We start from the raw sequence: 57,671 nt of genomic DNA on the forward strand, positions 1-57,671 counted from the left end.
TTTTAGGAATAATGTCTTCCTCTAAGAGTTATCTGCACAAAAATAACATAACCAATATTTTTGAGCCAGCTTGAAATTAGTTTCCGAGCTTACTCCTATTAAATATTTTCTCAAGAGGTACTATGTTTATAAAAGGAACATTCATATCTACTTTTTTATTTAAAAGTTGTGATAATGCTGTTGCAGCATTTCCTGTACCTATATTGGCAACTTCTTTCAGTGCATCGATTTGTATTGAAGTAAGACTGTTATAATCCATTTTCTATCCTCCTTAAACAAGAGATGCAACATCTAATATCAATGTTACAAACCCGTCTCCAAGTATTGTAGCACCTATATATTCCTTCATTCCATTAAGAGTTTTTCCAAGAGGCTTTATAACAATTTCCTTTTGTCCAAGTAATGAATCTACCATAAGCCCTACAGTTTTTTCTCCTACTTTAACTATAACTATATAATTTTTAGCTTCATCTGATTTTTCAAGTCCTAATTTATCATACAGCCTTATAAATGGTATTACATTGCCATTATAGATTATAATTTCTTTGTTGTTTGACATCTTTATCAAGTCATCACTATAATCTATAACTCTGTCTATGTAGCCAAGAGATATTGCCATTGTTTCATTTCCTACTTTTACCAGAAGGGCCTGAATTATTTGAAGGGTAAGTGGAAGCCTTATTATAAATGATGATCCTTTCCCTTCTTCACTTATAAGATCTACTGTACCATTCAAGGAAGATATTTTGTTTTTTACAACATCCATACCAACTCCTCTTCCTGATATATCAGTTACCTTTTTATTAGTGCTGAATCCTTCTAGGAATATTAAATTTTTAATATCACTTTCAGACATATTTTCAGTATTTATTCCAATACTCTCAGCTTTTTCTCTAACTTTTTCTACATTTATTCCTGCTCCATCGTCTTCTACTTTTATTACTGCCTTAGTTCCTTCCTGATATGCAATGAGCTTTACTTTTCCTACAGGGTCCTTGCCTGCTTTAATTCTCTCTTCTTTCGACTCAATACCATGATCTGCTGCATTTCTTATAAGATGGAGTAGTGGATCTCCAATTTCATCTATTACCGTCCTGTCGAGCTCTGTATCTGCTCCTTGAATAATAAGTTCCATATCTTTGTTAAGTTCTACAGACAAGTCTCGTATAAGCCTTGGAAATCTATTGAATACTGTGTCAAGAGGAAGCATCCTTATTTTCATAACCAGATCCTGAAGATCCGATGTAGTTCTTGCTACCTGTTCCAGTGTTTCATTTAATTCTGGAGATTTATAATTACTGCTTATCTGTTCCAATCTTGTCCTGTGTATTACAAGTTCAGAAACCATGTTCATAAACTTGTCCAGTCTTTCAAGATCAACCCTTACAGACTGATGTATCTTTTTGTGTGGCTTTGGTTTTTTGCCTTTAGTGTCTGCAGGCTTTGGTTTTATATTCTGGGATTTATTATCTGATTTATCAGCAACCTTATCATTGACTTTAGCTTTTATTTCATCAGCCTTTTTGCTTTGTTCTTCTATTTTGTTTTTCTTTTCTGTTTCAATATCTACATTTTCCACAATAACATTTGCCACTTCAGATATACCTAATATTATATCCTTTATTTCATCCAGCTGCTTTTCAGTTAAAATTACAAGATTTATTTCAAATTCAAAATTTTCATTTTCCAGATCTTCTGCACTTGGAACTGACTTAATTATTTCTCCTACTTCTTCAAGACTTTTGAATATTAAAAATGCTCTTGCAGATTTTAAAAGTGTTGTTTCGCTTAAAGTTATTTTTATCTGATAAGCATTATAATCCTTATCCTTTGCCTGTTTAATTACATTTATGTCATATTCATTCAATTCAACTACATAATCTGATGCTTTTTCATCATCACTGGCTTCGGAACTTTTCTTATCACCAGTTTTTTCTTTAGTTTCTTCTTTTTTTCCTAAATCCTCTTCTGCTCCCTTTTCTCCCTTGTTTGCTATATTTTCAAGCTCGTCCATAATTTCTTGAATTGGAACTTGATCGTCTACCTCATCCTCTATATTCTTTAACATCTTCTCCAGTGTGTCAAGACATTTAAACAAAACTGTAACTACATTTTGAGTTACTTTAAGATCTCCATTTCTAAATTCTGTCAATACATCTTCCATTTTGTGAGTAAGTTCTGCCATATCATTAAATCCCATAGTAGCAGACATTCCCTTTATAGTATGTGCAACTCTAAAAATTTCATTTACTTTATCTATGTTATCAGGTTCCTGTTCAAGTTGAAGTAAAGAATCATTTAAAGTTTGTAAATTATCCATTCCTTCTTCTAAAAACATAGACATATACTGAGATGTATCCATTTTACTCCCTCCTTATAACTTTCTATATATAAATGTAGAGGCTTTTTCAAAACCATACTCTCTATAATTATATATGCTTTCAGTAGCTCCAACAAATAATAATCCTCCAGTTTTTAAAGACTCACTAAATTTTTTATAGATTTTATCTTTTATATCCTGGTTAAAATATATCACTACATTTCTACATATTATAAGATCAAAGTTACTTTCATAATTATCTAATATGAGATCATGTTTTTTAAAAGTAACCCATCTTTTTATTTTACTACTTATGATATATTTATCGTCTTTTTTAGTAAAATATTTATCTAAATATTCATTTTTAACATTTTTTACTTCTGAATCTACATATTCGCCATTCTTTGCTCTCTCAATTATAGTATTATCTATATCTGTAGCAATTATTTTATGATTCCCAGATGGAGACAACTCATTTAAATAAATTGCAACTGAATAAGGTTCTGCCCCAATTGAACAAGCCGCACTCCATATCTTAAGCGAATTGCCACTTTTCAAGAGGTCACTGCTTAATTTCACCTTAATTTCTTCAAATATTTCGGGATTTCTAAAAAATTCAGATACATTTATAGTTATAAAGTCCAAAAACTTCTGCCTTTGCGAAGCATCTTTTTTTAAAAGATCTATATACTCATCTATGCTGCCTACTCCAACTCTCGACATCAAACTGTTTATCCTTCTGTGCAGTTGGTTTGGCTTATATGCTGATAAATTTATATTAAATTCTTTTAGTACCCATTTTTCAAAATACTCCATATCCATAAGTCTACCCCCTGTTAAGTGATACTAATTTTATTAATTCATCTGCTATGTTATCTAATTTCAATACCATATCCACTTTTCCAGTAGCGTATGCTGCCTTTGGCATACCATAAATGGTACATGTTGATTCATCTTCAGATATAGTAATTCCTCCATTGTCCTTTATTTTTGCAGTACCTTCTGCCCCATCCTTTCCCATACCGGTTAGAATTACACTTACAATATTTTTTCCGTAAACTTTAGAAGCCGATAAAAAAAGTTTGTCAACAGCAGGTCTTACACCCCAAATTGGTGGTTCTTTATTCAAATGTATCTTTTTATCATTTCCTAACTCCATATGAAGTCCACCCGGTGCAATATATATCGTATTTGGATATATAAGCATATTATCCTCAGCTTCTACCACTTTCTGATATGAATTATTATTCAGCCTCTCTGCAAAAGCTTTTGTAAAACCTTCTGGCATATGCTGCACTACAAAAGTAGGTATATTAAAATTATCAGGCAGTTTGGTTAAAACAGAATAAAGTGCTTTTGGACCGCCTGTAGAAGCTCCAATTACTATAGCTCCTATATTTCGTCTTTTTTCTCTATTATGCATATGTAAATTTTCAGAAACAAAAGTTGTACTATTTACACAAGTTTTTTTTATATTAGATGTTTTATATGCCATTTTTATTCTTTCAATCAACTTTTCTTTTATTTTATTTATGTCAATAGAAATACTTCCAGATGGTTTTGATACAAAGTCAAAAGCACCTGAGTGAAGGCATTCCATAGTAAGCTCTGTTCCCTGTTTTGAAATACTGCTTAAAACTATAGTAGGTATATTTATATTTTTTTCCTTCATTTGTTTTAAAGCTTTTAATCCATCTATTTTAGGCATTTCTATATCCAAGGTTATTACATCTGGAGTATTATGACCTGATTGGAAAGCCTGCAGTTTTTCAAGTAAATCTTCACCATTTCTGGCTGTTCCAATAACTTCCATGTCTTTTTCTTCATTTATCATATCAGAAATAAATTTTCTCATAAGTGCTGAATCATCTACTACTAAAATTTTTATTTTTTTCAACTCACTCACTCCAATAATTTTAATGCCATTTACAATTCTTTAATGCCCATTCCAACTGTCTTTATTTTTACCGATCCATCATAAGTATCGAATATCATTGTTCTGCCTTTATTTCCACCTAAATCTTCTGCCAATATTGGAATGGAATATTTATTTAAAATTTCCTTTACCGATTTTCCATTTCTGTTTCCCACATCCATTATCATGCTCTTATCTGAAAAATTAAACATTGAGGCTCCACCAGCTATTTTAGATTTCAAGTTTCTCTTGTTTACACCTAATTTTTCTAATTTTTCTATAAGCATAGGTATTGCTAAGTCTGCAAACTTCATAGGATTCTTGACATTTTTAAATTGTGTGCTGTCAGGAAGCATTATATGTGCAAGCCCTCCTATACATTTGATTCTGTCATACATAACTATACCAATACATGATCCAAGTCCAATCGTCATAATTACATCAGGAGAAGCGGCAGTATTCATATCTGCAATTCCAACCTTTATATCCTTTTTATCCATAATATTGCACCTTTCAATTAAATTATATAAGCTGCTTTTCTTCCTCAGTTAATATTTTAGAAAGATTTAAAAGTATTATAATTTTATCCTCTATTTTTATTAAACCTTTTATATATCTCTTAGATATTCCAGATACAATGTCCGGTGGTGCTTCAATTTTGGATTCATCCACAGCTCTTACTTCTGATACCACATCAACTATAATTCCTATTTTATTTTCATCCTGTTTTGTTACAATAATCTTAGAATCCTCTTTGTTTGCACTATCCTCTATTTTAAATTTTTTTGTTAAGGATATAACTGGAAGTATATTTCCTGCATAATTAATGACACCTTCTACAAAATCCGGTGAATCTGGAATTTTTGTAGTTTCTTCATAACCTAATATTCTTTCTATTTCCATAATATCTGTAGCATAATATTCTTCATTTATACTAAATACCAATACTTTTAATTCTTTTTCGCTCATTTTCATCCTCCTAACCTAGTCTATAAATATACATTATTCTATTTATTATAACATTAACTTATCTACTACTATATTACCATCTTTTATATATGCATGCACATTTTTACATGGTAAATCAAGTACTATTTGTTTTGGTCCTATTTTAAATATAGTATTGTGATAAGCTATATCTGCCCATATATCTCCACTGCCTGCCAATTCAAGTTTTGTTGTAACTCCTGCTACACTTCCTACAGTTTTGCATTTTATTTCATTTAAAGCCTTGAGACATCCTCCTCTGGCTACAGATCTGTCTTGAATAAATTGAATAGATTTATTTGCAGTAATGTTTGAAATATATTCTCCCTTGCTTGTCACTATTACATCGCCTGAACTTTCTATAGTTGAATCCTGACAATATGAAATGACAACTTTTACAGGTAATTTCAAAGCATTCTTCAATATGCCTATCTTTAAATCGGCACATTTTACTATCTCACCCAGTTCAGAATAATCTTTAATGCTTATAGGTGCCATCCCCATGAGTTTTGACCTTATAAGTTTAACCAGAGTATCCTGTTTTTTATAATCACTATACTGAACACTTAAATCTGAAATTATATCTATACATAATTTAATTATATTCTTGAATTTATTTTCTAAAAGTACTTTTATTATTTCTCCATCTCTTTTATTCTGTCCAAGTAAATTATATGTTTTTATTTCATTAACTGCACTCATCAAATTATTAATATTCTCATTGAATTTTTCTAGATGCTCTAATGATTTTATTTTTTTTACATCTTCACCGCCGCCGCATATTTTTGAACCTACTATGCTTCCCTTTACAAGTATGTCTCCTCTTGCAATCAAAATTGATCTCTCAACGTCCTTGTCTACTATAAGGTTGTTTCCACATTCTATTTTCATATTTTCTTTTACACTGCCATGTATTGCTACATTTCCCATAAAGCATACATTTCCTGTACTCAAATCCACATCATTGTTCAATTCATGAACTTGCTGTACATAAAATGTATTTCCTTTATATGAAGGCTTTCCAGCAATTAAAGCTATAATGCTTTCATCCTTAAGTACGCATCCTGTCCCAGATTTCATATTGATTTCTTTTCCCTTCTTGCAATTCAATACTTTACCTGTAACATCACAGCCGTTTTCTCCATCTTTCCCTTTATGGCGTACAGCCAACACATCATTTTTCTTTACAGAATTTACAAAGCCAATACTTTTGAAATCTATGTTGCCAACCTTATCTTCTTTTAAGTTGGAGGATGTTTTAAATTTAATTTCTATAACATCATCTTTTCCATCTATTACATTCTTGCCTTTTGCTATTAATACTTTTTGGTCAGTATGACCTTCTATAACTTTTTCTAAATTTTCCTGTATTAGTCCATAAACTATCTTGTTCTTCGAAAGTTCCTGCTTTAATTCACTTTCTGTATATTTTGGCGGATCAATTTTTTCTTTTTCACAGGTTTCCAGCATTACCTTATTGCTCTCTTCTGTATCTTTAAGTTCATATATAATCTTAGGAATGTAAACTACCCCGGCATAGACCTCCATCCTGTCATCAGACATATATATGTTTAACTCTCTTCTAGCTTCATTTTCAGGAAGATGCACTTCTATTTTGCTATCTTTAAATACTTTTACATCGTTCTGCACATCATTTCCATCTACTACAACTGTCATATCCCTAGGTTTTACTATAGTTGCCGGATTTCCACCTTCTTCAGGATCTTTTACAATTATTTTGCCATCAATTATTTTTAAAGTACCATTTTTCTCACATATATTTTTTTCTTCAGTTTTAGTTTCTCTAACGTCATCTTTATCTTCTACTTCGACTTCTATAACTACCCTTTTTCTAATAATATAATTTTTACGTTCCACTACTCTGTACTTTAATTTATCTTTTTCTATATTTAACTCTTTAAATGCACTTTCAAGACAATCTTCTAATGAATTCCCCCTGAATAATTTTTTCATAATTTATCCTCCACTTAAAATATTTTAATTGCAGAATACAACTATACTAAAGGATAAGATTCTTTATATTATTTTCTACCTTTATGTCATAATTTTTCATTATTTCATTCACAATTTTATTTTGTGAAGATCTAAACTGAAAATTGTCCACAAGTTTTACGGGTAATACTTTAGGGGACGTTCCACATATAAAAAGTGCATCAAATTCATCTATATCATTATGATTAATTTTCTTTTCTATTACATTAATGTTCATTTCCCCACATATTTCAAGTATAACCTGCCTTGTAGTCCCTGGCAAGACTTGCTCCAATGGTGCAGTAATCAATCTGTCACCTTTTACAAAGAAAACGTTTGATCTGCTTCCTTCAGTTATATAACCTTTTTTATCCACTAATATAGCTTCATATACATTCTTCTTTTTTATTCGAATATCTACGAGTTTTCTAAAGTCCACATTTATAATTTTTGCATTTGGATTTTCTCTTTCTGCAGAATATAAAATAGTGTCAACTCCATTTTTATAATCTTCTGTATCTGGATAATGATGTTCAATAAAATATGCGAAAAAATTATTTTCATCGTTGAAATTAAATACAATTTTTATATTTCCTATATTGATGTTATTTACTTCTATGAGTTTTAATATGTTCTTTTTTACTTTTTCAATGCTAAGCCAAAGTTTTAAATTAGCAACCTTAGCAGAATTTTTCATTCTAGCCATATGCTTTTCCAAAAACAGCGGTTTAGCATCTATTATACGTATTACTTCATACAGTGATCTTCCTGTTTTTATTTCTTTATCATTAAATTCGTGTGAATGTTTTATATCATCATTTAACATAAAAAACTCATTAGTGCATTTATCCAATTCAAGTCACCTCAATATTATTTTATCATTAGATTACTATATATGTTAAATTTAATGTTATACTATATTTATATTTTATCATTATCGCATATGTAATTTCTACATTATTCATATTTAATTACATATTATATTAAAATATTTATTTTTTTAGTTATTCAGTAAAATAATACATGTAGACTAAATTAGGAGTGATTTACTTGGAAAAACTTGCAATATTTGATGTGGATTTTACTTTGACAAAAAGAGAAACTTTGCTGGAATTTTATATATTCATGATTGGAAAACACCCAAAATTGATATTACACGCACCAAAAGCGCTATTTGCTTCAATTTTATTTTTAAGTGGAATTTTTAATGCAAAAAAAACAAAGGAAATATTTATTTCTTTCATAAATGGAATAAGTCAGTCTGAAATGGATTCTCTGGCAAAAGAATTTTACGATACAAGATTGAGTAAAATATTTTATAGAGATGCTGTAAATGAAATTAAAAAATTAAAAAATAATGGCTTTAAAATATATCTAATATCAGCTTCAGCAGAATTTTATTTGAAAGAACTATACAATATAAATGAAGTTGACAAAATCATAGGTACTATTTTTTCAGTGGAAAAAGGAAAATATTCAAGTAAAATTGTAGGTGAAAATTGTAAAGGACATGAAAAAGTCATCAGGCTAAAAAATTATTTGAAAAGCAAAAATATAGATGTTGATTTTGATAATTCATATATGTTTTCCGATTCTCTTTCGGATCTTCCATTATTTAATCTTGTAGGAAATCCATATCTTATAAATTTCAGAAAAAAAGACAGTATGGGAATTAAAGTTTTGAACTGGAAATAAGGGGCTGCTGCACTATGCAGCAGTCACTAATTAATCTTCCTGAAGGCTGTCATAATAGGCAGAAACTCTTTCAAATTCATCATCATCAGGAATTACAAGTTCACCTACATCTCCCTCTCCAACTACTTTAAATAAATATACACTTTCATTTTCAGGATTTTCAACCACAGCATATTCATTTTCTTCAAATTTAAATCCATCTACAACTTCACAAGAAACTGTTTTCCCTTCTTCATCTTCTATATCAACCATTAGTGGTTCATGATCACCACATCCACATCCGCATCCACAGTCATCTCCGTGCTCGTCATGGCCGCACCCGCATTCTTCTACCGGTTTATCTAAATTATAATCCTTGTACTGTTCTTTATCCATAATTAACTATATCCTCCAAATTCAATTTTATAAATAGAATTTGTTAGATATTTACACCTCCTTTTTTGTGTTATGTTATAATTTTACCCTCAATCACAAAATAATAAAAGTGTTTTTTTGTATTTAATTAATTTTTATAAAAAAAGAGGAGTCACAATTGACTCCTCTTTCTTATTATTTATAAAGTTCTACTAATCTTAATAAATGTTCATAACGGTCTTTTGCAGACTTTTCGGATTCATCGAATAATTTCTCTGCACGATCAGGGAATGCACGTTTCAAACGAGTATAACGTGTTTCATTATTCAAGAAGTCCTGATAAGTTCCATCACCTGGTTTAGATGTAAGAGTGAATGGATTCTTTCCTTCAGCTTTAAGAGCAGGATTAAAGGAGAATAGATTCCAGTATCCAGCTTTTACAGCTTTCTTCATCTCATCCTGGCAGTGGTTCATGCCGCCTTTAACTCCGTGAAGTTCACAAGGTGCATATCCAATGATAAGTGATGGTCCGTTGTAAGCTTCTGCTTCAGCAATAACCTTAACAGCCTGAGCTGGGTTAGCACCAAGAGCAATTTGTCCTACATATACGTATCCATAGCTCATAGCTATTTCAGCAAGACTCTTCTTACCAACTTCTTTACCAGCAGCAGCGAACTGACAAACTTCACCGATGTTAGAAGCCTTTGAAGCCTGTCCACCTGTATTTGAGTACATTTCTGTATCGAATACCATAACATTTACGTTTTCTCCAGAAGCTAGTACATGGTCAAGTCCACCGAATCCGATATCGTATGCCCATCCGTCTCCACCAAGAATCCATACTGACTTCTTAGCAAGGTACTGTTTCTTATCAAGTACATCTTTAGAAAGATCGCAGCCTGCAGCAGCAGATTTTTCAAGCTGAGCTATTAATGCATCAGCAGCAGCTGTATTTTCTGTTGTACTATCTTTTGTTTCTATAAACTTCTTAGCAGCAGCTTTTACTTCAGCAGATGCTTTATCAGAAGCAGCAATCTTCTCAACCTTAGCTATAGCTTGGTCACGAAGTGTCTTCTGTCCAAGATACATACCAAATCCATGTTCTGCATTATCTTCAAATAATGAGTTAGACCATGCTGGACCCATCTTTGAATCTTTATTAACTGTAAATGGACTTGTTGCAGCAGGACCACCCCAGATAGAAGAACATCCTGTAGCATTTGAAATGTACATATGTTCACCAAATAATTGTGTAATCAAACGAGCATAAGATGTTTCAGCACATCCTGCGCAGCTTCCTGAGAACTCAAGAAGTGGTTGATTAAACTGTGAACCCTTAACTGTAGTATCAGCTGGCATTCCAGGTTTTTTACCTACATTAGCAACTAAGTAATCGAATACTGGCTGCTGGTCTGCCTGTGATTCCTGAGGTACCATCTTGATAGCCTTTGTAGGACAAACAGTAATACATTCTCCGCATCCCATACAATCAAGAGGAGATACACTCATTGTATATTTGTATTCACTAGCCTTTGGCTTAGTATCAGCAACCTTTGTATTTGAAGGAGCTGCTTTTACTTCATCTGCACTCAGCATGAATGGACGAATTGTTGCATGAGAACATACAAATGCACAGTTATTACATTGAATACATTTATCTGCATCCCATTCTGGAACAGTTACAGCAGTACCACGTTTTTCATATGCAGCAGCACCAATTTCGAACTGTCCATCTGGATTTTCTTCAAATGCAGATACAGGAAGACTGTCTCCATCCATAAGTCCAATAGGATTCATAAGATTTTTAACCATCTTAACTGTTTCTGGACGTCCTGTAAGTTCTGGAGCTTTAGCATCTGGTGCTGGATTCTTCCAGGAAGCTGGAACATCTATTTTATGAACAGCATCTACACCGGCATCAATTGCTTTGTAGTTCATTTCTACAACCGCATCGCCCTTTTTGCTATATGATTTCTTAGCAGCAGCTTTCATAAATTTAATAGCATCATCAATTGGCATAACATTTGCTAATTTGAAGAATGCAGATTGAAGAATTGTATTAGTACGTTTACCCATACCAATTTCAATTGCTTTATCAATAGCATTGATTGTATATAACTGGATGTTGTTATCTGCTATGTATTTCTTAGCATCAGCAGTTAACTTAGAATCAAGTTCTTCATCTGACCACTGGCAGTTGATCATGAATGTTCCGCCTGGTTTAACATCCTGAACCATCTTATATCCTTTAACAACATATGATGGGTTATGACATGCAACAAAGTCAGCCTGGTTTATGTAATATGGGCTTCTGATTGGCTTGTCACCAAATCTAAGATGCGATATTGTTACACCACCAGTTTTCTTAGAATCATACTGGAAATATGCTTGTATATATTTATCTGTATGATCACCTAATATCTTTGTTGAGTTCTTGTTAGCACCTACTGTACCATCACCGCCAAGACCCCAGAATTTACATTCTACAGTTCCAGGTGCAGATGTAATAGGAGCTGGTTTAACTTCTGGTAAGCTTAAGTTTGTAACATCATCAACTATACCGATTGTGAAACGAGCTTTTGGAGCATCTTTCTTCAATTCAGTATATACAGCAAATACGCATGAAGGTGGAGTATCCTTAGAACCAAGTCCATAACGTCCGCCTGTTAATACTACGTCATTAAGTCCTGCTTCACGAAGAGTTGTAGCTACATCAAGATATAATGGATCTCCTAATGCTCCTGGCTCTTTTGTACGGTCAAGAACTGCAACTTTCTTAGCTGTCTTAGGTAAAACTTTAAGAAGTCCGTTAGATACCCATGGACGATATAGACGAACTTTAATGATTCCAACTTTTTCTCCCTTAGCTGTCAAGTAATCGATAACTTCTTCAGCTACATCACATATAGATCCCATAGCGATGATGACACGGTCAGCATCAGGAGCTCCATAGTAGTTGAATAAATCATAGTCTGTACCAAGTTTTTCATTTACTTTAGCCATGTATTTTTCAACAACAGCTGGTAAATTATTATAAGTTGTGTTGCTTGCTTCACGGTGTTGGAAGAATACATCTCCATTTTCGTGAGAACCACGCATAGCTGGGTGTTCTGGGTTTAATGCATGTTCACGGAAAGCTTTAACAGCATCCATGTTGCACATTTCTTTAAGATCTTCATAATCCCATTTTTCTATTTTTTGAATTTCATGAGATGTACGGAATCCATCAAAGAAGTTGATGAATGGAACTTTACCTTCGATTGCAGCAAGATGTGCAACTGGGCTTAAATCCATTACTTCCTGTGGGTTTGTTTCAGCGAGCATTGCGAAACCTGTCTGACGACAAGCATATACATCACTATGGTCACCAAATATATTAAGTGACTGAGTAGCAACAGTACGTGCTGATACATCAAATACGCAAGGAAGCTGTTCAGCAGCAATTTTATACATATTAGGAATCATCAAAAGAAGACCCTGTGATGCTGTAAATGTTGTTGTAATAGCTCCAGCAGCAAGAGAACCATGAACAGTTCCTGCAGCACCTGCTTCAGACTCCATTTCTACAACTTTAACCTGATTACCAAAAATATTTTCACGTCCTGCAGCAGACCATTGGTCAATAACATCAGCCATTGGACTTGATGGTGTGATAGGATAGATACCAGCTACTTCAGTAAAAGCATAAGCTACGTGTGCAGCAGCTGTATTACCATCCATTGATTGTTTAGATCTTGACATATAAAATTTCCTCCTTTATTTTTTAAGGTCATTATATTATTGTTCAACAACCTAGTTCAATAATAAAAGCGTATAAAAACCTATTAATCAAAATTTCAATTAATATTACACTTTTATATTACAACAAAAATAAGAATATGTAAATTATAAATTTACCTGTATTAATAAAAATTTTTGTTTGTATACAATTTATGCAGTAAGTACTTTTAAGTGCTTATAGGCTAATTCGTGATCTGTATTAATATTAATGTATAATTATTTCAAAATGACCCTTTATATAGGTAACGTATTCATTTTTTTTGAATGAATTTGCCAATTATATAAACTTATTTATATAATTGTAATGACTGCAAGAGAACAGTCTTCATACCACTTGTAAAACAACATTATAATAATGTCAACTTACATTATAGTATATTCTACATCGTTTTCCTTTTTCCTTCTAAAATAATTAAAAAATATTAATTTTTTCACAAAGTACTTAAAAACATAAAATGTTTGTTATTTATATAACTATTATATCACTATATTCATTTATTTTATACTATATTTATTAATTATATTTATAATTTTATCTACTCCATTGTCGATATTGCTTTTATTCATCTTATTTATATACTCATTTCTACAATTATATAATTCGTCTACCTTATTAACAAGCAGATCTAAGTTCAGTGTATCTTCAGGCAAAACCATGCTATATCCACTCTTTTCAAAAGAAGCCGCATTCAATATCTGGTCTCCACGACTTGATTTTTTAGACAATGGGATAAGAATATTTGGCTTTTTTAAAGCCAGCAGTTCAAATATAGCATTTGCACCCGCTCTTGATATTACAATATCAGCGAAATTCATTATATGAGGCATTTCCTCATTTATATATTCAAATTGTATATATCCAGTTTTTTTAAGCAGTGCGCTGTCTAAATTTCCTTTTCCACATATATGTACCACATTGTATTTTTGAAGAAGTTTATCCAAAGAATTTCTTACCATATCGTTTATAAACTTAGATCCAAGGCTCCCACCTATTATGAGCAGAACAGGTTTGTTATCCCTAAAATCGCATATTCTTCTGCCTATTATTTTACTTCCATTTAAAATTTCTTCTCTAATAGGTGTACCTGTTAAAACTCCTTTTTTGTCTTTTATCTTGTTTAATGATTCAGGAAAAGTAACACAAATTTTATTGCAGTAGGACGCAGATATTCTATTTGCAAGGCCAGGTGTAATGTCTGACTCATGGGCAATTACAGGTATTCTGCTTAAATATGCTGCAATTACAACAGGCACTGATACAAACCCTCCTTTTGAAAATACTATATTGGGTTTCTCCTTTTTCATTATAAAAAAAGCCTGTATAACTCCTTTTAGTACCTTAAATGGATCTGTGAAATTTTTTACGTCAAAATATCTTCTCAATTTTCCACTTGATATTATATTATATTTTATATTTTCAGATTCTATTATCTTTCTTTCAATTCCGTTTTTAGTTCCTATATATTCTATTTCATAGCCCAATTTTCTAAGTTTAGGTACAAGTGCAAGATTTGGAGTTACATGGCCTGCAGAGCCTCCACCTGTCAATATTATTTTTTTCAAAATTAGCTTCCTCCCATTTATTTAGATAATCTAAAATCCTTTATTATTAATTGGATCGAAGTATTTCCATTATAGTTATTAATCGAGGGTGAAAATATAAAATCCATGAATATGTGTCTGAAATTGTTTGTTAAAATTTTATTTAATTCATTGCTTCCATAATTTTTGTTGATTATTTGTTTGAATTTTTCCCCGCCATCAAAACTTATGGCATCCATCTTTTCCATACTGCCTCTCAATCTGCAAAATAATTTTAAAATATTTTTATCTTTTCCCATAAAATATATTCTGAAAACTTCTATATTCTTTTCTGCAAAAATTGGTGTAGAATTGCCTTTGCCAAATGGTTCCAAAGATTTTATGTCATTTATAATTTTAAAATTTATACTTTCTAGTGGAAGCCTTCTATCTATTCTTATTTTTGGAATTAAATCATTCTCGCTCAAATTACAATTGGTATTCAATTGCTTTCTCAATTTTTCTATATTTTCTTCTCTAATAGACATTCCTGCTGCCATCTTATGTCCTCCAAAATTTTCCATAAGGCTGCCGCACTTTGTAAGTTCTTCATACATATTGTACTCTTCTATAGACCTTCCAGAGCCCTTTGCCATAGTTTCGCCTCCGGTCAAAACTATAGAAGGCAGATTATATCTTTCTTTAAGCCTGCCAGCTACTATGCCTGCAATACTTTCATGCACATCTTCTTCATAAACTACAAGTACCTTGTCCTTTTTCAATTGGGATTTTTCAATTTTATCTATTATTTTTTCCAGGCTTTGAGATGTCATATCCTGCCTTTCAATATTCAAATTTCTCAGCTTTTTTGCAAGAGCTGCTGCTGTTTCAGCATCCTGTGCCATGAAAAGTTTTAAAGCAAGTACGGCACTTTCAAGCCTTCCTGCTGCATTTATACAAGGTCCTATAACAAATCCAATATGATATGCTGTTATATTGCCCATTTTAAGAGAATTTTCTTCTATAAGGGCTCTTATACCCGGATTTTTGCTTTTATTTAAAAGCTCTATTCCAATTTTTGTAATAATCCTGTTTTCACCAACCAAATCCACTATATCGCATATGGTTCCAATAGCTGCATATTCAATAAATTTATAAGCTTCTGTTTCATCTATACCCATCTTTCTGTAAAGTACCTGTGCAAATTTAAACGCAACTCCAGCACCACAAAGCATTTTAAATGGATATTTGCATTCTTTCTGCTTTGGATTTATTATAGCATCTGCAGATGGCAGAATAAAAGTCCTGTCATTTTCATCTTTAGATAAAAACGGTATATCATGGTGATCCGTCACAACTACTGTCATTCCAAGTTCCTTTACCCTTTTAATTTCATCAACAGCAGATATGCCATTATCACAGGTTACAATAGTATTATATCCTTCAGAATTCAATTTTTCTATACTGTTTATGTTTATACCATATCCTTCTTTTACTCTATCTGGTATATGATATTTCACATCCGCCCCGCACCTTGAAAGTGCGCTATAAAGTATAAAAGTACTTGTTATTCCGTCAGCATCATAATCTCCATAAATCACAATCCTGTCATTTTTTTTTATTGCCCTGTATATTATATCAGTGCCAACATCCATGTCTTTCATCAAAATAGGATCATGTAATTTGTTTAAATTTGGATTCATAAAGTCATTTATTTCTTTTTCTGCAGTTATTCCTCTATTTGAAAGTATGGATAATAAAAGTTCACTTATACCCGTTCTTCTTGAAAGCTCTTTTGTATTTACTTTGCATCTTCTAAGCATCCATCTTTTATCCAAAGAATTACCCCTCTCATTCACCAATAATCTGTATAGACGGATTGTTTAATATTTTGTTTATTAACAAATATATAAGTTCTCCGGAAATATCTTCAAGTCCATCTATTTCATCATAAAGCTTTTTAAAGTTTCCATACATCAATTCATAAGTTGTGAGTTCTTTGCAAAGTTGAATTGACCTTTCAAGTTTGAGTTTTCTCTTGATTTTTATTCTCTTGCTCATTTTTAATATATTTTCATTATTAAAATATGATTTGTCATTTTTAATTTTATGTATCAGTTCATTTATAGTATATATTGACCTCTCTACTTTTTCTTTAGAAGTTCCCATATTTATTGAAAAGAGCTTTATTCCAGGCTCATTTTTTACATGGCTTCCTATCTCGTAGGCAGCTGCATTTTTAGTCCTTATTTCATTGAATAAAAAGCTGCTGGTACCTTCACCAAAAGCTTCATTAAATAAAAGAAATGCTTTAAATTCTTCTTCTTTTAAACTGCTTATATCAAATATATATTGAATTTTAGTTCCTTCTATACCTGCTAATTTGTTTCTATATGTCCCTGGAATATTCTTTTCATAAAAAATTTCGCTGTCTCTTTTAAAAACAGTGCTATTTTGCTTCCAGTCAGAAAAATACTTTTCCACCAAATTGCATATAAGCTCAAAGTCAAGGGAAGACGAAAAACTAATCACACAATTATCTGGCCTATAAAAAGCTTTATAGAATTTTTTTATTTCATCCAGAGTTATGGATCTTATACTTTTCTCAGAGCCTATTATAATCTCTTTTATCCTTCTATTTTTAAAAGAATTTCTAAAAAGTGTGTCTTCACAATTTTGATACAAATCGCCCTGCCATTCTTTAAGCTCTTCACATATTATATCCATTTCCTCCTTAAATCCTTTCCCCGGAAATAATGGATTTAGAAGAATATCTGAATAAAGTTCAAGTGCGGCATTTAAGTTTTCCCTGAGACAGCTGCCATAATATATTGTATAAGGGAAATTTGTCATGGCATTTTCAAATCCAAATATATCATCGAAGGCAGTGTTTATTTCATTTTCTGTTTTATGCAAGGTGCCTTTAGATATCATGTGTTCAAGTGCATGTGCAGTTCCAAAATGAAAAGTATTTCCTTCATCCACTGCTCCTGCGTTAAATCCTATGCAAAAAGAGGTTACATCTGAAGGTCTATGCTCATATATAAGTTTAATTCCATTTTTTAAAGTACAATATTCCATAATCTATTTACCATAATATCCTTTGACTAAATCAAAAAGTGTAGATTTTTCGACTTTCTTTACAGTTTCTTCATCTGTAAGACTTTCAAGTATCTTAAATGCGAAATAAATTGACATGCCTGCTCCCCTGCTGGTTATTATATTTCCATCTTTTACTACGAAATCTTCTTTATAATTTGCAGCTTCAAATTCATTTTTAAAGTTAGGATTAGAGGTTACAGCTTTCCCTTCAATAATACCTGCCTGTTTAAGTACTATAGGTGCTGCACATATGGCAGATACCATCTTGTTCTTTGAGTTAAACTCCTTAACAAGCTTTATCACGTTCTCATTGTCTCTTAAATTGGCTGCTCCTGGAAGACCTCCTGGAAGTATTACAGCATCATATTCATCTACATCAATATTCTTGATGGATTCATCTGCTTTTATAGTAGTATTCCTTGAACTTGTTTTATATAATTCATCGTCTATAGAACAAATTGTACACTCAACTTTTCCACGTCTTAATATATCTACAGGAGTCAAAGCTTCAATATCTTCAAAACCTTCTGCTAATAAAACTACTGCCTTTTTCATAAATTCATCACACTTCCTACATTATAATTAATTCACAAATATATCTCTTATAATATTATAATTATTATCACTGTGTTTTACAAATTAAAAAAACTGCCAATGTCCTTGTAAAAGAACATTGGCAAGTTTTATATATCAAACATAACAAAGTATATTATTTATTAGAAGCCCATCCCATGGACCTTTTTACCGCCTCATGCCAGCCTGACAAAAGTTTTTCTCTCTTTCCTTCTTCAAAATTAGGTGTAAAACTTTTAGATATTGCCCAATTTTTAGTTACATCTTCTCTGCTGTTCCAGTATCCTACTGCAATTCCTGCAAGATATGCCGCACCAAGAGCTGTAGTTTCTATAACCTTAGGTCTATCTACTTGAACATTTAATATATCAGATTGAAATTGCATCAAGAAATTATTTGCACATGCTCCACCATCAACTTTAAGAGCCTTAAGTTCTATTCCAGAATCTTCCTCCATAGCTTTAAGCACATCATAAGTCTGATAAGCAAGTGATTCTACTGTAGCTCTGATAAAATGCTCTTTTTTAGTTCCTCTTGTAATTCCTACCATCGTTCCTCTTGCGTATTGATCCCAGTAAGGAGCACCAAGTCCTACAAATGCAGGTACCAGATAAACTCCGCCAGTGTCTTCTACTGCTTCACAATATTTTTCGGATTCAGGAGCAGACTTAAGCATTCTAAGTTCATCTCTTAGCCATTGAATAGAAGCACCTCCTATAAATATACTTCCTTCAAGTGCATATTCAACTTTGCCATCTATTCCAACAGCTATAGTTGTAATAAGTCCGTTTTGGGATTCTACTGCTTTTTCTCCTGTATTCATAAGTAAAAAGCATCCTGTACCATAAGTATTTTTTGCCATACCAGGTTTAAAGCATGTTTGTCCAAATAAAGCAGCCTGCTGATCACCAGCATCACCTGCTATAGGAATTTTTACACCAAACAAACTCTCTGAACTCTCTCCATAAACACAGCTTGATGGTTTTACTTCTGGAAGCATTGATTCAGGAATGTCGAAAATTTCAAGAAGTTCCTTGTCCCATTTCAATTCATGTATATTAAAAAGCATAGTCCTTGAAGCATTTGTATAATCGGTTACATGTACCTTTCCTTTTGTCAGATTCCATATAAGCCATGTATCCACATTTCCAAATATCAAATTTCCTCTCTCAGCTTCTCTTCTCGCAGTTGGTACATTATCAAGTATCCACTTTATTTTAGTAGCTGAAGAATATGCATCCAGTACAAGACCAGTTTTTTCTTTTATTGTTTTTCCAACGCCTTTTTCCCTGAGCTCATCACAATATTCTGCTGTTCTTCTACACTGCCAAACTATAGCATTATATATTGGGAGTCCTGTTCTTCTATCCCATACAATAGTTGTTTCTCTTTGATTTGTTATACCTATAGCTTCTATGTCCTCGGCTTTTATGTTTGATTTAAAAAGAGCCTCTGTAGCTACTCCAAATTGTGTAGCCCAAATTTCCATAGGATCGTGTTCTACCCATCCACTTTCCGGATATATCTGTTTGAATTCTTTCTGAGACGTACTTACAGGCAGCCCATTCTCATTGAATAATATACACCTTGAACTTGTGGTTCCTTGATCTAACGCCATAATATACTTTGCCATATTTATTCCTCCTCTATATACTCTCATATTCCCAAAATCTTATAACGTTTTCAAATTTTAGTACAAAAAGCCAGTTTAATGAATTTAATATTATAAATTCCACAATGTGCTGTCAGTAGTTGAAACTGCTACAGCTCCAGATGATAATGCATCCATAACATCTTTTTTCTTTGTTATAAGTCCTCCTGCAATTATTGGAACTTTTACTTCTCTCTCTATCACACTTATTATCTTATTTGCCACACCAGGCATAACTTCCACTGCTGTAGGATTTGTTTCATGAATACTTCTTATTCCTGTTTTAAGGGAAAGTGAATCTATTGCAAATATTCTCTGTATGGCATATAAATTAAGGTGATTTGCGTATCTTATATTTGAAGCTTTCGTGCTTATTATTCCATCTGTTCTTACTGAATCTTTTATAAAACGTATAGCTGCCTGGTCACCTCTAAGACCTTCTACCAAGTCAAGATGAACAAATACAAGTTTTCCATTTTCTTTAAGTTTGCTGCATATATCTTTTATGCTGAGTATATCTCCATACAATATAAACACTATATTGGCATTGCTGAGTATAGCTTTTTCCAAATCATTATCATTTCTTATTGCAGCTATAACAGGATTTTCTATTAAAGTTTCCTTAAGTTTAATCATATATACCTCTTTTAATCCAATTATTTTAATAATTAACTATTAATTAAACTTATAATACTTTATATTTATAATTAATTCAATATATAGTAACAACTTGCTATTAGAATATTAGTGTAAATACAAGAGCTCCTACTATTCCACCTGCTATTGGTCCTAAAACTGGAATTAATGCATATGACCAATCTGAATCACCTTTACCTGCAATAGGAAGTACTGCATGTGCAATTCTTGGTCCCAAGTCTCTTGCTGGGTTTATAGCATATCCTGTAGGTCCACCAGCAGAAAGTCCTAATGCCCATATTATAAAAGTTACAAAAAGTGTTCCAAATCCAGCTGCTGTATGCTGAATACCTATTCCAAGAATTCCAAATACAAGTGTAGCTGTTCCTAAAAATTCTGTTATAAAGTTTGCTGGTAAATTTCTTATAGCTGGTGCTGTACAGAATATACCAAGCTTGGCTGCCTTATCTTCTGTCTGTTCCCAATGTGGCAAGTAACTAAGCCAAACAAGTACAGCTCCTGCAAATGCTCCAAGCATTTGAGCACATATATATGGGAAAACCTCAGATGCAGGAAACTTTCCTATTACTGCAAGGGCAATAGTAAGAGCCGGATTAAAATGTGCCCCACTTACTCCTCCAAAGATGTAAGCCGGTATACCAACTGCAAATGCCCAGCCGGCAGTTATTACAATCCATCCACTATTCTGTCCTTTGCTCTTTGTAAGAGTACAGTTGGCACATACTCCGTCTCCAAGATAAATCAAAATCATGGTACCTACAAACTCAGCTATTAATTTTGTCATTAACATTATATCTTCCTCCTCGCATATCTTTTTAGCAGTTAATGTATATGTGATTACTTTTTAATTACAATCGATTACAGAAAGCTTAAAAAATTCACATAAAAAGAGCCAATTTTAATAAAGCTATCTAAAGCTCTACTAAAATGGCTCTCTCATTCTCTGCCGTTTATATAAAATATTATAATACATATTTTATATAAACACAATAGGGTATTTATTTTATTTTAATGTAACATTTTCTATGTTATAATCCTCATTTATAATAGATTTTCCTTTCCCTCCCCTATTTTGAATTTTTATATCTTTTAATTTTATTTTCAATTTTTTTCCGTTTTTACATTTTACATCTAAGAATGAGACAGTATCTTCATTTTCAATAATAAATGCACAAATTACTTTATCATCATCTTTTAAATTTATGGCAGCAGCACCAGCTGCAATTTTTCCTGTAGGGTTTACATCATTACTTGAAAATTTAATTTCCAATCCATTTTTAGTTAAAACCATTATTTCTGTATTTTCTTTTTCAGAATATTTTACGTCAATTAAAATATCATTTGTATCTTTAAATTTATAAGCTGTTTGTTTAATTTTAATATTGCTGAACTCACTTAATTCAGTCTTTTTTATCATTCCTTGTTGAGTAAAGAAATATATATATCCATTTTTAAAATTCTCTATTGACATTATACTTAATATACTTGATTTCTTTGGAATTTCAAATAAATCAGTTATGCTTATTCCACCATCTAAATTTTGAAGCATAACTGATGGAATTGAAAATACGTCTCCTTTTTTTGTAAACAAGAGTATATGACTATTTGAATTTGTATATGTTCCAAAAGTCCTGCAAGCTTTTTCTGAAGACTTTAGTATTCCATTTTTGTCTATAGAAACATAGAATCTTTTTTGTATTCCACTTTCTCCAAAGCGTATACCTATAACTTCATCAACCTCCGGCATGCTAAACATATTTGTACTGACTATGTTTCTGTCTTCAAGATCAATCTCAGGTTCAGGTATTGTAAATTTCAGTCCAATTTTAGTAGTAACATCAAGATAAGCTTCTTTCCTATCTTTTAAAGTCAATTTTACATCTATAAGCTTTTCATCTTTCTTCAATTTAATCGCCATAAGCTTTGTATAATTAGTACTGAATTTTTCTATAGATGTCTTTTTTATACCTCCAGTACTTGTAAACATCATAAAATTCGAATTGTAATCATCATCTTCCAAATTTATAAACGATACTATTTTTTCCTCTGATGTATTCAAGCCTTTTACTACGTTGTCAATCTTTTCTCCTTTTTCCCTCCATTTTAATTCGGGGATATCAATACCTCTCAGCTTATACATATTTCCCATGTCAGTAAATAACATGAGTGTATTTTTAGTATTTGAATTTATAAGAAATCTGTTATAGTCCCCTTCCCGGTACTCTATTTCTTCTACATTTTTTGTGGAACGATTGTAACTTTTTTTAGATATTCTTTTTATAAAGCCTTCATTTGACATAGTTACAATAATATCTTCTTCAACTATAGTCTCCTCCACATTTATTTTTGCTTCATTGTCATCTTCTATAATATCTGTTTTTCTATCGTCACCATATTTGTCTCTTATTTCTCTAAGTTCACTTTTTATGACTTTAAACTGCTCCTTCTCACTTTTAAGTATGAGTTCAAGTGAGTTTATATGTTTTTCAAGTTTTCTATGCTCTTTTTCAAATTCTACTATTTCAAGTCCGGTAAGTCTGTATAGCATTAATTCAAGTATAGCCTCAGCCTGAATTTTCGTGAATTCGAATTTATCCATAAGATTTGAGGCTGCATCTTTTTTAGATTTTGAGCTCCTTATGGTCTTTATAATATCATCCATTATTCCAATAGCTTTTATAAATCCTTCTACAATGTGGAATCTGTTTTTGGATTCAGAAAGTTCTTTTTTAGTTCTTCTTATCAATATCTCTTTCTGATATTTTATAAAATATTCAAGTATATCTTTTAATGAAAGTGTCCTTGGTTTTCCATCGGCCAGTGCCACCATATTAAATGACACACTGCACTGGAGGTCTGTTTTCTTGAAAAGATATTTTAAAATTTTCTCTACCTGATCATAATCTACAGATTTTCTAAATTCAATTACAGCTCTAATTCCAGTTCTATCGGATTCATCCCTTATATCAGAAATTGCTTCCAGATTTCTTGAATGTTTTTTATCCGCTGTCATTTCCGAGATAATCTGAAGTAATTTTGCCTTGCTTCTTCTGTAAGGAAATTCAGTTATCACTATTCCAAGTCTTCCATTTTCCAGTTTTTCTATAGATGTTTTAGCTCTCAGTGTAACTTTTCCCTCACCTGTAGAATACGCTGACTCAAGTGAACCCTTTCCTATTATTATTCCACCAGTTGGAAGATCCGGCCCCTTGATATATTTCATAACCCCCGATGTATCCAAATCCGGGTTATCCATTAATGAAATAGCTGCATCTATAACTTCTCTTAAATTATGTGGTGGTATGTTGGTTGCAAGTCCTACTGCTATTCCAAATGTTCCATTTACAAGTAAATTTGGATATCTTACAGGAAGAACTTCAGGCTCTTTTTCTGATCCAGAATAGTTGTCCACCATATTTACTACATCATCTTCTATGTATTTTACCATTTCCATGGCAATAGGGGTAAGTCTTGCTTCAGTATAACGCATAGCGGCTGCACTGTCACCATCCTGACTTCCCCAGTTTCCATGTCCATCTATAAGCGGCATTCTTGTCGTAAAATTTTGTGCCAGTATCACCATTGCATCATATACTGAAGTATCTCCATGTGGATGATACTTACCTAAAATATCACCAACTATCCTTGCAGATTTATAATATGGCCTATCTGGAAAAGCCTTGAGCATATATGCACCATATATTATCCTCCTATGTACAGGTTTTAGGCCGTCTCTTACATCCGGAAGTGCCCTGTCTTTTGCCACCTCAACAGCATAAGGAAGATAATTATCCGGCATGGCATCCTCTATTGGAAGTTTTATTATATTGTTATCTTTAGGAATTATTATCTTTTTAACCAAATTAAGTCCTCCTGATCTAAAATTGTGCGTATTTATACATATATTTCTTTCTAGGTGCTACAACGTCTCCCATCAAAAGCGAAACCATTTTTTCTGCTTTAGCTGCATCATCTATAGTTATTCTTTGAAGTGTTCTGCTTTCAGGATTCAAAGTAGTTTCCCACAGTTGATCAGGGTTCATTTCACCAAGTCCTTTATATCTTTGTATAAGTGCACCTTTTCCAACTTCTTTTTTTGCACTTGAAAGCTGCCCGTCACTATAGGCATACCTGACTACCTCTTTGCTCCTGTTTTGTTTATACACTTTATAAAGCGGCGGCAATGCTATATAAAGGTGTCCATTTGAAATAAGCTGTCTCATATATCTATATATATAAGTCATCCACAGAGTCCTTATATGATATCCATCTACATCTGCATCACTAAGTATTATGATTTTATCATATTTTAGATCTTTTTCATTGTAATTTTCAAGTATCCCAGTTCCTATTGCTGTATTAAATATTTTTAACTCTTCACTTCCAATTACATTTTCAAGTTTTTGCTTTTCAGTATTCATGATCTTGCCTTTAGAAGGCATTATTGTCTGGAACCTTCTGTCCCTTGCCTGTTTTGCGGAACCTCCTGCTGAATCCCCCTCGACTACAATAAACTCACAGTTTGAACAATCTTTTAATGTACATACTGCAATTTTACCTGCAAGCGGTGCAGCACCTTTTCCTATTTTCTTTTTTTCAGCATCATTTATCTTCTTTATTTTTTCTCTTCTTGCAGCAGCATCAATTGCATTATTCATTATAATAGCTGCTGTATCCTTATTATCTTCAATCCATTCACAAAGTTTTGTATAAGACAGATCATTCATCATAGTATAGGCTTCTGTATTGCCAAGCTTAGTTTTTGTCTGCCCTTCAAATACAGGATTACTTATTTTTATCTTAACTATAGCTGTCATTCCCTCTCTTAAGTCATCTCCATCAAATTCTACGTCTTTGATTAAATTAAGCTTTTTTCCCATATCCTTAAATGCCCTTGTCATGCCGGTTTTAAAACCGCTTTCATGAGTTCCTGATTCCGTAGTTGGTATATTATTTACATAACTAAGTATGTGATATGTAGTAGAATCAGTAAACTGAATGCACACTTCTCCCTGCATATTTATATCTTCAAGTTTCCTGTCTCCTTGAAATAATATAGGCTCTTTGTGAAGAGTAGTTTTACTTTCATTCAAATAATCTATAAAATCCAGAAGTCCTCTTTCTGAATGATATTCTTTTTTTATTTCATCCCCGTTTCTATTATCTATAAGCTTTAAGTTTATACCTTTATTCTGAAAAGCCAGTTCTTTTAACCTTTCATCTATTATATCAAATTTAAAATCCACTGTAGAAAATATGCTTGAATCGGGCATAAAGGTTACTTTTGTGCCTGTTTCTTCTGTATCTCCAATTACTTCAAGAGAAGTTACCGGCGTACCCGGCATATTTTTTTTAAGAGCTTTATCATAGGAATATTCAAATCTTTGTTTATATATGTGCTCATTCTGCTTAACTTCAACTTCGAGCCACTTTGAAAGAGCATTTACTACAGCAGCCCCTACTCCATGGAGGCCTCCAGAAGTTTTATACACATTGTTGTTAAATTTTCCTCCAGTATGAAGCTCCGTAAATACCATTTCCACACCTGTTTTTTTCTTCAGCTTATGTACCCCTGTAGGAATTCCCCTTCCATTATCTATTACTGTTACACTGCCATCTTTGTTTAATATAACAGCAGCTTCTGTTCCAAATCCATTTGATATTTCATCTATAGAATTATCTAATATTTCCCATATGCAGTGATGAAGTCCGCGGCTTCCTATTGATCCTATGTACATTCCCGGTCTTACTCTTATCGGTTCAAGTTTTTCAAGAGACGTTAAAGAATTTACATCATATATCTCATTTTTATTTTTTCTTTGTTCCATGTTTCTCCTCCAAACTATATTGGCAGTCTTCTTAATGTGCGAAAAAAAAACCTTCTCGATAAAGAAGGAATAATAAATTAAATTTTGTACTTCAAAAATTATTATATATATACTAGGTTAATTATGCAAATATATTTTAAATTTTATTCTTGCAATTTAAATTTCTGCACTGTTTCATGTAATTTCTGAGCCATTTCAGCCTGACTTTGAGCTGTAAGTGAAATCTGGTTTATACCATGTGATGATTCATGAGTACCATCTTTTATAGCGTTGGTGCTATTTGATGTACTGTCCATAAGTCCTGCCATTTTTTGTGCAGATTCGCTTACCTGATCCATAGTTGCACTTAGTTCCTCTGACATTGCTGCTATTTTTTCAGACATTGAACTTACAAAATCAGCATCTTTATAGTATTCATTACTCATATTTTCACAATTCTCAAATTCAGGGTTTACATCATCCTGTATAAATTTTAATATTTCACTGCTAGTATCTGAAAGATTCTTAAAAGCAAATTGAACTTTTGAAATAGTATCCTGTATACCAGCTACTGCATCAGAAGACTGTTCTGCCAATTTTCTAACTTCTTCTGCAACTACTGAAAATCCTTTGCCCTGTTCTCCTGCCCTTGCTGCTTCAATTGCTGCATTGAGTGCTAAAAGATTAGTTTGTTCTGCAATAGATGCAATGGTATCCGACATAGTTTTTATGTTATCTACTACTTTTCCATCTTCAATAGCTTTGATTATGTTTTCTTCTTTTTCTTTATAAATATTATTTATTTTTTGTACAGATTGATTTATTCTATTTTTAAATTTAGTAGCCTTATCCTTTGACCCAGTAGAACTTTTACTTGCTTCGTCTGCTTGCTTTGCCAGTTCAGTGACACTTGAGTCAACTTCCTGTACCGATGCACTTATTTCCTCTGATTCGGAACTGTTTTGGCGAACCCCATTTGCTATACCATCTGTAGCATTTTCTATACTTTCAAATTTTGCTGTTATCTGCTCTACGGATGCAGAAAGTTCTTCACTCGAAGCACTCATTTCCTGAGAATTATCCATAATTGTAAATATGAGTTTTTTTACATTTTCCTGTGCTTTACCCAATTCATTAATAGCATGTCCAAATTCATCTTTTATATTAGTACTATACGTATGTGAAAAATCATAATTTGAAAGATTTTCTGCGAATCTTTCTATTTTAGATAATGGGGCACTTATACTTTTTGAAGTAAATATTCCTAATAATATAGCAATCAAAAGCCCCAGTATAGTTATAATAAAATTTGCTATACTTGAAAAAGAATACACTTTTTCATTACTTGAATTTGCATAATCGGCACTATTTCTATTATCCTCTATTAATTTGTCAAGACTTGAAAAAACACTTTTTCTGAGAGGTGTTATTTTTTTAAATTCATTATTTGCTCCATTTAAATTATTTTGAGAAACATAATTGTTTACTTTTTTTCCTACTTCCATATATTGATTTATTTTGTCTTTAAGTTCATTCCAATCTTTTTTTCTGAAGAATTCAAATCTAAATTATCGTATTTCTTCATAGCTTCATTTGTACTATTAATACTTTTATTCATGTCATTCGAAGCACTCTGTAATTGATTCTTTTGATAAATTAATTTCATTATGTTGGCCCTTATCTCTGTCAAGTTTTTTTCTATGCTAACTGATAGATAAACGCTCTGAAGATTTTTATCAAATATAACTTTAGAATTTGAATTTACTTTTCTGACACTTATTGTTCCAACAATACCAACTATAAATACCATCAGTGCTATAATTACAAAACATACCATTAATCGTGCTTTAACATTTAATTTTTGTAAAATATTCAATTTTATAATCCACCTCATTTTTTAATTAATTTACTTACTACTATTAATAATAACAAATTTACCTAATATTATCAAAACATTTGTGTAATAATTTATCAAATATTAAATAATATTATATATATTATTAAAAAAATTGGTTTTAATATAAATTTAATATGACAAATGTTATATTAAATTTATCTATGATAGTATATTTTTTTTAAAAATTTCCCGGATTAATTTCAAAAAACAAAATTAAACCAGGAAATCAATTTTAAAGATTATATCATTTTATATTACAAAATATATGTTATTATTATCTTTTAACAGCCACAACTAATTTAAAAAGAGATACTAAAACATCCTTCTCATAAGCGGATACATTTTCAAAACTTTGAAGAAATACAACATATCTTTCATCAAGCTCTATTTTTTCCTGCGGCATAAAAGTTTCAGTCCCCGCTCCTATAATGTACTCTATTCTTTTTGTAAATCTTTCTGCAAATACAACCTGGGTTCCACTATAGAATTCAGCAGTATTCTCACATAACATTTTAAATGCATCTTTTAAATTCGTCTGCTTGAATGCCTCTTTTAAATTACTTTCTACAAACTTCTTAAATTTTGTTTTATCCATACCAAACCCTCATCTACATTAACTTTAGATATATATATCCCTTTGTCCATCGACAATAAGCTGCAATTTTTTCTTTATTATATCCTGTTTAGCAGGTTCAAATTTCTTTATTGTCTTGTTTATAACTTCATCTCCTGCTTTTTTAGTTTCAGGTGAAGCATAATCAAGAAGATATTCTTTAAAAGTAAATATTGCATTTGGAATACAGTAGTTGTGGATTAATCCTTTCTTAGCTATACCCATAAAGTGAGCTCCAGTTCTTCCACATCTATAGTCAGCTGTACAAAATGAAGGAATACATCCATGCTTGCATACATCTCTTACTGCCTCATCAAGACTCCTCATGTCTCCAAGCTGGAACTGTTCCTTTTCAGGTATCAATCCTTCATCATATTCTGCATAGCCACCGATACCGATTCTAGAACCTGCATCTATCTGTGATACTCCAAGAGGTAGCACTTCTTCCCTAACCTTAGTGCTTTCCCTTGCTGTTAAAATCATACCTGTATAAGGCACTGAAAGTCTAAGTATGGCTACTAATTTTTTGAAATCTTCGTCTGATACCCTGTATTTAGGATTCAATGTGAAAGGTACATCCAGAGCTGGTTCTATTCTAGGAAATGATATAGTATGAGGTCCAACTCCATTAAACATTTTTTCAAAATGAATAGTGTGATATAAGAGTCCCATAACTTCAAATTTCCAATCATAAAGTCCAAACAATGCGCCTATACCAAGGTCATCTATTCCTGCTTCCATTGCTCTGTCAAGTCCATAAAGTCTCCATGCATAGTTGGCTTTTCTATCTCCCTTAGGATGAAGTTTTTTGTAAGTCTCATGGTGATAAGTCTCCTGAAATATCTGAAATGTTCCAATACCTGCTTCATGAAGTTTTTTATAGCCCTCAACATCAAGAGGTGCAGCATTTATGTTTACTCTTCTTATTTCTCCTCTTCCAACTTTTGTCGAATAAACTTTTTTTATGGTTTTAGCTATAAAATCCGCATCATACATAGGATGTTCACCATATACAAGTATAAGTCTCTTGTGTCCTGCTTTTTCTAGAACTTCAACTTCTTTACCAAGCTCATCCATAGTAAGTGTTTTTCTATTTATTGCATCATTTGCATTTCTAAATCCGCAATATTTGCAATTATTTATGCAATTATTTCCAACATATAATGGTGCAAAAAAAACTATTCTTTCTCCATATACTTCTTCTTTTATCTTTCTTGCTAAAGAAAACATTTCTTCAAGCAAGTCCTTGTCTTCTATTTGTAATAATTTTGCAGTTTCTTCAGGTTCCAGCCTGATTTTTTTCTTAGCCTTGTCAAATATTCTTCTTATTTCACTTTTATCTGGATTTTTCGCTGCATTTAATTGCTCCCATATTTTATCATCATCAATAAAATCTTTAAGATTAGGATCTAAATACTTCTGGTCAATTTTCATAATTTTTTCCTCCCTACAATAAAAAAAATTAAACCCCTGTGCTGTGCTGAAAGTTTAACTAATTTATATAAAACAAGTACTTATATAATTAAATATAGAAAGAATAAATTGATAAATACTTCTCTATAAAATATGTTCTATCAGCATCTTGCTCAGAAAATTCTTTGCAATCTGGTATAGATTTTAATATTATCTCTAGAAGCAGATATTCCACAACTAAAGAACAATTACATTGTATACTAATAAAGTATTTTTTGTCAATAATCAAATTGGTATTTTTCGATATTATTGATAATAATTTAACATTTAAAATGTATGAGTACACTTTTCAAATATCAAATTATAAACTATACTCAATTCAATTCATATTTATAGTGAAATGTGCACAGTTCACTTTTATAGTTTTATTATACACCAAAAATTAATTATACAAGGAGAAAATATTATGGGACAATATGAAATAAATAAAAATTTAGCTCAGATGTTAAAGGGCGGAGTAATAATGGATGTTGTAAATAAGGAACAAGCTGTAATTGCTGAAAAAGCAGGAGCTTGTGCAGTTATGGCACTTGAAAGAGTTCCATCAGATATAAGAAAACAAGGCGGAGTTGCAAGGATGTCAGATCCAAAAATGATAAAAGAGATACAGGAAGCCGTATCAATACCTGTTATGGCAAAAGTTAGAATAGGACACTTTGTTGAAGCTCAGGTACTTCAACAGTTAAATATAGATTTTATAGACGAAAGTGAAGTTTTGACTCCTGCAGACAATTCCTATCACATAAACAAATGGGATTTCAAGGTACCTTTTGTATGCGGTGCAAGAAACCTGGGAGAAGCTCTCAGAAGAATAGGCGAAGGTGCTTCCATGATAAGGACAAAAGGTGAGGCTGGAACCGGAAATGTTGTTGAAGCTGTAACTCATATGAGAACTATGGTAGATGACATAGCAAGGGTTAAAAGTGCGAAAAAAGAGGAACTTATGACAATTGCAAAAGATTTTCAGGCACCTTATGATTTAATAAAATTTGTGTGGGAAAATGGTAAACTTCCTGTAGTAAATTTTGCAGCAGGTGGAATTGCAACACCAGCAGACGCAGCACTTATGATGCAGCTCGGAGCTGAAGGTGTATTTGTAGGTTCTGGAATATTCAAATCAGAAAATCCAGAAAAGAGAGCCAATGCCATAGTACTTGCTACAACATATTACAATGATCCTAAAAAAATTGAGGAAGTTTCAGAAGATATAGGTGATGCAATGCCAGGACTTGAAATAGATAACTTAAATGAAAAATATGCAGAGCGAGGCTGGTAGTCATGAAAATCGGAATACTTTCCTTTCAAGGAGGAGTAATAGAGCATATAAAGCATATTGAAGCTCTTAACTCTTCTGCAGTTGAAATAAAAAATCCAGATCAGCTTGACGATATCGATGGAATAATACTTCCCGGAGGAGAAAGTACAACTATAGGAAAACTTCTAAAAGATACAAATATGATGATACCTCTAAGGGAAAAAATATTAAATGGTCTTCCTGTATGGGGAACCTGTGCAGGTATGATATTACTCGCAAACAATATAGAAAATTCAGATAAAAGTTACTTAAGGGTAATAGATATTACAGTAAGGCGAAATGCATATGGAAGCCAGATTGACAGTTTTTCAGAAAATGCATTAATTAAAGATGTATCTCCACATAAAATACCTCTTGTATTTATAAGAGCTCCTTTTATTACAAGACTAGGCTCTGATGTAGAGAGTTTATGCAAAGTAAATGGAAATACAGTTGCCGCAAAATATAAAAATATTCTGGTAACTTCATTTCACCCTGAGCTTACAGAAAATTTAGATTTTCATAAATATTTTTTATCACAATGCAGGCAGTTAGTTAAGAGTTAATAATTAAGGAGAGTCGACAATTCGTTCGGCTCTCCAATTTTTATTTTTTCATTCAACTGAAATAATCGGAATAACATTTATTTTTGTTGTGGTATAAATGTCTCTATTTTATAATTTTCAAATTCCATGTTTATGTCGCCCCACAAATTAGTTAATAATTAATAGTTAATAATTAATAGTTAATAATTTTAGAAAAGATTTGAGAAGAAATTTGCAATGGAATCCATAAATTTGCTAAAAAATCCCTTTGCTTGTTGTGCCTGTTCACTGCCTATAGCTCCTTTGAGCTTACTTGACACATCATTTAATTGTCCCTTTAAATCTCCAAAATTCAAGTTTAATCCATTTATTTTGTTCATAAGTGAAGTTAACTTGTCAATATCCTGTGAACTCAAGTTAAGATTATAATTATTAGTTACATTTTCAACTATCTTCCTTACTTCTGCATCATCTTTAGGTTTGTCCTGAATTACCTGCTTCTTAATGTCATTTACAACCCCTGCAGCCTTATCTTTTCCTATCTTTTGTCCAAGATCTCCAGTAGTCATAAGTTCATCATTTGCTACTTTCTTTTTATTTTCATCAATTTTGCTGCCAGCACTGCTGTTTTCAAATCCCTTTAGAATTCCTGTAAGTGCTGCGGTACCTGATACATTAAAAGGTGCAGCTGCTTTAACATTTGCATTTTTTATTCCAGCTGTTATAAGTGCATTTTTTATCATACTGCTGCTTACCCAGTATATATTATTAGTTGTTACATTCAATCCACCACTTGAAGTAGGCTCCACATAGGCACAGGATATAGATTTTGTACCTATCTGATCACTGCTTGCTACATCACTCAGATATTTTTTTTCTTCATCTATGTTAACTTCTATTACATTAGCTTCCTGTCTGCTAACTCCAAAATATTTGAGCATTTGCTCCTTTTGTGCGTCTGTAAGATTTCCACCTAAAGTTACAACTTTATAAGCATCTGCATGAACAACATTTCCTGAAAGTGGTGATATTATGCATACAGCCATAAGCAGCACAATTAATTTAGTAAAAATTGTTTTTATCTTCATAGTTCAAAACTCCCTTATAATTTATTATAAATTATTCTCTTATCTGTCCATCTCCATAAATTATATATTTTGATGTTGTAAGTTCATTCAGTCCCATAGGTCCTCTTGCATGAAGTTTTTGGGTGCTTATTCCTATTTCTCCTCCAAATCCAAACTGTCCTCCATCTGTAAACCTTGAAGAAGCATTTACATAAACTGCTGCCGCATCCACTTCCTTTAAGAATTTTTCAGAATTAAAGTAATTGTTTGTCACAATAACTTCAGAATGCTTAGTTCCATATTTATATATATGTTCTATTGCATCATCTATAGAAGGTACAACTTTAATTGCCAGTATCAGATCTAAAAATTCAGTTGCCCAATCATCATCTGTTGCAGGAAGTATATCTTCTACAATTTTTCTTGTAATATCACAGCCTCTTATTTCAACATTCAAGGCTTTTAATCTTTGACACATATGTGGAAGAAATTTATCTGCAATATCCTTATGCACAAGAAGTGTTTCCATTGCATTACAAACTCCCGGTCTTTGAGTTTTGGCATTTATGACTATATTCTCTGCCATTTCAAAATCAGCATCGCTGTCTACATATACATGACAATTTCCAAGTCCCGTTTCTATTACAGGCACTGTAGAATTCTTTACTACATTCTTTATAAGACCTGCTCCGCCTCTTGGTATGAGAACGTCTATATATTCATTTAATTTCATCATGACTTCTACGGATTCTCTGTCTGTTATGTCTATAAACTGTATTGCTCCCTTTTCAATTCCAGATTCTTCACAAGCTTTTGATATTACATTATATATTGCAATATTTGAATTTATTGCCTCACTTCCGCCCTTTAATATAACTGCATTTCCTGATTTTATGCACAGTGCTGCTGCATCTACCGTAACGTTAGGTCTTGCCTCATAAATAATGCCTATAGTTCCAAGTGGAACTCTCATTTTTCCTATTCTTATTCCATTTGGCCTTTTCCACATTTTTGTTACCTCTCCCACTGGATCTGGTAATGCTGCCGTATCATTCAATGTATTTGCCATATTCTCTATTCTTTTATCATCTAACATAAGTCTATCAATTAGTGATTCTGAAATACCTTTATTTCTGGCATTTTTTACATCCTTTTTATTCTCATCTATTATATAATCACTATTTTTCAAAAGTGCTTTTCCCATATTTAAAAGTGCTTTGTTTTTAGCTAAAGTACCTGTATATGAGAGCTTTCTTGAAGCATTTTTAGCAAGTCTGCATTTTTCTATAACATATTTTTTTATATCCATTATAATCCATCCTTTTCAATTAACAGTTTTTAGCTGTTCTTCTTAGCTACAAACAGGGTTCCCACATTTTCACATGAAATTACATTTCTTATTATATCCCTAACTTCTCCATTTGCAATTATCATGGATACACCATTCGAAGTTGCAATTTTTGCAGCTTTTATTTTTGTTGCCATGCCTCCTGTGCCAAGCTCACTGCCTGCTCCCCCAGCACATCCTACTATTTTATCGTCTATTTGCATAACTTCATCTATTAAAACAGCGTTTGGATTGTCTTTTGGGTTATCATTATAAAGTCCATCTATATCAGATAAAAGTATTAATAAATCTGCACCTATAATAGATGCAACTCTAGCAGATAAAGTGTCATTATCTCCAAATTTAATTTCGTCTACAACTATGGCATCATTTTCATTTACTATAGGTATAACTCCCCTCTCAAGCAAAACCGAGAAAGTATTTTTAGCATTCAAAAGCCTGTCCTTATGAGATATATCTTCCCTGGTAATAAGTATCTGTCCTACAGTTTTTCCATATTCTGAAAAAAACTTTTCGTAAGTATTCATAAGTATTCCCTGCCCTACAGCAGCAGCAGCCTGATTTTCAGGAATATCTTTTGGTTTTTCCTTTAAACCTAATTTTCCTATTCCTGCACCTATAGCACCTGAAGTAACAACAACTACTTCCTTCCCGGAACTTTGTAAATCGGCAATTTGTCTTACTAAATGTTCTACCATGTATAGATTTAAAAGTCCATTTTTATATGTCAGAGTTGATGTTCCAACCTTGATTACTATTCTTTTGGCACCCTCTATATATTTCTGTCTATCATTCATGATTGTATAATTTTGATTGTACCCCTGCAGCACATTCATTAACTCCTTTTATAATTTTAGTGTATAATTGAATATAGTATACATCTATTCTAAAAATTATATCATAAAAATTTATAAGTTTTCAAGGAGTGTTGACTAATGGACAGTAAGCTCGGTTTAATTGGATGCGGAAATATGGCACAAGCTATTATAGGTGGAGTTGTAAACTCTGGAACTATCTCACCTAAGAACATAGTTGTAAGTAACCCATCTGATGGTAAATTAATAAGTGTAAAAGATAAATACAAAGTTCTGACAACTAACGACAATACATATACAGCTAAAAATTCTGACATAATTATACTTTCTGTAAAGCCTAATAAATATCCTGAAGTAATTGCTGAAATTAAAGATTGTGTAAAATCAGATGTGATAATTGTTACAATTGCTGCAGGCATTACTATAGAAAAAACAAAATCACTATTTGGTAAAGATATAAAAATTGCAAGGACTATGCCAAATACACCTGCAATGGTTCAGGAAGCTATGACTGCTATATGTTTTGGAAATAATTTAGACGACAAGAACAAAGAACAGGTTTCAGCTATATTTAACAGTCTTGGTGAATCTGAAATTGTCGATGAAAAATTAATGGATGTTGTAACAGGTGTAAGTGGTTCTTCCCCTGCATATGTGTATATGTTTATAGAAGCTATGGCAGATGCAGCAGTGCTTCAAGGTATGCCAAGAAAAAGTGCTTATAAATTTGCAGCCCAATCGGTACTTGGATCAGCTAAAATGGTTCTAAAAACAGAACTTCATCCAGGTGTATTAAAGGACAACGTATGTTCTCCCTCAGGGACTACAATTGATGCAGTACGTTCACTTGAAAAAAATAACTTTAGATATGCAGTAATAGATGCTGTAAATACCTGTACTGAAAAATCAAAACAGATGTCAAAGCAGTAATAATTTTAATAATGACTGAACCTTCTTTTATAACAAGTTCAGTCATTATTTTTTTAAACAAAACCAAATAAACTTGATGTATTGTATCTTCTCTCCATAAGCATTATGTTTCTATAACTGTACTCAGTACCATTAGCCTGAGGATATTCTCCTTTTGTCCAGCTGTGATCCACTGAAAGTTCCGAATCCGTCAGATTAAAATAGTTATGGGAAATAACATCTGCCCCACTACTTGTTACAGGATCATCCCAGGTAGTATCAACATCGTAGTACTGCCCCTGTATTTTGACTACATTCCATGCATGTCCAACCCATGTTCCATCCCCATTATTAGCTTCTCCTATTACCATTGTGTTCTCTATTCCAGCTGCCGTTAGAAGCCTATACATGGCATCTGCATATCCCTGACAAACTCCAATACCATTTATTAAAACACCATAAGCTGTATAAGAATCAGTCGGCATATTTCCTGTTTCCGCCCTTTGATCATACTTTGTATTATTAACAACATAGTCATGAATTGCCAGCTCTTTTTCATAATCCTTCATATTGGAATCAGTAACACTATTAACTACTTTTGAAACTTTTTCCTTTATCAGGTTATCTTTTTTTACCAAATTATCCTTAGTATCGCTGTACTTAAACTCTATACTCATATTTACAGGACTACTGTAAGTAATAGTACATGAAGCACTTTCATACCATGCTCTTAAATCTGGCGAATCATCCATCACTTTATCTATAACACTCAAACTGTATGTATTTTTGTCATAATTATTTATATTGACAACTAATTTTGAATCATAATTCGAGAGTGCCTTTTTTAAAGCATTATAATAATCAGTATAACTATTTATATTTATTGCATTATCATCGCTTGTTGAATCTGTATTAGTTACCACACTGCTAGTTGGTTTTTTAATCTCATCTATCTTGAAATTATACTTGACAGATTGATTTAATGTATTCCCGTATATATCTTTCAGCCCATTACTTACAGTTAACGTATAACTTTTTCCTTCCACATATGATTCTTTTGGAGAAATCTGGAGTATATTCTTATTAGCGCTTGAAATATTTAATGCTATATTTGAATTATTGTCATCTTCATAAACTTTGACAAAATCTTTTGCAGAATTTACATCCACATCTTTATTAAAGGTTACATTAATTGTCTTATTTGAGTCTGTACTTGTTACTACTCCATTAGTATTCCAAACTTTATAATTTTCATCAGCATAAACAGTTTGTCCCATAAAAAGAAGTATAAAAATTGAAAACGACAAAATTAGTCCATATACTTTCTTTAACACAATATCACCCCCAATAAATGCTTTATTAAATAAATTATACCTTATTTATTCAGTAATTCATATAAAACCTGTGTTCCACAATCTCCTTTATTTTCATTTAGTAGTTCATCATATAGTGATTTTGCAAGCTTAAGTCCGGGAGTTTCAAGCTTCATATCTTTGGCTTCACTTAGTGCTATATTCATATCCTTTATAAAGTGTTTAACATAAAATCCCGGTTCAAAATCACCCTTTGCCATTCTAGGTGCTAAATTGCTAAGAGACCAGCTTCCTGCTGCTCCTGTTTCTATACTTTTAAGTACATTTTCAACATTAAGTCCAGCTTTTTTTGCATATACCATAGCTTCGCATACACCCATCATATTTGACGCTATTGCTATCTGATTGCACATTTTAGTATGCTGACCCGCTCCTGCTTGCCCCTGCCATACTATATTTTTTCCCATTAGCTGAAATATAGGTTTCATTTTTTCGTATATATTTTTATCTCCTCCTACCATAATAGAAAGATTAGCATTTTTTGCACCTACATCCCCTCCAGATACAGGTGCATCCAGAGAATATATATTTTTTTCTATGGCAGCATCATAAATTTTCTTTGCAAGAGATGGTTTAGATGTAGTCATGTCAATAATTATACTTCCTGTTTTTGCATTCTTGATGATTCCATTTTCATTCAAGTATATTTCTTCTACATCTTTAGGATAACCAACTATAGAAATAATGACATCCGATTCTTTTGAAATTTCTTCTACTGTGTCCTTCCACCTGGCTCCTTTTTTAACTAAATTATCAGCTTTTGACTTGGTCCTATTATATACCAAAAGATTATATCCGCCATTTAATATATTCATTGCCATACTGTTTCCCATTACACCGGTTCCAATAAATCCAACTGTTATATTATCTCTACTCATGAATATCCCACCTTTACAACTATATTTATAATATATGATATCTATATTATACATTAACTTACCCAATATTTCTAACTTAAAGTGACAACTATGAGTACCACATTTAAAACTATTATTAATGCAGCAATCATAATTCCTACAATCTTAGTAGCTAATTTATTAACTAAAACACCCATTAAGTCTTTACGCCTTGCAATATATAATAATTGAATAATCGGAAAGGGAAGTATAAAACTAAGAACTACCTGACTTAAGACAAGAGCTTTCATAGGATCAAAGCCCATAAATATTATTATCATAGCTGGAGCCATAGTAATTAATCTTCTTACATTCACAGGTATGCTTAAATTCACAAACCCTCTCATAATAACCTGACCTGCCATAGTTCCAACTGCTGAAGAAGATAGTCCTGAAGCTAAAAGTGCAATTCCAAAAGCAGCACTTGAAAGTGAACCTAAGAGAGGCTGAAGTGACTTATGCGCTTCTTCTATTGTATTTACCTGCATGCCATTTTTATAAAATACTGCAGCAGAAACTATAACCATTGCAGCATTAACTATAAATGCTATATTCATGGCTAATGCTATATCTAGCTTTTCCATTTTTAGATGATTTAATTTTTCATCACCATAAAAATTATTTTTTCTATACTGCACTAGTTCTGAATGCAAGTAAATTACATGCGGCATAACTGTAGCTCCAAGCATACCAACTGCAATCAAAAGATCTTTATTACCGGATATCATTGGCACCACAGTATGTATTGCTATGGTGCCAAAATCAGGTTTTGCCAGAAACAATTCAATTACATATGCTATACATATAATAGATACAAGTACTCCTATTATAATTTCTACAATTCTCTGTCCATATTTTTGTGTATAACATATAAATAATGTTATTATGCCAGTTAATATTCCAGCATATACAAGTGGAATTCCAAATAGCAAATATAATCCTAACGCGCCTCCAAAAAATTCCGCTAAATCCGTCGCCATGGCCCCTATTTCAGCAATTATCCAAAAAAAATAATTTATGGATTTCGGAAAAAATTTAGAACATAACTGTGGAAGATTGCACCCTGTAGCTATACCAACTTTGGCTGACATTGTTTGAAGAAATATTGCTGCTATATTACTCCACACGACAACCCATATAAGTTCATAACTAAATGTGGAACCAGCTGTAATATTAGTTGCAAAGTTTCCAGGATCAATATATGCTACACTAATAATAAAAGCTGGTCCTAAGAATTTAGACATTGTTTTAAATCTAACTCTTATGTTTAGTTCTGATTCCATTTTTTATTCACTCCTTGTTTATTGGACAATTAGAAATTCACAGTGAACAATTTTCCATCATAAAGTAAAAAAGATTGTTAACTGAGTACAAGTATATTAACCTAAGCTAATTATTTATATTAATAAATTATGTGTGCCCATATAAAATTGTTACAATATGTAATTTTATTTTTTATCGATCATATAATTTACTAAGGACTATATGTTTAAAGCAGGTGAAAGTATGGATGAAGACAAGTTTTTTACTTTTAATGAATATATGAAAAAAGATGAAAATCTTTTAACTGCCTCAATGGAAGATTATGTTGAAATGATTTATAGATTATCAATAGATTGCGGCTTTACAAGAGTGCATGATCTATCGGAATCACTGAATGTTCAGCCCCCTTCCGTCACTAAAATGATACAGAAGCTGTCAAAGCTTAAAATTCTAAAGTATGAAAAATATGGAGTTGTAATGCTCGAGAACAGTGGTATAAAAATAGCCAAATATCTTGTGCACAGACACAAAACTATAGAAAAATTTTTAAAGCTTATAGGAGTGAATGATGAGAAAATTTTACAAGAAACAGAAAAAATGGAGCATACTATAGATAAACAAACTGTAGATTGCTTTGATAAATATGTGAAATTTATAGATGATAACCCATATATAGATTTACAATTTAAAAATTACAAAGAGTCAACAAATAACTAAAATAAAGAATCCCTTTACTAAAAATAAAGAGGTTCTTTCTTTATCCTTTCCTTATTAAAATTATGTTATAATTAATAAGTAAAATAAATTTAAGATGATATTGGGGGGTTAACATGGCTGATAAGTTAGAACTACTAAAAGAAAATCTCAAGAAATTTGAAAGTGCCGTTGTTGCGTTTTCAGGTGGAGTAGACAGCACTTTTCTCTTAAAAGTTGCACACGAAGTTCTAGGTAATAATGTTATTGCTGTAACTGCTACTTCTTCTACATATCCTAAAAGAGAATTAAATGAGGCTAAAAAATATGCTAAATCCATGGAAGTAAAACATATAATCATAAATTCTGAAGAATTGGATATTAAGGGATATGCTAAAAATCCTGTAAATAGATGCTATTATTGCAAAAAAGAATTGTTTTCAAAGCTTCAAAATGTTGCAAAAGAAAACGGTGCAAAATATGTCTTTGATGGTTCCAATCTTGATGATACCGGAGATTACAGGCCGGGAATGGAAGCTGCAAAAGAACTCGGTGTAGTAAGTCCACTAAAGGATGCCAAACTAACTAAAGATGATATAAGAGCATACTCCAAAGAAATGGGCCTTCCAACATGGAACAAGCCATCTTTTGCATGCCTGTCCTCAAGATTTCCATACGGAAATGAAATAAACAGCAAAAAATTAAAGATGGTAGAGGATTCGGAACAATTCTTACTTGATCTCGGTTTCAAACAGGTAAGAGTAAGATATCATGGACAAATTGCAAGAATAGAAGTTGCCCCTGATGAAAGAAGTAAATTTTTTGATTTAGATATTATGGACAAAGTTGGGAAAAAGCTTAAAGAAATAGGTTTTACTTATGTAACTTTAGATGTTTCAGGCTATAAAACTGGAAGTATGAATGCCGGGTTAAAAGTTAATAATTAATAGTTAAGAAATATTTCAAGGGGCTGTCCACTAATTTTTTAGTGCGACAGCCCCTTTCTTAATTATCATCTAATAATTGTTAATCATGCATATTTTTCTGATGGAATAGTTTTTTATGCCTGAACTCCCAGTGATTTAATATAGATATCTTCTGTAATCATTGTTAAGATAGCATATGTAGACAAGCCTAAATCTCAACAAAATGAGATACGGGGGATACATTATTTGGGGTGAATCTTTTTTTAAAAGGTAGGGTATCTCTGCCCGAACCCGTCAGCTAACCTCGTAGGCAAACAGGGAGGAAAATTAATTATGAATTTTAAAAAAATCAGAACAATCTTTTTTGCCGCGGCATTTTCAATGCTGTCTTTCACAAATGTATATGCAGCCAGTTACACTATTAAACCTTATGACTCACTTTATAAAATAGGGTTATTATTTAAAACCACTCCAGACACTATAATGAAAAATAACAATCTTGCTACAAGTCAAATATACCCGAATCAGGTTCTGAAAATTGATTCAAAAACTTACACAGTACAACCATCTGATACTCTTTATTTAATAGCAAAAAAATATAATATATCTATTGATGCATTAATAGCAGCCAATAATACAGCAAGATATATATATCCCGGTCAAATACTCAATATCCCTGGTGGAATTGTTTTTAAAGGGACAAGCTCTACAAAATCACCTATAGTTCCATACACTCAAAGTGACTTAGATTTACTTGCAAGGCTAGTAACTGCAGAAGCGGAAACTGAACCTTATACAGCAAAGGTTGCAGTAGCAGCTGTTGTATTAAATAGAGTAAAAAGTTCTCAGTTTCCATCTACTATAAAGGATGTAATCTATGAAAAATCCTCTGGATATTATCAGTTTACTCCAGTATCAAATGGATGGATAAACAAGACAGCTTCTGCTGATTCAAAAAAGGCTGCACTTGAAGCTTTATACGGTTCTGATCCAACAAAAGGTGCTATTTATTACTTTGACGATTCTGCTACAAATAAATGGCTCTGGTCAAGACCTTTAGCTTTGAAAGTTGGAAAAATGATATTTACCTACTAATTTAAATTAGCAGGTAAAAAATAGGATAAGGTGAGCCATATGGTTCACCTTATCCTATTTTTATAAATTAAAACATACATTAACTATCTAAATATATTTTTTTGCAAGTTTATCAAAGCTGTCTAAAGACCTTTCTATCTGTTCATATGAAATACAGTATGATAGTCTGAAATGACCCGGACACTTAAAAGACGAACCTGGAACTATAAGTAAATTAAATTTCTTTGCTTCCTTTGCAAATTCTTTGTCATCTGGAATTAAAGACTTAGGAAATAAATAGAAAGCTCCTTCTGGTTTTACACAGGAAAATCCTATTTTTACAAGGTGGTTATAAAGAAGATCTCTATTTTTCTTATATATATTGACATCTACTTTTGAATCAATGCATTTTGCAATTACTCTCTGAAACATGGATGGAGCATTTACAAATCCTAAAATTCTATTTGCAACATTAAGAGCAGCCATTACATCTTTAAAATCATCCATTTCAGTATTACAAACTACATATCCTATTCTCTCACCAGGAAGTGAAAGTGATTTGCTATAGGAATATCCTACAATTGAATTTCTATAATAATTTAATATGTAAGGAACCTTCACCCCATCATATGCTATTTCTCTGTAAGGTTCATCTGAAATTAAATATATACTGCTGTTAAGTTGCTGCTGTTTTCTCTCAAGAACTTCCCCTAACTCCTTAATAAGCTTTTCTGAATAAACTATACCTGTTGGATTATTTGGTGAATTTATTATTACTGCCTTTGTTTTACTATTTATTGCATCTTCAAGTGCATTTAAATCAGGTTCAAAAGTTTCTGTATTTGATGGAACAATTACAAGCTGTCCATCAAAATTTTTTACATAGTTTTCATATTCTCCAAAGAATGGTGAAAAAGTAATAACTTCATCTCCCGGGTTCAAAAGAGTCTTTAAAACAATATTCAAACCACCTGCAGCACCACATGTCATTATAAGATTATCCTCAGTCAGTTTCAAATCATACTTTTTATTAATATGTTTTGCAATTATATCCCTTACATCCTCATAGCCTGAATTGCTCATATATCCATGAACTAAATTTGGAGATTCTTCAGATAATATTTCTGTTATTGCTTTTTTTATATCTTCTGGTGGCTCTACATTTGGGTTTCCAAGGCTGTAATCAAACACATTTTCTGCACCATATATAGCTGCTAATCTTTTTCCTTCTTCAAACATTGCCCTTATTATAGAACTTTTAGATACATAATCCTTCATTTTATCAGATATCATATTTATTCCTCCAATATTTTTATTTATTTTCTATTTTATTTTTCCCTTCTATCCAATCAATAAATTGTACAGCTGTCCTTGCGGAAGGTCCGTTATACCACATTTCCCATTTTACAGCTTCTCTATGAAGAGTCTTCCTGTCAATTTTTAATTTTCTTTTATCTGCAATTCCATCTACAATTTCTAAGTATCTTTTCTTATCAGGAGATGAAAATAGTACATTTATACCAAATCTATCTGCAAGAGAAAGTTTTTCCTGCCTGCTGTCACCATAATGTATTTCCCCATCACCACGCTGAGATTTAGCAGAATCCCTATCGCTGAAATATTCTTTTACCAGATGCCTCCTATTTGAAGTTGCATATATTAAAATATTTCTTGATTTGCTTTCAATTCCACCCTCAAGTATAGATTTAAGTGCTGTATAACTTTCTTCATTATCTCCAAATACCAAATCATCTATAAATATAATAAATTTCTGAGGTTTATCCTTTAATTGTCTTATTATATCAGGAAAATCTATAATATGAGCTTTAGGCAGCTCTATCATTCGAAGCCCATCTTTATAATATTTATTAAGTATTGCTTTCACAGTAGATGATTTTCCTGTCCCCCTGTCACCATATAAAAGCACATTGTTGGACGGGAATCCTTTTAAAAATTGAACAGTGTTCTCTATTACAATTTTTCTTTCGTTTTCATATCCTATAAAATCTGAAAGCTCCACTGGATCTGGATTGCTTATACACTTAAACTGTGACTTTCCATCAACATATTCCCATACAAATGCCCTGTAAAATGCAAATATGCCACAGCCATAATTTTGATGAAATTTTTTCAAATCATAAATGCATTCATTCCAATTATCGCTGTTATATAAGCTCTCCTTAATCAATTTTATATGTTCTGGAATATTTGTAAGATCAAGTTTTTCTACTTCGCCCCATTGTGGAAATTCTTCTATTACATTTTTAAACTTATTCTTATCAAAAATCTTCAAAAGTCTGTCCTTTATAAAGCTGCCCTTCAAGCTGGCAATAAATTGAAGTTTTTTCAAATCATTAGCTGCAGCATCTTCAATATTTTTATGCTTCTCTATCCTTGAAAAAGCATTTTCATCAAACAAAATTTTGTTTATAATATACTCCTTTAAGGAATTCGTCCCGCTTTCTGAAAGATTAAAGAAAAAATTATTATATAATTCTGCTGTATGGTCTAGTTCTACTTTTTCGCCATCTGCATAATTCAAAAATAAATATAAACTATTTACAACTTTATCCTTCAGTAAATTTCTATAAACTGAAATTGAATTTAGTGAAAGTTTTGCATTTTTAATGTCAAAACTTACATTTGAATTTGTATTTTCCATAAAAAGCCCCCTAAATTTGGAAATTGATTTTAGAATAAGTTTATATTTATTCTAACATAATAATCCAACTTTTTTAATCGTTTTAAACGACAAAAGCATTTCGTGTAACAAATATCTATTTCTTTTTAAGAACTAAATAATGTACAGAGACAATAAATATATAAACATAGAAAACTATTTGAATTATAAAAACATACGTAATTTTTATTCCACCTGCAAATCCTATCATATAAGTTAAAAACATAGCACCAAAATTATTAAATATCACCATGACAGATGAAGTAGAAGTAATATCTTTCCTTTCAACATTTTGTATAATATGTCCCTGTAATGCAGGATATATCAGTGACATAGTCAAACCAATAATGCCAATTCCTATTAATGCCTGAATTTTACTTGTACCAGATAATATTATAAATATTCCTATAATAGCTATTAAAGGAGCAACCGACAAATATTCAAGTCTTCCTACTTTATATAAAAATTTGTCTCCTACAGCCCTTCCAAAAGTAAATAGAATCCAGAATCCAGAAAGAATATTTGGTACTTCAGCCTTGCTCATACCATAATATTTTTCAAGAAAACCACCCGTCCAGTTTGTAGTTGATATTTCTGCACCAACATAAAAAAATATAGCTATTGATAAAAGCAATACAAAAGATTTCTTTAATACACTAAAAGAAAATTTACTAGAAGGAACATTATTTATATCATTTAATGATACATCGTCAATCTTAGTTGCAATAATCACAAATAGGCACATAAGTACTATATGAATAATATAAGTATAATTAAATTTCATTCCATTTCTAAGTACAAATCTGTCTATAGGCAATATTAAAATTCCACCTAAACCAAAACAAGCATTATAAAGTCCAAATTTCTGATATCTTTTAGGCAATAGTGAAAGCATTGCACTTAAAAACACATAATTCATACCAATTGCTAATCCTGCTATAAAGTATCCAAATAATAACACATAAAAAGATCTGGATATCAAAATTATAAAGCTTGAAAAAATCACACATGAAAATCCCGTATATATTCCTTTTTTTATTCCCAATGCCGGCATTAATTTTGCACCTACTATACTCATTACAAACGAAGCAAAATAAACTACCGGTGGAAGTATTGCAATCGTATTGCCGGATAAATTATATGTTTTCTCTATTGTAGTTATGAAGGGTGACATAGTGTTTGAAAATAAAGATAAAAGAAAAGAACCTAAAAATACAATAATCATGTTTTTTAAATCTTTATTCATTGAAGTTCTCCTAATTAAAAAAGTTTTAACAAATATTAAAATGGCTTATATATTTTATATAAGTCATTTAATATATTTATATACTTATTTATTGGTATTGCCTGATATGTTTAAAAGTTTAGTTGATAATTCACTAAGTTTTTGACTTCCAGCTGCTATTTGTTCAGCCTGAGCGGCCTGAGTCTTACTACTGCTAGAAAATTCATTTAATACATTTACTATACTGTTTATATTTTCTTTAATTTTTGCCAGTGTATCATTAATCTGTCTGGTTGAATCCTTACTATTTGCAGCAAGTTTCCTTATTTCTCCTGCTACGACTGAAAATCCTCTACCATGTTCGCCTGCCCTGGCAGCTTCAATTGAAGCATTAAGTCCTAACAGATTTGTAGTATCTGCAATACTTTTTATGTACTTTATTATATCATCCATACTGGATATACCTTCTTGAGTTTCATTAATCAAATTTCCTACATTTTCGCTATTACTAGACATCTTTTGTGTAGAAGTTGCCAGCTCTTCAGATGAAGCTGCCAGTTCCTGTGAAAATGCCTGTAATTCATTTGCCATTTCTATTTCCTTATTCTGTTTTTCTTCAGATACTTCCATTCTAAACCCCTCCATAAATCAATTTTGTCATTAAAAATATTTTATTTATGTATTAAGTATACCAAATATTAGTGCTTACGTTAACTATAATACTGATAATAATGACATTTTAGTTTGCCATTGTAAAGTTTTCTGTTCTTGTTTGATTTTTTACCAAAATGTTTTTCAAAACCATCATGGGCTGTTATTATAAAATATGACCATCCCTTAAGTTTTGAAAATACGCTTCCAATATCTTCATAAAGTTTTTCAGCTTCTTTTAGTTCTCCGAGTCTTTCTCCATATGGTGGATTGCTTATTATAAAGCCACATGTCTTTTTTGATGTAAAATCCTGAACAGGCATTTTTTTAAATTCTATACAATCTGACACACCTGCCTTTTTAGCATTGATCCTTGCAGTACTAATTACCCATCCATCTATATCAGATGCCATTATAGCAAGTTTATTGTCATTTATAGAATTTTTGGCATATCTTCTTAAATCTTCCCATATATCTTGCGGAATTATGCCCCATTGTTCTGAAACGAATCTTCTATTCAGGCCAGGTGCTATATTTTTTCCTATCAAGGCTGCTTCAATGGCAATAGTTCCTGAACCACACATAGGATCGCATAATGTTATCGATGGCTCCCATTTGCTTAAAAGCACCAGGGCTGCTGCAAGAGTTTCTTTAATTGGTGCACCCCCGGAATTTTTTCTGTATCCCCTTTTGTGAAGCCCCTCACCCGAGGTATCTACGGTTAACGTAACTATATCCTTCAATATTCCTACTTCTATTTTATACTCCGCACCTGTTTCCTCAAATTTTTCTAAATTGTATTTACTCTTCATAGCTTCAACTACTGCCTTTTTAACTATGGACTGACAATCAGGAACACTGTGCAATTTTGACTTAACTGACTTTCCCGTTATATGCATAAAGGCATCTTCAGGCATAAGTCCTGCCCAATCAACAGAACGTGTACCCTGAAAAAGTTCTTCAAAACTCTCCGCTTTAAATTCTGCCATTTTTATAAGTACCCTGTCAGCTGTTCTAAGCCATAAATTACAGGTAACTATATCCATCTCGTCACCACTAAAAGTTACTTTTCCATTTTCTACTTTCAAATCATCATATCCAAGATTTTTAAGTTCTTTTGCCACTACAGATTCAAGTCCAAAGGTAGCGGTTGCAATCAATGTATAATCCATTTTTACTCTCCTATTATAATATAGTCATGAGGTTATCATACAATACTAGTTTAAACAATTCAATAATAAATACCCCATAAACTTTATATAAAAAATTTTGGGGTATTTATATTTTTATCTTTTAATATTATTTTATTTCTCCATGTCTTTCATAATTCGTTACTTCTGAAATGGAGTTGTCATCATTCACAAATACTACTGTTGGCTTATACTCTCTAGCTTCACAATCATCCATCTGTCCATAAGTCATAAGAATAACTTTATCACCTGGTTGTACATATCTTGCAGCCGCACCATTAAGACAAACTACTTTACTTCCTCTTTTACCAGCTATAACATACGTTTCAAGTCTGCTTGCATTGTTTACATTTACCACTTGAATTTTTTCATATTCAATTATATTTGCATTATCCATCAATTTTTTATCAATTGTTATACTTCCTACATAATTAAGATTTGCTTCCGTAACTGTCGCCCTGTGAATTTTAGATTTTAGTATGTTTATCTGCATAATTTTCCTCCTAAGTTCCAAATAAATTTACATTTTAAAAGTAAAGTTGTCTATAAGTCTTGTTTTACCAATATAAACTGCAATTGCGACCAGAACAGGTTTATTAATGTTGAAAGCAGGTTTTAAATTTGAGCTATCCACTATCTCAACATAATCCACTTTAGCCAAACTCTCTGAATTCAATTTTTCAATAATTATATCTTTTACTTTATTTGCATCTCTTTCACCCTCATTTAAAGACTGTTTAGCTAAATTAAGGCTCTTATTCAAAATCAAAGCCGCTTTTCTTTCTTCATTCGAAAGATAAATATTCCTCGAGCTCCTGGCAAGTCCATCGCTTTCCCTTACTATAGGACAGCCCACTATTTCAATATCAAAGTTTAAATCTCTGACCATTCTCTTTATAACAGCCAGCTGCTGTGCATCTTTTTCTCCAAAATATGCTCTGTCAGGAGTTACTATGTTAAAAAATTTTGAAACTACTAAACAAACTCCTCCAAAATGGACAGGCCTTTTTGCACCACACAAGCCTTCAGTTAATCCAGCTACATTTACAGTAGTACTTGCATCATCATAGTACATTTCTGAAGGATCTGGATTAAAGATTAAATTTGCCCCTGCCTTCTCACATACGGTTTCATCTCTTTTAATATCCCTTGGATAAGCCTCTAAATCTTCATTTGGTCCAAATTGAGTTGGATTTACAAATATACTTACAACTACCCTGTCATTTTCTTCTGATGCCCTTTTAATAAGACTCTCATGACCTTCATGCAAAAAACCCATTGTAGTCACAAGCCCAACAGTAAGCCCTTCTTTTCTCCATTTTTTTATTTCATTTCTTACTTCTTTTATTGAATGTACTGTATTCATCATCAATTACTCCTTTTAATATAATTTATTTATAACATTTTCATCTATTTTAAAGCTGTGCTCTTCATCAGGAAAAGCACTACTTTTTACTTCATCATTATAATCTTCAAATGCTTTTCTCATAACTTCTCCAGCATTTCCATAAACCTTAACAAATTTAGGCTTGAAATCTGAAAACAATCCCAGCATATCCTGATACACAAGAATCTGCCCGTCACAATATTTCCCTGCACCTATTCCTATAGTTGGAACAGATACAGTTTCCGTAATAATTTTTGCTAGTTTATACGGAATTCCTTCAAGTACAATAGAAAACACACCTGCCTGTTCTAATTTTTTTGCATCCTCTATTATTTTTTTAGCCTTAATTTCATCCTTGCCTTGAATTTTAAATCCTCCAAATACGTTCACAGATTGTGGTGTCAGTCCAATATGTCCCATTACAGGAATTTGTGATTTTACAATGGCTTTTACCTGTTCATAAACAGTTGCACCACCCTCCAGCTTTACAGCTCCTGCTAAACCTTCTTGAATCATTCTTCCAGCATTTTTTACCGCATCATACACAGAAGTTTGGTAGGACATAAATGGCATATCACCAACCACAAGGGCATTTTTTGCACCTCTGGTAACTGCTTTTATATGGTGAAGCATATCTTCCATCGTCACACTTAAAGTATCTTTGTACCCAAGGCACACCATACCTAAAGAATCGCCAACCAAAATACCATTAATACCTGCTCCATCTATAATCTTAGCTGTTGAATAATCATAAGCAGTCAACATGGTAAGCTTTTCGCCATTATGTTTTGCATTCATAAAAGTCGAAATACTATTTTTCATTTTTTTCATCCTTTCGTTTTTTAAGTTCATTTTTTATGACTTGATAATTTTCTCCTATGTGTTTTTTTTCAGATAAATCAACTAAATTAAGTGACAAACGCTTATACAATTCAATATCTTCAAATGGTATTACATTAAGGTGCTTCCTTATTGTCTCCAAATCACCACGCTCCACAGGGCCTGTAATTGAGTCTATAAAACCGCTGTTTTTTATATTGTTTATATTATTTTCAATTAAAGGCATGAGCGCATTTTTTGCAGTTTCATAATCAATATCACATTCTTTCAAATAACTGCAGCCTATATTTAAAAGAGAAAGTACCAAATTTGAAACTGTTACATTTGCAAGATGATAAATTGGTTTTTTAGCTTTATCTATTGTAATCACTTTGTTACCCATTGAAGTAAAAATTGATTCTAAAATTGACAAATATTTTATATCTCCTTCAATCGAGAAATAAATTTTGTTTAAAATTTTATAAGTATTGAATTTATCTGAAAAAGCGCACATTGGATGGATAGAATATCCGAATGCTCCCAAAGTGTTAATATTTGAAAAGATTGACGAGGACAAAGAACCACTTGAATGGCAAATGATTTTATTTTTTAGATTGTATTTCTTAATTTCATTCCATATTCTTTCTACAATATCATCGGGAGTAGTGATAAAAATTATATTACAATCTTTGATTAAGGTTTTTAATTCAGTGTAAAAATTACTTTTTGTAAAATCTGCAGCTTCTTTTGCTGATTTTACACTTTTACTATAGTAACCTTTCAATTTCAGCCCATTAATGCTAAAGTATTTACCTAAGCTTACGCCTACTCTTCCGGCACCGATAAAACCAATATTAAATTCCATGGCATCACCGTCTCTTTTAGTAATACAATTAAAAAAATTATAATCGAGCTGATGTTTAACTCCCGTACAGCTTGTCCCATTCAAAATGATATGAGCAAAATATTAACTTATAAAAACACTTAAGGTGCAGCTCAAAATGATACTACCCAAATTTTATTTTACCATATAATAGGATTTTATTCAAAAAGGATTTTTCCTATTTTTATATTAATCATAAATTTAATTATCAATTTATGATTAATATGATAATATATTTATATGGTTTTTTTTAATTAACATAATTTTAACAACAAAAGGAGAATTTATATGAAATTTGCATCACTTAGTGCCATTATCTTATACTTAATTATTTTGCTATTAATTGGGTACTATTCTTACAGAAGGACTCATGATATGTCTGATTATATGCTTGGCAGCAGAAGCCTCAGTCCTATGGTAACAGCTTTATCTGCTGGTGCAAGCGATATGAGTGGATGGATGCTTATGGGACTTCCAGGCGCAGTATATACCACAGGTATTTCAAGTATGTGGCTTGGAATAGGTTTAACTATAGGCGCTTATTTTAACTATCTCTTGCTAGCTCCACGATTTAGAATTTATACTGAAGTTGCCAACGATTCCCAGACTATACCTGATTATCTCGAAAACAGGTTTAAAGATAATTCAAATATGCTAAGACTTGTATCTGGAATTGTAATTCTTGTTTTCTTTACTTTATACGTTTCATCTGGAATTGTAGCAGGTGGAAAATTATTCAAAAACTTATTTGGATTTACATATACATCAGGTGTAGTAGTTACACTTTCCATAGTTGTAATATATACATATTTCGGCGGATTTTTAGCTGTAAGCCTTACAGACTTCTTCCAGGGAAGCTTGATGTTTGTTGTACTTCTTATGGTTCCAATCGTAACTTATTTAAATTTGGGAGTAACTCCAGGTACTTTTGTGCACAAGGTAACTTCAATTAATCCAGCATTATTTGATATGCTGCGTGGAACAAGCTTTGCAACAATTATCGGCTTTATGGCCTGGGGCCTTGGTTACTTTGGACAGCCTCACATTATTGTACGTTTTATGGCTATTAAATCTGCAAAGGAATTAAAATCTGCAAGAAGAATAGGTATAAGCTGGATGGCTATCGGACTTTTAGGTGCCATTACAAGTGGTCTTATAGGTCTTGTATATTTTACATCTCATAATATGCCGCTTAAAGATCCTGAAATGGTATTTCTAAAACTTGGAGATATATTGTTCCATCCATTTATTACAGGAATTATACTTTCGGCAGTACTAGCTGCTATTATGAGTACTATATCTTCTCAACTTCTAGTATGTTCAAGTTCAATTACAAAAGATTTTTATCTTACTTTTTTCAATAAAGAGGCCTCAGAACATACTCAAATGTTTATAGGAAGATTATCCGTTGTTCTGGTTTCTGCTGTTGCAGTTATATTTGCATATGTTCCAAATAAAACTATTTTAAATATAGTTGGGCAGGCTTGGGCAGGTTTTGGTTCAGCTTTTGGTCCGGTACTTCTAATAAGCCTTTACTGGAAAAAAATGACTAAATGGGGTGCACTATCCGGTATGATTGTAGGTGGATTAACAGTTATCATATGGATTGTTTCTGGATTATCAGCTTACTTGTATGAAATGATTCCTGGTTTTTCACTTGCTCTCATATCTATAATAGTTGTTAGTCTTTTAACAAAAAAGCCTGATAAATCTATAGATAATGATTTTAAATTAATGGAAAATGAATTAACAAAATAAAAATGTAAAAATAAGAAGCCTCATTCAATTGATGACTTCTTATTTTTATAATTAATCTGCTTTATATTTTAATTTACTATATGATATACTAAATTTGATAAAGCAAAGGACGTGTAAAAATGAATTTATTAACTGCAGAAAATATAAGTAAAAGTTATAGTGAAAAAATTTTATTTCAAGATATATGTTTAGGTATAAATGAAGGCGATAAAATAGGTGTAATTGGCATAAATGGTACTGGAAAATCTACTCTTTTAAAAGTAATTGCAGGACTTGAAACGTCCGACAGTGGTAAAATTATAACATCAAACAAAGCATCTATAGACTATCTTCCTCAAAATTCTGATTTTAGTGACAGCAGTTTAACAGTACTTGAACAAATTTTTAAAGGCAGTTCACCTGTGATGAATCTTTTAAGAGACTATGAAAAAGCTCTTAAGCTTATTGAAAAAAATCCTGATGACAGCAACCTTCAAAGTCAAATCTTTAATTTAAATTCCATGATGGATGCAAAAAATGCCTGGGAGATTGAAAGTCATGCCAAAACTATACTTACAAAGCTTGGAATAAATAATTTTGATACAAAGATATCCGTGCTTTCAGGCGGTCAGAAAAAAAGAGTAGCTTTAGCCTCAGCACTTATAACTCCCTCAAATATTTTAATACTTGATGAACCTACAAACCATCTCGATGATGAAACCATAGAATGGTTGGAGGACTTTTTAGGTGAATATAACGGTGCTCTTCTAATGGTAACACACGATAGATTTTTCCTGGATAAGATTACTAATAGAATGTTAGAACTTGATAGAGGTAAACTTTACAAGTATACAGGAAATTACAGTGATTTTCTTGAAAAGAAGGCAGAAAGACTTGAAAAAGAAGATGCCAATGAAAGGAAAAGAGAAAATCTTATAAGGAAAGAACTTTCATGGATAAGAAGAGGTGCCAAAGCAAGAAGTACAAAACAAAAAGCTAGAATAGAAAGGTTTGAACAATTAACCGGCGAAAAATCATCTTTAAATAATTCAAAGCTTGATATCAGTATTCAAAGCACACGAATCGGCAAAAAGGTCATAAATCTTGATCATATAAATAAAAGCTTCGGACAAAAAGTTTTAATCAAAAATTTCACTTATAATATATTAAATGACGACAGAATAGGAATTATAGGTGCCAACGGAAGTGGAAAGTCTACACTGATGAATATTCTAACAGGAAAATTACTGCCTGACAGTGGCAGCGTAAGCACAGGTGAAACTGTAAAAATAGGATATTATTCTCAGGGAATTCCTGATATGGATATGAACGAGATAGTAATTGAGTATATACAGGATACATCAGAATCCGTAACAAATAATCAGGGTAAAAGAGTAAGTGCCTCTTCCATACTTGAAAAATTTTTATTTGAACCATCTGTGCAGTGGACTCCTCTTGGAAAACTTTCCGGTGGGGAGAGAAGACGTATTTATCTTTTAAAAATACTGATGAAGTATCCTAATGTACTTTTACTTGATGAACCTACAAATGACCTTGATATAGAAACACTTACAATTTTAGAAGATTACATAAATAATTTTCAAGGTGCTGTTATCACAGTATCACATGACAGATATTTTCTTGACAAAACAGTTGATAAAATATTTGCATTTGAAGGTAACGGCAAAATAACTCAATATACGGGTAACTATTTTTACTTCAACAAACTTCAAAAAGAGAAAGCGAAAGAAAAGCCTTTAATTAAAAAAAATACAGAAAAAAATAATTATAAATCCAATAAAGAAAAGCCTTTAAAATTTACCTATAAAGAAAAGCTTGAATTTGATAAAATAGACGAAGTTATTGAAAATCTAGAAAAAGCTTTATCAGAAAATGAAACTAAAATGGAGGAGGCTTCCTCGGATTACACTCTTATTGAAAAACTCTTAAAAGAAAAAGCTTCTCTTGAAAAGGAGCTTGAAGAAAAAATGGATCGCTGGACCTACTTGAATGAACTAAACGAAAAAATACAAGAAAATAAAAAATCATGATTAAAGGGGAACGTATTCCCCTTTTCTATTATTAATTAATCTATTTTATTTACCAAATAAGCTACATTTTCAGAAAATCTCTTTACTGTTCTCATTCCTTCTTCATCATTTAAAGCTTCTCCAGGCTTCTGACCGAAAACTACATTCCAATATGTTGAACCCGGTACAATCATATCATTATAAAGGTAAAACATAAGCATTTCCTGTATGGATGATGTTTGACCTGCTCGTCTTGCGACAGCAATAGGTCCGCCTACTTTTCTGGATAAAAAATTTCCGTCTTTCATAGATGCCATGGCTATTCTCTGAAGTGCCACCATAAGTTCTGCTCTTGCAGTTCCCCAGTAAACAGGTGCTCCTACAATAAATCCCTTGGCCTCTTTTATTTTTTGAATTATTTGGTCAAAGCCATCATTATATCCTCCCTGAAAATCCATAGAATCCTTCAATTTCATTCCAGCTAATGATACAACTTCAGCTTGAACTCCATTTTGTTCTATAACTTTTGCACATTCTTTAAGAATTTGTACAGTGTTGCCTTCCTCATTTGGACTCCCACTTAATAATATTACCTTTTTCATATATAATATCTCCTTCCAATATTAAAATAACAGCCTTTAATCATATTTTAGAGTAAATTATTGAAATAAACAATATAAATATTAAAATTTTACTCAAATATAATTATGTTATAGATATTGAAAATTTATATATAATGTGTTATTATTACTAAAAATAATCAAATAATAAATATTACATCTTAGTATTTATTATTAGTAATAATTTAATTAGTATATAATTTGCTAATTAATTTAAATGTGAAAGGGATGAATTTACTTATGCTAAGTGATACACTTGTAAGGGCTATAAACGATCAGATAAACTTTGAGATGTACTCCGCAAATATATACTTTGCTATGCAAGCATACTGTGATTCAATCGATTTAGATGGATTCGCTAATTTTTTCAAAGTACAGATCGAAGAAGAGAATTATCATGTAACAAGATTTTATGATTTTTTAAAAAGAACAAATTCAAGGATAATTATTGGAACTGTTGAATCACCTGATAATAATTATGATTCAGTAAATGATGCTTTTAAGAAAGCACTAGATCATGAGAAAAAGGTCACTAAAAGAATTTACAATCTTATGAATTTAGCAACAGAGGAAAAAGAACATGCTACAATAAGTTTGCTTAAATGGTTTATAGATGAACAAATTGAAGAAGAGGATACTTTTAGTAAATTAATTAAAAAATTAGATAGAATAGGTGATAACTCAGCTGCCCTCTATATGCTGGACACAGAGCTTCAATCAAGAACATTTGTGCCACCTGTAAATACAACTGTTAACTAAAAATCTACATAATTTTAGTATTCTTTCAAACTTTATTAGGGGCTGTCGCACTAAAAGTAATTACTACATTACTTAGTGCGACGGCCCCTATTTCACTCATTACTAATAATAACAAACAACTGGAGTGCCTTTATCAATACTATAGAATATTGTCTTTGCCAAATAATATGGTGAGTTCACACAACCATGCGAACCGTCTGTCATATATATACTCCCACCAAATTGATTTCTCCAACGTGCATCATGAATTCCAATACCGCCATTAAATGGCATCCAAAAATCAACCGGGGAACTATAACCCTCACCTTTTAAGGTAGCATTTCTTTCCTTATATTTTACCCAGTAAATACCTTCTGGCGTTGGATGTCCACTACTTACATTACCTGTAACAACGTCTCCTTGTACTACTAACGAACCTTTTTTGTAAAACCATAAATGTTGTCTTGACATATCTACTTCTACATAAGTATTTCCAATATCATTACTACTATGAGATACAGCAGTTTGAATGTATGTTGGTTCTTTTTTTATAGTTTTTCCTTCTTTAATGGCAGCAATTAAATCTTGAGTCTCTTTAGCATTATTAATATACCATCCATAATCACCACCGCCAACATTTATTGTTTTTCCTGAAGATGTGCTAAAACTTCTTGTCTTACCAATTGTATTATAAGTATTAGAAAGTTCATTCATGTATTTTTTAATTTTATCTTTCTCAAATACAATCTGAAAATTATCATCAACTGCAAGCCACTTGTTTATTGTAGAGCCATCTACAGTTTCCTTTTTATCTCCAAAAGTATAAGTAATTTTTGAAGATACATATTTATTAAGCGTATTTCTAATTTCAGTAGTTTCTTTTGATTTTACAGTATACTTTGGATTAACATAGCAATTCATTGCTTCCAAATCTATTGTAGTTTCACCCTTAAGTATTGCTTTTACTATATTATTATACAATACATTTTCATTAACCTTATTTCCATTTACTTCATTTATAATCGTATAACCTTTATTTGAATATTTGAAGCTTGGGTTCTTAGGTTCAATTACATTTTTACTATCGAAACAAGAAAGCTTATCCACTTTTTCTTTCAACAATTTGCTGTCATATGAAATTCCGACTGTCATTTTAGAATTCTTTGTGTTT

General features: G+C 31.8%; 48 protein-coding genes, 2 pseudogenes and 1 riboswitch (1 of these 51 running past the window's edge). Of the genes and pseudogenes, 10 read left to right on the forward strand and 40 right to left on the reverse strand.

Going from position 1 to position 57,671, the window contains the following annotated elements; genetic code table 11:
- Positions 1–103: 103 nt before the first annotated feature.
- The 8 genes and pseudogenes from J2Z42_RS09380 to J2Z42_RS09415 all read right to left on the reverse strand — a co-directional run.
- Positions 104–259: pseudogene (locus tag J2Z42_RS09380) on the reverse strand (chemotaxis protein CheC); the annotation flags it as partial.
- 12 nt (positions 260–271) lie between these two features.
- Positions 272–2,362 (reverse strand): chemotaxis protein CheA, encoded by a 2,091-nt coding sequence (locus J2Z42_RS09385; RefSeq protein WP_209702378.1) that lies wholly within the window; start codon positions 2,360–2,362, stop codon positions 272–274.
- A 12-nt stretch (positions 2,363–2,374) separates the two neighbouring features.
- A complete protein-coding gene (locus J2Z42_RS09390) occupies positions 2,375–3,142 on the reverse strand; it encodes a CheR family methyltransferase (protein WP_209702379.1) in 768 nt (255 codons plus the stop codon).
- Positions 3,143–3,146: 4 nt separating this feature from the next.
- On the reverse strand, positions 3,147–4,217 hold the full coding sequence (locus J2Z42_RS09395) for a protein-glutamate methylesterase/protein-glutamine glutaminase (RefSeq protein WP_209702380.1): 1,071 nt from the start codon (positions 4,215–4,217) through the stop codon (positions 3,147–3,149).
- A gap of 29 nt (positions 4,218–4,246) precedes the next feature.
- Positions 4,247–4,735: a chemotaxis protein CheD gene (locus tag J2Z42_RS09400; RefSeq protein WP_209702381.1), complete on the reverse strand. Its 489-nt coding sequence runs from the start codon at positions 4,733–4,735 to the stop codon at positions 4,247–4,249.
- Between the two features lie 22 nt (positions 4,736–4,757).
- Positions 4,758–5,204: a chemotaxis protein CheW gene (locus tag J2Z42_RS09405; RefSeq protein ID WP_209702382.1), complete on the reverse strand. Its 447-nt coding sequence runs from the start codon at positions 5,202–5,204 to the stop codon at positions 4,758–4,760.
- 45 nt (positions 5,205–5,249) lie between these two features.
- The gene (locus J2Z42_RS09410; protein WP_209702383.1) at positions 5,250–7,196 is read right to left on the reverse strand and encodes a flagellar assembly protein A; all 1,947 of its coding nucleotides are present in this window, start codon (positions 7,194–7,196) and stop codon (positions 5,250–5,252) included.
- Positions 7,197–7,242: 46 nt separating this feature from the next.
- The gene (locus J2Z42_RS09415; protein WP_245331562.1) at positions 7,243–8,067 is read right to left on the reverse strand and encodes an aminotransferase class IV; all 825 of its coding nucleotides are present in this window, start codon (positions 8,065–8,067) and stop codon (positions 7,243–7,245) included.
- Between the two features lie 197 nt (positions 8,068–8,264).
- Between J2Z42_RS09415 and J2Z42_RS09420 the strand changes: the two genes are divergently transcribed.
- Complete coding sequence (locus J2Z42_RS09420) at positions 8,265–8,909, forward strand: HAD-IB family hydrolase (RefSeq protein ID WP_209702384.1); 645 nt, start codon at positions 8,265–8,267, stop codon at positions 8,907–8,909.
- A 30-nt stretch (positions 8,910–8,939) separates the two neighbouring features.
- On the opposite strand, the gene J2Z42_RS09425 is transcribed toward J2Z42_RS09420, so the two are convergent.
- The 15 genes and pseudogenes from J2Z42_RS09425 to hydG form a co-directional block, all read right to left on the reverse strand.
- Positions 8,940–9,284, reverse strand: a complete 345-nt coding sequence (locus J2Z42_RS09425; protein WP_209702385.1) for a DUF1292 domain-containing protein — start codon at positions 9,282–9,284, stop codon at positions 8,940–8,942.
- Positions 9,285–9,458: 174 nt separating this feature from the next.
- The gene (nifJ, locus tag J2Z42_RS09430) at positions 9,459–13,004 is read right to left on the reverse strand and encodes a pyruvate:ferredoxin (flavodoxin) oxidoreductase (protein WP_209702386.1); all 3,546 of its coding nucleotides are present in this window, start codon (positions 13,002–13,004) and stop codon (positions 9,459–9,461) included.
- Between the two features lie 534 nt (positions 13,005–13,538).
- Positions 13,539–14,606 (reverse strand): undecaprenyldiphospho-muramoylpentapeptide beta-N-acetylglucosaminyltransferase, encoded by a 1,068-nt coding sequence (gene murG / locus J2Z42_RS09435; protein ID WP_209702387.1) that lies wholly within the window; start codon positions 14,604–14,606, stop codon positions 13,539–13,541.
- A gap of 17 nt (positions 14,607–14,623) precedes the next feature.
- Entirely contained in the window at positions 14,624–16,402 is a 1,779-nt protein-coding gene (gene recJ / locus J2Z42_RS09440) for a single-stranded-DNA-specific exonuclease RecJ (RefSeq protein WP_209702388.1), read from the reverse strand.
- 13 nt (positions 16,403–16,415) lie between these two features.
- On the reverse strand, positions 16,416–17,645 hold the full coding sequence (locus J2Z42_RS09445; RefSeq protein WP_209702389.1) for a M16 family metallopeptidase: 1,230 nt from the start codon (positions 17,643–17,645) through the stop codon (positions 16,416–16,418).
- A gap of 3 nt (positions 17,646–17,648) precedes the next feature.
- Positions 17,649–18,221 (reverse strand): DJ-1 family glyoxalase III, encoded by a 573-nt coding sequence (locus tag J2Z42_RS09450; protein ID WP_209702390.1) that lies wholly within the window; start codon positions 18,219–18,221, stop codon positions 17,649–17,651.
- Positions 18,222–18,375: 154 nt separating this feature from the next.
- On the reverse strand, positions 18,376–19,872 hold the full coding sequence (glpK, locus tag J2Z42_RS09455) for a glycerol kinase GlpK (RefSeq protein WP_209702391.1): 1,497 nt from the start codon (positions 19,870–19,872) through the stop codon (positions 18,376–18,378).
- 90 nt (positions 19,873–19,962) lie between these two features.
- A complete protein-coding gene (locus J2Z42_RS09460) occupies positions 19,963–20,523 on the reverse strand; it encodes a glycerol-3-phosphate responsive antiterminator (RefSeq protein WP_439897325.1) in 561 nt (186 codons plus the stop codon).
- A gap of 103 nt (positions 20,524–20,626) precedes the next feature.
- Positions 20,627–21,331 (reverse strand): MIP/aquaporin family protein, encoded by a 705-nt coding sequence (locus J2Z42_RS09465; protein ID WP_209702442.1) that lies wholly within the window; start codon positions 21,329–21,331, stop codon positions 20,627–20,629.
- 219 nt (positions 21,332–21,550) lie between these two features.
- Complete coding sequence (locus tag J2Z42_RS09470) at positions 21,551–24,409, reverse strand: DNA topoisomerase IV subunit A (protein WP_209702393.1); 2,859 nt, start codon at positions 24,407–24,409, stop codon at positions 21,551–21,553.
- 16 nt (positions 24,410–24,425) lie between these two features.
- Positions 24,426–26,375, reverse strand: coding sequence for a DNA gyrase/topoisomerase IV subunit B (locus J2Z42_RS09475; protein ID WP_209702394.1), 1,950 nt, complete (start codon positions 26,373–26,375; stop codon positions 24,426–24,428).
- Between the two features lie 143 nt (positions 26,376–26,518).
- Positions 26,519–27,439 carry a methyl-accepting chemotaxis protein gene (locus J2Z42_RS09480; protein WP_439897326.1) on the reverse strand — a complete coding sequence of 307 codons (921 nt, stop codon included), beginning with the start codon at positions 27,437–27,439 and terminating at the stop codon, positions 26,519–26,521.
- Positions 27,440–27,742: 303 nt separating this feature from the next.
- A pseudogene (locus J2Z42_RS09485) lies at positions 27,743–28,248 on the reverse strand (MCP four helix bundle domain-containing protein); the annotation flags it as partial.
- Positions 28,249–28,525: 277 nt separating this feature from the next.
- The gene (locus J2Z42_RS09490; protein ID WP_209702397.1) at positions 28,526–28,846 is read right to left on the reverse strand and encodes a hypothetical protein; all 321 of its coding nucleotides are present in this window, start codon (positions 28,844–28,846) and stop codon (positions 28,526–28,528) included.
- 24 nt (positions 28,847–28,870) lie between these two features.
- Complete coding sequence (hydG, locus tag J2Z42_RS09495; protein WP_209702398.1) at positions 28,871–30,298, reverse strand: [FeFe] hydrogenase H-cluster radical SAM maturase HydG; 1,428 nt, start codon at positions 30,296–30,298, stop codon at positions 28,871–28,873.
- 445 nt (positions 30,299–30,743) lie between these two features.
- On the opposite strand from hydG, the gene pdxS reads away from it, so the two are divergent.
- Both pdxS and pdxT read left to right on the forward strand, forming a co-directional pair.
- Positions 30,744–31,613, forward strand: a complete 870-nt coding sequence (pdxS, locus tag J2Z42_RS09500) for a pyridoxal 5'-phosphate synthase lyase subunit PdxS (protein ID WP_209702399.1) — start codon at positions 30,744–30,746, stop codon at positions 31,611–31,613.
- A 2-nt stretch (positions 31,614–31,615) separates the two neighbouring features.
- Positions 31,616–32,197, forward strand: a complete 582-nt coding sequence (gene pdxT, locus J2Z42_RS09505) for a pyridoxal 5'-phosphate synthase glutaminase subunit PdxT (RefSeq protein ID WP_209702400.1) — start codon at positions 31,616–31,618, stop codon at positions 32,195–32,197.
- Between the two features lie 188 nt (positions 32,198–32,385).
- Here pdxT and J2Z42_RS09510 read toward each other — a convergent pair whose 3' ends face one another.
- From J2Z42_RS09510 to proB, 3 genes are read right to left on the reverse strand one after another with little or no spacing between them, the layout of a single operon-like run.
- Positions 32,386–33,264: a DUF1002 domain-containing protein gene (locus J2Z42_RS09510; protein WP_209702401.1), complete on the reverse strand. Its 879-nt coding sequence runs from the start codon at positions 33,262–33,264 to the stop codon at positions 32,386–32,388.
- A gap of 31 nt (positions 33,265–33,295) precedes the next feature.
- Complete coding sequence (locus tag J2Z42_RS09515) at positions 33,296–34,552, reverse strand: glutamate-5-semialdehyde dehydrogenase (RefSeq protein WP_209702402.1); 1,257 nt, start codon at positions 34,550–34,552, stop codon at positions 33,296–33,298.
- A 29-nt stretch (positions 34,553–34,581) separates the two neighbouring features.
- A complete protein-coding gene (gene proB / locus J2Z42_RS09520; protein WP_209702443.1) occupies positions 34,582–35,388 on the reverse strand; it encodes a glutamate 5-kinase in 807 nt (268 codons plus the stop codon).
- Between the two features lie 138 nt (positions 35,389–35,526).
- Here proB and proC point away from each other — a divergent pair, with 138 nt between their 5' ends.
- Positions 35,527–36,336 carry a pyrroline-5-carboxylate reductase gene (proC, locus tag J2Z42_RS09525; RefSeq protein WP_209702403.1) on the forward strand — a complete coding sequence of 270 codons (810 nt, stop codon included), beginning with the start codon at positions 35,527–35,529 and terminating at the stop codon, positions 36,334–36,336.
- Between the two features lie 53 nt (positions 36,337–36,389).
- Here proC and J2Z42_RS09530 read toward each other — a convergent pair whose 3' ends face one another.
- The 3 genes from J2Z42_RS09530 to J2Z42_RS09540 form a co-directional block, all read right to left on the reverse strand.
- Complete coding sequence (locus J2Z42_RS09530; protein ID WP_209702404.1) at positions 36,390–37,649, reverse strand: transglutaminase domain-containing protein; 1,260 nt, start codon at positions 37,647–37,649, stop codon at positions 36,390–36,392.
- A 41-nt stretch (positions 37,650–37,690) separates the two neighbouring features.
- A complete protein-coding gene (locus J2Z42_RS09535; protein ID WP_209702405.1) occupies positions 37,691–38,566 on the reverse strand; it encodes an NAD(P)-dependent oxidoreductase in 876 nt (291 codons plus the stop codon).
- A 71-nt stretch (positions 38,567–38,637) separates the two neighbouring features.
- Entirely contained in the window at positions 38,638–39,867 is a 1,230-nt protein-coding gene (locus J2Z42_RS09540; protein WP_209702406.1) for an Nramp family divalent metal transporter, read from the reverse strand.
- Positions 39,868–40,090: 223 nt separating this feature from the next.
- Here J2Z42_RS09540 and J2Z42_RS09545 point away from each other — a divergent pair, with 223 nt between their 5' ends.
- The 3 genes from J2Z42_RS09545 to J2Z42_RS09555 all read left to right on the forward strand — a co-directional run bounded on the left by J2Z42_RS09545 (position 40,091) and on the right by J2Z42_RS09555 (position 42,561).
- Positions 40,091–40,564 carry a metal-dependent transcriptional regulator gene (locus tag J2Z42_RS09545; RefSeq protein WP_209702407.1) on the forward strand — a complete coding sequence of 158 codons (474 nt, stop codon included), beginning with the start codon at positions 40,091–40,093 and terminating at the stop codon, positions 40,562–40,564.
- A 113-nt stretch (positions 40,565–40,677) separates the two neighbouring features.
- Complete coding sequence (gene larE / locus J2Z42_RS09550; RefSeq protein WP_209702408.1) at positions 40,678–41,487, forward strand: ATP-dependent sacrificial sulfur transferase LarE; 810 nt, start codon at positions 40,678–40,680, stop codon at positions 41,485–41,487.
- 174 nt (positions 41,488–41,661) lie between these two features.
- Positions 41,662–41,793, forward strand: a riboswitch (cyclic di-AMP (ydaO/yuaA leader).
- Positions 41,794–41,799: 6 nt separating this feature from the next.
- The gene (locus tag J2Z42_RS09555; protein WP_209702409.1) at positions 41,800–42,561 is read left to right on the forward strand and encodes a cell wall hydrolase; all 762 of its coding nucleotides are present in this window, start codon (positions 41,800–41,802) and stop codon (positions 42,559–42,561) included.
- A gap of 87 nt (positions 42,562–42,648) precedes the next feature.
- Here the strand turns inward: J2Z42_RS09555 and J2Z42_RS09560 are convergent, their stop codons facing one another.
- From J2Z42_RS09560 to J2Z42_RS09600, 9 genes are all read right to left on the reverse strand, one after another.
- Entirely contained in the window at positions 42,649–43,833 is a 1,185-nt protein-coding gene (locus tag J2Z42_RS09560; protein WP_209702410.1) for a pyridoxal phosphate-dependent aminotransferase, read from the reverse strand.
- Positions 43,834–43,852: 19 nt separating this feature from the next.
- On the reverse strand, positions 43,853–45,202 hold the full coding sequence (locus J2Z42_RS09565) for an ATP-binding protein (RefSeq protein WP_209702411.1): 1,350 nt from the start codon (positions 45,200–45,202) through the stop codon (positions 43,853–43,855).
- A 115-nt stretch (positions 45,203–45,317) separates the two neighbouring features.
- A complete protein-coding gene (locus tag J2Z42_RS09570; protein ID WP_209702412.1) occupies positions 45,318–46,466 on the reverse strand; it encodes an MFS transporter in 1,149 nt (382 codons plus the stop codon).
- Between the two features lie 84 nt (positions 46,467–46,550).
- Complete coding sequence (locus J2Z42_RS09575; RefSeq protein WP_245331563.1) at positions 46,551–47,075, reverse strand: methyl-accepting chemotaxis protein; 525 nt, start codon at positions 47,073–47,075, stop codon at positions 46,551–46,553.
- A gap of 80 nt (positions 47,076–47,155) precedes the next feature.
- Complete coding sequence (locus J2Z42_RS09580; protein WP_209702414.1) at positions 47,156–48,268, reverse strand: THUMP domain-containing class I SAM-dependent RNA methyltransferase; 1,113 nt, start codon at positions 48,266–48,268, stop codon at positions 47,156–47,158.
- Between the two features lie 127 nt (positions 48,269–48,395).
- Complete coding sequence (panD, locus tag J2Z42_RS09585; RefSeq protein WP_209702415.1) at positions 48,396–48,779, reverse strand: aspartate 1-decarboxylase; 384 nt, start codon at positions 48,777–48,779, stop codon at positions 48,396–48,398.
- Positions 48,780–48,806: 27 nt separating this feature from the next.
- The gene (gene panC / locus J2Z42_RS09590) at positions 48,807–49,652 is read right to left on the reverse strand and encodes a pantoate--beta-alanine ligase (RefSeq protein ID WP_209702416.1); all 846 of its coding nucleotides are present in this window, start codon (positions 49,650–49,652) and stop codon (positions 48,807–48,809) included.
- A 15-nt stretch (positions 49,653–49,667) separates the two neighbouring features.
- Positions 49,668–50,495 carry a 3-methyl-2-oxobutanoate hydroxymethyltransferase gene (panB, locus tag J2Z42_RS09595; RefSeq protein WP_209702417.1) on the reverse strand — a complete coding sequence of 276 codons (828 nt, stop codon included), beginning with the start codon at positions 50,493–50,495 and terminating at the stop codon, positions 49,668–49,670.
- Positions 50,485–51,357 (reverse strand): Rossmann-like and DUF2520 domain-containing protein, encoded by an 873-nt coding sequence (locus J2Z42_RS09600; protein ID WP_209702418.1) that lies wholly within the window; start codon positions 51,355–51,357, stop codon positions 50,485–50,487. The genes panB and J2Z42_RS09600 overlap by 11 nt, the downstream gene beginning before the upstream one ends.
- Positions 51,358–51,663: 306 nt before the next feature.
- On the opposite strand from J2Z42_RS09600, the gene putP reads away from it, so the two are divergent.
- Positions 51,664–53,133 (forward strand): sodium/proline symporter PutP, encoded by a 1,470-nt coding sequence (putP, locus tag J2Z42_RS09605; protein ID WP_209702419.1) that lies wholly within the window; start codon positions 51,664–51,666, stop codon positions 53,131–53,133.
- Between the two features lie 119 nt (positions 53,134–53,252).
- Positions 53,253–55,163: an ABC-F family ATP-binding cassette domain-containing protein gene (locus tag J2Z42_RS09610; protein WP_209702420.1), complete on the forward strand. Its 1,911-nt coding sequence runs from the start codon at positions 53,253–53,255 to the stop codon at positions 55,161–55,163.
- 35 nt (positions 55,164–55,198) lie between these two features.
- Here the strand turns inward: J2Z42_RS09610 and J2Z42_RS09615 are convergent, their stop codons facing one another.
- Complete coding sequence (locus J2Z42_RS09615; protein ID WP_209702421.1) at positions 55,199–55,744, reverse strand: flavodoxin family protein; 546 nt, start codon at positions 55,742–55,744, stop codon at positions 55,199–55,201.
- Positions 55,745–56,002: 258 nt separating this feature from the next.
- Here J2Z42_RS09615 and J2Z42_RS09620 point away from each other — a divergent pair, with 258 nt between their 5' ends.
- Entirely contained in the window at positions 56,003–56,521 is a 519-nt protein-coding gene (locus J2Z42_RS09620; RefSeq protein ID WP_209702422.1) for a ferritin, read from the forward strand.
- 102 nt (positions 56,522–56,623) lie between these two features.
- Here J2Z42_RS09620 and J2Z42_RS09625 read toward each other — a convergent pair whose 3' ends face one another.
- A protein-coding gene (locus tag J2Z42_RS09625) for a L,D-transpeptidase family protein (protein ID WP_209702423.1) crosses the window boundary here: on the reverse strand, positions 56,624–57,671 show its 3' portion. Its footprint extends 344 nt past the window's final position; only the last 1,048 of its 1,392 coding nucleotides appear in the window; its start codon lies beyond the right edge, outside the window; its stop codon occupies positions 56,624–56,626.

It is taken from the genome of Clostridium algifaecis (genome assembly GCF_017874415.1).
Classification (GTDB): domain Bacteria; phylum Bacillota; class Clostridia; order Clostridiales; family Clostridiaceae; genus Clostridium_B; species Clostridium_B algifaecis.

Bases quoted from the DNA above. Each gene is read 5' to 3' on its own strand.
- panB (WP_209702417.1), bottom strand. From the start codon at position 50,495: ATGAAAAATAGTATTTCGACTTTTATGAATGCAAAACATAATGGCGAA.
- J2Z42_RS09610 (WP_209702420.1), top strand. From the start codon at position 53,253: ATGAATTTATTAACTGCAGAAAATATAAGTAAAAGTTATAGTGAAAAA.
- proC (WP_209702403.1), top strand. From the start codon at position 35,527: ATGGACAGTAAGCTCGGTTTAATTGGATGCGGAAATATGGCACAAGCT.
- J2Z42_RS09480 (WP_439897326.1), bottom strand. From the start codon at position 27,439: ATGGATAATTCTCAGGAAATGAGTGCTTCGAGTGAAGAACTTTCTGCA.
- J2Z42_RS09425 (WP_209702385.1), bottom strand. From the start codon at position 9,284: ATGGATAAAGAACAGTACAAGGATTATAATTTAGATAAACCGGTAGAA.
- J2Z42_RS09385 (WP_209702378.1), bottom strand. From the start codon at position 2,362: ATGGATACATCTCAGTATATGTCTATGTTTTTAGAAGAAGGAATGGAT.
- J2Z42_RS09390 (WP_209702379.1), bottom strand. From the start codon at position 3,142: ATGGATATGGAGTATTTTGAAAAATGGGTACTAAAAGAATTTAATATA.
- J2Z42_RS09465 (WP_209702442.1), bottom strand. From the start codon at position 21,331: ATGACAAAATTAATAGCTGAGTTTGTAGGTACCATGATTTTGATTTAT.
- J2Z42_RS09475 (WP_209702394.1), bottom strand. From the start codon at position 26,375: ATGGAACAAAGAAAAAATAAAAATGAGATATATGATGTAAATTCTTTA.
- larE (WP_209702408.1), top strand. From the start codon at position 40,678: ATGGCTGATAAGTTAGAACTACTAAAAGAAAATCTCAAGAAATTTGAA.
- J2Z42_RS09515 (WP_209702402.1), bottom strand. From the start codon at position 34,552: ATGGATATAAAAAAATATGTTATAGAAAAATGCAGACTTGCTAAAAAT.
- J2Z42_RS09600 (WP_209702418.1), bottom strand. From the start codon at position 51,357: ATGGAATTTAATATTGGTTTTATCGGTGCCGGAAGAGTAGGCGTAAGC.
- J2Z42_RS09540 (WP_209702406.1), bottom strand. From the start codon at position 39,867: ATGGAATCAGAACTAAACATAAGAGTTAGATTTAAAACAATGTCTAAA.
- J2Z42_RS09405 (WP_209702382.1), bottom strand. From the start codon at position 5,204: ATGAGCGAAAAAGAATTAAAAGTATTGGTATTTAGTATAAATGAAGAA.
- J2Z42_RS09570 (WP_209702412.1), bottom strand. From the start codon at position 46,466: ATGAATAAAGATTTAAAAAACATGATTATTGTATTTTTAGGTTCTTTT.
- J2Z42_RS09620 (WP_209702422.1), top strand. From the start codon at position 56,003: ATGCTAAGTGATACACTTGTAAGGGCTATAAACGATCAGATAAACTTT.
- J2Z42_RS09490 (WP_209702397.1), bottom strand. From the start codon at position 28,846: ATGGATAAAACAAAATTTAAGAAGTTTGTAGAAAGTAATTTAAAAGAG.
- putP (WP_209702419.1), top strand. From the start codon at position 51,664: ATGAAATTTGCATCACTTAGTGCCATTATCTTATACTTAATTATTTTG.
- J2Z42_RS09555 (WP_209702409.1), top strand. From the start codon at position 41,800: ATGAATTTTAAAAAAATCAGAACAATCTTTTTTGCCGCGGCATTTTCA.
- panD (WP_209702415.1), bottom strand. From the start codon at position 48,779: ATGCAGATAAACATACTAAAATCTAAAATTCACAGGGCGACAGTTACG.
- J2Z42_RS09560 (WP_209702410.1), bottom strand. From the start codon at position 43,833: ATGATATCTGATAAAATGAAGGATTATGTATCTAAAAGTTCTATAATA.
- nifJ (WP_209702386.1), bottom strand. From the start codon at position 13,004: ATGTCAAGATCTAAACAATCAATGGATGGTAATACAGCTGCTGCACAC.
- J2Z42_RS09450 (WP_209702390.1), bottom strand. From the start codon at position 18,221: ATGAAAAAGGCAGTAGTTTTATTAGCAGAAGGTTTTGAAGATATTGAA.
- glpK (WP_209702391.1), bottom strand. From the start codon at position 19,872: ATGGCAAAGTATATTATGGCGTTAGATCAAGGAACCACAAGTTCAAGG.
- pdxT (WP_209702400.1), top strand. From the start codon at position 31,616: ATGAAAATCGGAATACTTTCCTTTCAAGGAGGAGTAATAGAGCATATA.
- pdxS (WP_209702399.1), top strand. From the start codon at position 30,744: ATGGGACAATATGAAATAAATAAAAATTTAGCTCAGATGTTAAAGGGC.
- panC (WP_209702416.1), bottom strand. From the start codon at position 49,652: ATGAATACAGTACATTCAATAAAAGAAGTAAGAAATGAAATAAAAAAA.
- J2Z42_RS09580 (WP_209702414.1), bottom strand. From the start codon at position 48,268: ATGGATTATACATTGATTGCAACCGCTACCTTTGGACTTGAATCTGTA.
- hydG (WP_209702398.1), bottom strand. From the start codon at position 30,298: ATGAAAATTGACCAGAAGTATTTAGATCCTAATCTTAAAGATTTTATT.
- J2Z42_RS09510 (WP_209702401.1), bottom strand. From the start codon at position 33,264: ATGAAGATAAAAACAATTTTTACTAAATTAATTGTGCTGCTTATGGCT.
- proB (WP_209702443.1), bottom strand. From the start codon at position 35,388: ATGAATGATAGACAGAAATATATAGAGGGTGCCAAAAGAATAGTAATC.
- J2Z42_RS09615 (WP_209702421.1), bottom strand. From the start codon at position 55,744: ATGAAAAAGGTAATATTATTAAGTGGGAGTCCAAATGAGGAAGGCAAC.
- J2Z42_RS09565 (WP_209702411.1), bottom strand. From the start codon at position 45,202: ATGGAAAATACAAATTCAAATGTAAGTTTTGACATTAAAAATGCAAAA.
- J2Z42_RS09445 (WP_209702389.1), bottom strand. From the start codon at position 17,645: ATGGAATATTGTACTTTAAAAAATGGAATTAAACTTATATATGAGCAT.
- J2Z42_RS09535 (WP_209702405.1), bottom strand. From the start codon at position 38,566: ATGAGTAGAGATAATATAACAGTTGGATTTATTGGAACCGGTGTAATG.
- J2Z42_RS09410 (WP_209702383.1), bottom strand. From the start codon at position 7,196: ATGAAAAAATTATTCAGGGGGAATTCATTAGAAGATTGTCTTGAAAGT.
- J2Z42_RS09575 (WP_245331563.1), bottom strand. From the start codon at position 47,075: ATGGAAGTATCTGAAGAAAAACAGAATAAGGAAATAGAAATGGCAAAT.
- J2Z42_RS09545 (WP_209702407.1), top strand. From the start codon at position 40,091: ATGGATGAAGACAAGTTTTTTACTTTTAATGAATATATGAAAAAAGAT.
- J2Z42_RS09400 (WP_209702381.1), bottom strand. From the start codon at position 4,735: ATGGATAAAAAGGATATAAAGGTTGGAATTGCAGATATGAATACTGCC.